Origin of the sequence: Microbacterium sp. NPDC087589 (assembly GCF_044743635.1) — a bacterium.
Lineage (GTDB): Bacteria > Actinomycetota > Actinomycetes > Actinomycetales > Microbacteriaceae > Microbacterium.
The window spans coordinates 1-56,222 of sequence record NZ_JBIUWV010000005.1 but is presented as its reverse complement, the minus strand read 5'-3'; the positions used below and the strand labels follow the sequence as shown (position 1 = coordinate 56,222).

Annotated in this window: 53 protein-coding genes and 1 pseudogene (1 of these 54 running past the window's edge); 29 read left to right on the top strand and 25 right to left on the bottom strand. The window is 67.5% G+C overall.

What is annotated here, in order from left to right; genetic code table 11:
* The 3 genes in view from ACIOU8_RS11935 to ACIOU8_RS11925 are tightly spaced (each overlapping or abutting the next) and all read left to right on the top strand, a layout consistent with a single transcriptional unit that may run on beyond the window.
* A protein-coding gene (locus ACIOU8_RS11935; protein ID WP_400789599.1) for a VWA domain-containing protein crosses the window boundary here: on the top strand, positions 1–564 show its 3' portion. The gene continues 462 nt to the left of window position 1, outside the view; 564 of the gene's 1,026 nt are visible here — the last part of the coding sequence; its start codon lies beyond the left edge, outside the window; it ends in the stop codon at positions 562–564.
* Positions 561–1,349: a tetratricopeptide repeat protein gene (locus ACIOU8_RS11930; RefSeq protein ID WP_400789597.1), complete on the top strand. Its 789-nt coding sequence runs from the start codon at positions 561–563 to the stop codon at positions 1,347–1,349. The genes ACIOU8_RS11935 and ACIOU8_RS11930 overlap by 4 nt, the downstream gene beginning before the upstream one ends.
* Positions 1,349–2,464 (top strand): hypothetical protein, encoded by a 1,116-nt coding sequence (locus ACIOU8_RS11925; protein WP_400789595.1) that lies wholly within the window; start codon positions 1,349–1,351, stop codon positions 2,462–2,464. The genes ACIOU8_RS11930 and ACIOU8_RS11925 overlap by 1 nt, the downstream gene beginning before the upstream one ends.
* Before the next feature lie 56 nt (positions 2,465–2,520).
* On the opposite strand, the gene ACIOU8_RS11920 is transcribed toward ACIOU8_RS11925, so the two are convergent.
* Positions 2,521–3,228 (bottom strand): ZIP family metal transporter, encoded by a 708-nt coding sequence (locus ACIOU8_RS11920; protein ID WP_400789593.1) that lies wholly within the window; start codon positions 3,226–3,228, stop codon positions 2,521–2,523.
* 161 nt (positions 3,229–3,389) lie between these two features.
* On the opposite strand from ACIOU8_RS11920, the gene argG reads away from it, so the two are divergent.
* From argG to ACIOU8_RS11895, 5 genes are all read left to right on the top strand, one after another.
* Positions 3,390–4,823, top strand: coding sequence for an argininosuccinate synthase (gene argG / locus ACIOU8_RS11915; protein ID WP_400789590.1), 1,434 nt, complete (start codon positions 3,390–3,392; stop codon positions 4,821–4,823).
* 232 nt (positions 4,824–5,055) lie between these two features.
* Positions 5,056–5,679 (top strand): TetR/AcrR family transcriptional regulator, encoded by a 624-nt coding sequence (locus tag ACIOU8_RS11910; protein ID WP_400789587.1) that lies wholly within the window; start codon positions 5,056–5,058, stop codon positions 5,677–5,679.
* Positions 5,676–6,437, top strand: coding sequence for a hypothetical protein (locus ACIOU8_RS11905; RefSeq protein ID WP_400789585.1), 762 nt, complete (start codon positions 5,676–5,678; stop codon positions 6,435–6,437). Before ACIOU8_RS11910 ends, ACIOU8_RS11905 begins: the two co-directional genes overlap by 4 nt.
* Complete coding sequence (locus ACIOU8_RS11900) at positions 6,434–8,353, top strand: YhgE/Pip family protein (protein WP_400789582.1); 1,920 nt, start codon at positions 6,434–6,436, stop codon at positions 8,351–8,353. Before ACIOU8_RS11905 ends, ACIOU8_RS11900 begins: the two co-directional genes overlap by 4 nt.
* A gap of 131 nt (positions 8,354–8,484) precedes the next feature.
* Positions 8,485–11,130 carry a penicillin acylase family protein gene (locus ACIOU8_RS11895; RefSeq protein WP_400789580.1) on the top strand — a complete coding sequence of 882 codons (2,646 nt, stop codon included), beginning with the start codon at positions 8,485–8,487 and terminating at the stop codon, positions 11,128–11,130.
* 20 nt (positions 11,131–11,150) lie between these two features.
* On the opposite strand, the gene ACIOU8_RS11890 is transcribed toward ACIOU8_RS11895, so the two are convergent.
* The gene (locus ACIOU8_RS11890) at positions 11,151–12,518 is read right to left on the bottom strand and encodes an MFS transporter (RefSeq protein WP_400789578.1); all 1,368 of its coding nucleotides are present in this window, start codon (positions 12,516–12,518) and stop codon (positions 11,151–11,153) included.
* A 104-nt stretch (positions 12,519–12,622) separates the two neighbouring features.
* On the opposite strand from ACIOU8_RS11890, the gene ACIOU8_RS11885 reads away from it, so the two are divergent.
* Positions 12,623–13,384, top strand: coding sequence for an alpha/beta fold hydrolase (locus ACIOU8_RS11885; protein ID WP_400789576.1), 762 nt, complete (start codon positions 12,623–12,625; stop codon positions 13,382–13,384).
* Positions 13,385–13,453: 69 nt separating this feature from the next.
* Here ACIOU8_RS11885 and ACIOU8_RS11880 read toward each other — a convergent pair whose 3' ends face one another.
* The 7 genes from ACIOU8_RS11880 to ACIOU8_RS11850 form a co-directional block, all read right to left on the bottom strand.
* Positions 13,454–14,341, bottom strand: coding sequence for a hypothetical protein (locus tag ACIOU8_RS11880; protein ID WP_400789574.1), 888 nt, complete (start codon positions 14,339–14,341; stop codon positions 13,454–13,456).
* Positions 14,342–14,616: 275 nt separating this feature from the next.
* The gene (gene mnhG / locus ACIOU8_RS11875) at positions 14,617–15,006 is read right to left on the bottom strand and encodes a monovalent cation/H(+) antiporter subunit G (protein ID WP_400789572.1); all 390 of its coding nucleotides are present in this window, start codon (positions 15,004–15,006) and stop codon (positions 14,617–14,619) included.
* Complete coding sequence (locus ACIOU8_RS11870; RefSeq protein ID WP_400789570.1) at positions 15,003–15,272, bottom strand: monovalent cation/H+ antiporter complex subunit F; 270 nt, start codon at positions 15,270–15,272, stop codon at positions 15,003–15,005. Before ACIOU8_RS11870 ends, mnhG begins: the two co-directional genes overlap by 4 nt.
* Entirely contained in the window at positions 15,269–15,868 is a 600-nt protein-coding gene (locus tag ACIOU8_RS11865) for a Na+/H+ antiporter subunit E (protein ID WP_400789568.1), read from the bottom strand. Before ACIOU8_RS11865 ends, ACIOU8_RS11870 begins: the two co-directional genes overlap by 4 nt.
* Positions 15,865–17,418, bottom strand: a complete 1,554-nt coding sequence (locus tag ACIOU8_RS11860; protein ID WP_400789566.1) for a Na+/H+ antiporter subunit D — start codon at positions 17,416–17,418, stop codon at positions 15,865–15,867. The genes ACIOU8_RS11865 and ACIOU8_RS11860 overlap by 4 nt, the downstream gene beginning before the upstream one ends.
* Positions 17,415–18,032, bottom strand: a complete 618-nt coding sequence (locus ACIOU8_RS11855; protein ID WP_400789563.1) for a Na(+)/H(+) antiporter subunit C — start codon at positions 18,030–18,032, stop codon at positions 17,415–17,417. Before ACIOU8_RS11855 ends, ACIOU8_RS11860 begins: the two co-directional genes overlap by 4 nt.
* Positions 18,032–20,974: a Na+/H+ antiporter subunit A gene (locus ACIOU8_RS11850; protein WP_400789561.1), complete on the bottom strand. Its 2,943-nt coding sequence runs from the start codon at positions 20,972–20,974 to the stop codon at positions 18,032–18,034. Before ACIOU8_RS11850 ends, ACIOU8_RS11855 begins: the two co-directional genes overlap by 1 nt.
* A gap of 295 nt (positions 20,975–21,269) precedes the next feature.
* On the opposite strand from ACIOU8_RS11850, the gene ACIOU8_RS11845 reads away from it, so the two are divergent.
* The gene (locus tag ACIOU8_RS11845; protein ID WP_400789559.1) at positions 21,270–21,596 is read left to right on the top strand and encodes an L-rhamnose mutarotase; all 327 of its coding nucleotides are present in this window, start codon (positions 21,270–21,272) and stop codon (positions 21,594–21,596) included.
* A gap of 48 nt (positions 21,597–21,644) precedes the next feature.
* Entirely contained in the window at positions 21,645–23,144 is a 1,500-nt protein-coding gene (locus ACIOU8_RS11840; RefSeq protein WP_400789556.1) for a hypothetical protein, read from the top strand.
* A 13-nt stretch (positions 23,145–23,157) separates the two neighbouring features.
* Here the strand turns inward: ACIOU8_RS11840 and ACIOU8_RS11835 are convergent, their stop codons facing one another.
* On the bottom strand, positions 23,158–24,219 hold the full coding sequence (locus tag ACIOU8_RS11835) for a LacI family DNA-binding transcriptional regulator (protein ID WP_400789553.1): 1,062 nt from the start codon (positions 24,217–24,219) through the stop codon (positions 23,158–23,160).
* Positions 24,220–24,278: 59 nt separating this feature from the next.
* Here ACIOU8_RS11835 and ACIOU8_RS11830 point away from each other — a divergent pair, with 59 nt between their 5' ends.
* The 3 genes from ACIOU8_RS11830 to ACIOU8_RS11820 all read left to right on the top strand — a co-directional run bounded on the left by ACIOU8_RS11830 (position 24,279) and on the right by ACIOU8_RS11820 (position 26,972).
* Positions 24,279–25,538 (top strand): MFS transporter, encoded by a 1,260-nt coding sequence (locus ACIOU8_RS11830; protein WP_400789551.1) that lies wholly within the window; start codon positions 24,279–24,281, stop codon positions 25,536–25,538.
* Positions 25,539–25,547: 9 nt separating this feature from the next.
* Positions 25,548–26,243, top strand: a complete 696-nt coding sequence (nucS, locus tag ACIOU8_RS11825; RefSeq protein WP_290162616.1) for an endonuclease NucS — start codon at positions 25,548–25,550, stop codon at positions 26,241–26,243.
* Positions 26,244–26,306: 63 nt separating this feature from the next.
* A complete protein-coding gene (locus ACIOU8_RS11820; RefSeq protein ID WP_400789548.1) occupies positions 26,307–26,972 on the top strand; it encodes an HAD hydrolase-like protein in 666 nt (221 codons plus the stop codon).
* Positions 26,973–27,202: 230 nt separating this feature from the next.
* Here ACIOU8_RS11820 and ACIOU8_RS11815 read toward each other — a convergent pair whose 3' ends face one another.
* Positions 27,203–27,409, bottom strand: coding sequence for a cold-shock protein (locus tag ACIOU8_RS11815; RefSeq protein WP_042540947.1), 207 nt, complete (start codon positions 27,407–27,409; stop codon positions 27,203–27,205).
* 543 nt (positions 27,410–27,952) lie between these two features.
* Here ACIOU8_RS11815 and ACIOU8_RS11810 point away from each other — a divergent pair.
* The gene (locus tag ACIOU8_RS11810) at positions 27,953–28,771 is read left to right on the top strand and encodes a shikimate 5-dehydrogenase (RefSeq protein WP_400789545.1); all 819 of its coding nucleotides are present in this window, start codon (positions 27,953–27,955) and stop codon (positions 28,769–28,771) included.
* A 56-nt stretch (positions 28,772–28,827) separates the two neighbouring features.
* On the opposite strand, the gene ACIOU8_RS11805 is transcribed toward ACIOU8_RS11810, so the two are convergent.
* The 4 genes from ACIOU8_RS11805 to ACIOU8_RS11790 all read right to left on the bottom strand — a co-directional run bounded on the left by ACIOU8_RS11805 (position 28,828) and on the right by ACIOU8_RS11790 (position 33,913).
* Positions 28,828–31,191 carry an FdhF/YdeP family oxidoreductase gene (locus ACIOU8_RS11805; protein ID WP_400789542.1) on the bottom strand — a complete coding sequence of 788 codons (2,364 nt, stop codon included), beginning with the start codon at positions 31,189–31,191 and terminating at the stop codon, positions 28,828–28,830.
* A complete protein-coding gene (gene fdhD / locus ACIOU8_RS11800) occupies positions 31,181–32,071 on the bottom strand; it encodes a formate dehydrogenase accessory sulfurtransferase FdhD (protein WP_400789539.1) in 891 nt (296 codons plus the stop codon). The genes ACIOU8_RS11805 and fdhD overlap by 11 nt, the downstream gene beginning before the upstream one ends.
* Before the next feature lie 79 nt (positions 32,072–32,150).
* On the bottom strand, positions 32,151–32,846 hold the full coding sequence (locus ACIOU8_RS11795) for an ABC transporter ATP-binding protein (protein WP_400789537.1): 696 nt from the start codon (positions 32,844–32,846) through the stop codon (positions 32,151–32,153).
* Positions 32,843–33,913, bottom strand: coding sequence for an FtsX-like permease family protein (locus ACIOU8_RS11790; RefSeq protein WP_400789535.1), 1,071 nt, complete (start codon positions 33,911–33,913; stop codon positions 32,843–32,845). The genes ACIOU8_RS11795 and ACIOU8_RS11790 overlap by 4 nt, the downstream gene beginning before the upstream one ends.
* A gap of 164 nt (positions 33,914–34,077) precedes the next feature.
* Here ACIOU8_RS11790 and ACIOU8_RS11785 point away from each other — a divergent pair, with 164 nt between their 5' ends.
* A complete protein-coding gene (locus ACIOU8_RS11785; protein WP_400789533.1) occupies positions 34,078–35,262 on the top strand; it encodes a sensor histidine kinase in 1,185 nt (394 codons plus the stop codon).
* Positions 35,259–35,885, top strand: a complete 627-nt coding sequence (locus tag ACIOU8_RS11780) for a response regulator (RefSeq protein WP_400789531.1) — start codon at positions 35,259–35,261, stop codon at positions 35,883–35,885. The genes ACIOU8_RS11785 and ACIOU8_RS11780 overlap by 4 nt, the downstream gene beginning before the upstream one ends.
* 12 nt (positions 35,886–35,897) lie before the next feature.
* Here ACIOU8_RS11780 and ACIOU8_RS11775 read toward each other — a convergent pair whose 3' ends face one another.
* Entirely contained in the window at positions 35,898–36,863 is a 966-nt protein-coding gene (locus ACIOU8_RS11775; RefSeq protein ID WP_400789529.1) for a LacI family DNA-binding transcriptional regulator, read from the bottom strand.
* 152 nt (positions 36,864–37,015) lie between these two features.
* Between ACIOU8_RS11775 and ACIOU8_RS11770 the strand changes: the two genes are divergently transcribed.
* The 7 genes from ACIOU8_RS11770 to ACIOU8_RS11740 all read left to right on the top strand — a co-directional run bounded on the left by ACIOU8_RS11770 (position 37,016) and on the right by ACIOU8_RS11740 (position 44,722).
* Positions 37,016–38,566 (top strand): mannitol dehydrogenase family protein, encoded by a 1,551-nt coding sequence (locus ACIOU8_RS11770; protein ID WP_400789526.1) that lies wholly within the window; start codon positions 37,016–37,018, stop codon positions 38,564–38,566.
* Entirely contained in the window at positions 38,563–39,567 is a 1,005-nt protein-coding gene (locus tag ACIOU8_RS11765; RefSeq protein WP_400789524.1) for an L-idonate 5-dehydrogenase, read from the top strand. The genes ACIOU8_RS11770 and ACIOU8_RS11765 overlap by 4 nt, the downstream gene beginning before the upstream one ends.
* Before the next feature lie 57 nt (positions 39,568–39,624).
* Positions 39,625–41,016, top strand: a complete 1,392-nt coding sequence (locus ACIOU8_RS11760) for an MFS transporter (RefSeq protein ID WP_400789521.1) — start codon at positions 39,625–39,627, stop codon at positions 41,014–41,016.
* A 78-nt stretch (positions 41,017–41,094) separates the two neighbouring features.
* Positions 41,095–42,321 (top strand): D-mannonate dehydratase ManD, encoded by a 1,227-nt coding sequence (gene manD, locus ACIOU8_RS11755; RefSeq protein ID WP_400789519.1) that lies wholly within the window; start codon positions 41,095–41,097, stop codon positions 42,319–42,321.
* A complete protein-coding gene (locus tag ACIOU8_RS11750) occupies positions 42,311–42,964 on the top strand; it encodes a bifunctional 4-hydroxy-2-oxoglutarate aldolase/2-dehydro-3-deoxy-phosphogluconate aldolase (RefSeq protein WP_400789516.1) in 654 nt (217 codons plus the stop codon). Before manD ends, ACIOU8_RS11750 begins: the two co-directional genes overlap by 11 nt.
* Positions 42,961–43,920 carry a sugar kinase gene (locus ACIOU8_RS11745; protein WP_400789513.1) on the top strand — a complete coding sequence of 320 codons (960 nt, stop codon included), beginning with the start codon at positions 42,961–42,963 and terminating at the stop codon, positions 43,918–43,920. Before ACIOU8_RS11750 ends, ACIOU8_RS11745 begins: the two co-directional genes overlap by 4 nt.
* A 40-nt stretch (positions 43,921–43,960) precedes the next feature.
* Positions 43,961–44,722 (top strand): Pr6Pr family membrane protein, encoded by a 762-nt coding sequence (locus tag ACIOU8_RS11740; RefSeq protein ID WP_400789511.1) that lies wholly within the window; start codon positions 43,961–43,963, stop codon positions 44,720–44,722.
* A gap of 193 nt (positions 44,723–44,915) precedes the next feature.
* Here the strand turns inward: ACIOU8_RS11740 and ACIOU8_RS11735 are convergent, their stop codons facing one another.
* Together ACIOU8_RS11735 and ACIOU8_RS11730 are read right to left on the bottom strand one after the other, a co-directional pair.
* Positions 44,916–45,137 carry a hypothetical protein gene (locus tag ACIOU8_RS11735; protein ID WP_400789509.1) on the bottom strand — a complete coding sequence of 74 codons (222 nt, stop codon included), beginning with the start codon at positions 45,135–45,137 and terminating at the stop codon, positions 44,916–44,918.
* A gap of 29 nt (positions 45,138–45,166) precedes the next feature.
* Positions 45,167–45,403, bottom strand: a complete 237-nt coding sequence (locus ACIOU8_RS11730; RefSeq protein ID WP_400789506.1) for a hypothetical protein — start codon at positions 45,401–45,403, stop codon at positions 45,167–45,169.
* 201 nt (positions 45,404–45,604) lie between these two features.
* Between ACIOU8_RS11730 and ACIOU8_RS11725 the strand changes: the two genes are divergently transcribed.
* Positions 45,605–45,931, top strand: coding sequence for a hypothetical protein (locus tag ACIOU8_RS11725; protein ID WP_400789504.1), 327 nt, complete (start codon positions 45,605–45,607; stop codon positions 45,929–45,931).
* Between the two features lie 67 nt (positions 45,932–45,998).
* Entirely contained in the window at positions 45,999–46,988 is a 990-nt protein-coding gene (locus ACIOU8_RS11720) for an aldo/keto reductase (protein ID WP_400789501.1), read from the top strand.
* A gap of 13 nt (positions 46,989–47,001) precedes the next feature.
* Here the strand turns inward: ACIOU8_RS11720 and ACIOU8_RS11715 are convergent, their stop codons facing one another.
* The 4 genes from ACIOU8_RS11715 to ACIOU8_RS11700 form a co-directional block, all read right to left on the bottom strand.
* Positions 47,002–47,799: a siderophore-interacting protein gene (locus ACIOU8_RS11715; protein WP_400789499.1), complete on the bottom strand. Its 798-nt coding sequence runs from the start codon at positions 47,797–47,799 to the stop codon at positions 47,002–47,004.
* 68 nt (positions 47,800–47,867) lie between these two features.
* Entirely contained in the window at positions 47,868–49,304 is a 1,437-nt protein-coding gene (locus ACIOU8_RS11710; protein ID WP_400789497.1) for an LCP family protein, read from the bottom strand.
* 81 nt (positions 49,305–49,385) lie between these two features.
* Complete coding sequence (locus ACIOU8_RS11705; RefSeq protein ID WP_400789495.1) at positions 49,386–49,742, bottom strand: hypothetical protein; 357 nt, start codon at positions 49,740–49,742, stop codon at positions 49,386–49,388.
* Positions 49,743–50,744: 1,002 nt separating this feature from the next.
* Complete coding sequence (locus tag ACIOU8_RS11700; protein WP_400789492.1) at positions 50,745–50,951, bottom strand: hypothetical protein; 207 nt, start codon at positions 50,949–50,951, stop codon at positions 50,745–50,747.
* Between the two features lie 66 nt (positions 50,952–51,017).
* On the opposite strand from ACIOU8_RS11700, the gene ACIOU8_RS11695 reads away from it, so the two are divergent.
* Positions 51,018–51,407, top strand: a complete 390-nt coding sequence (locus tag ACIOU8_RS11695; RefSeq protein WP_400789490.1) for a hypothetical protein — start codon at positions 51,018–51,020, stop codon at positions 51,405–51,407.
* Positions 51,408–51,679: 272 nt separating this feature from the next.
* On the opposite strand, the gene ACIOU8_RS11690 is transcribed toward ACIOU8_RS11695, so the two are convergent.
* Positions 51,680–52,120: a hypothetical protein gene (locus ACIOU8_RS11690; protein WP_400789488.1), complete on the bottom strand. Its 441-nt coding sequence runs from the start codon at positions 52,118–52,120 to the stop codon at positions 51,680–51,682.
* A 36-nt stretch (positions 52,121–52,156) separates the two neighbouring features.
* Positions 52,157–52,633: a hypothetical protein gene (locus tag ACIOU8_RS11685; protein WP_400789486.1), complete on the bottom strand. Its 477-nt coding sequence runs from the start codon at positions 52,631–52,633 to the stop codon at positions 52,157–52,159.
* Between the two features lie 653 nt (positions 52,634–53,286).
* Here ACIOU8_RS11685 and ACIOU8_RS11680 point away from each other — a divergent pair.
* A complete protein-coding gene (locus tag ACIOU8_RS11680; protein ID WP_400789484.1) occupies positions 53,287–53,910 on the top strand; it encodes a hypothetical protein in 624 nt (207 codons plus the stop codon).
* Between the two features lie 842 nt (positions 53,911–54,752).
* Here the strand turns inward: ACIOU8_RS11680 and ACIOU8_RS11675 are convergent.
* Positions 54,753–55,331 carry a hypothetical protein gene (locus ACIOU8_RS11675; RefSeq protein WP_400789482.1) on the bottom strand — a complete coding sequence of 193 codons (579 nt, stop codon included), beginning with the start codon at positions 55,329–55,331 and terminating at the stop codon, positions 54,753–54,755.
* Between the two features lie 109 nt (positions 55,332–55,440).
* Here ACIOU8_RS11675 and ACIOU8_RS11670 point away from each other — a divergent pair.
* Positions 55,441–56,222 (top strand): annotated as a pseudogene (locus tag ACIOU8_RS11670) (IS3 family transposase); the annotation flags it as partial.

Genomic DNA, 56,222 nt, shown 5'->3' with positions numbered 1-56,222 from the left:
GGCATCGCCAACCAGCTGCTCACCGACACACTGGCGAACGCGGCTGAGGCCTCGCCCGACCGCTCGCGCATGGTGTTCTACTTCGGCGACGGCGAGCAGACGGTGACGTCGCCACCCGAGCCGTTCGACGGCAGCGAGAGGCTCACTGATGCCGGCGCGGTGCTCGGCTACGGCACGGCCGAAGGCGGGCCGATGAGGCTCACCACCGGCAGCGTCGAGGGCTCGTCGAGCGAGTACATCGAGTATCAGGGGGCGAACGCCCTGTCGGTGATCGACGAGGCGAACCTCGAGGCGATCGCCGCGGATCTCGGCGTCGACTACCAGCACCGCACCGCGGATGCCGAGCTGACCCTGCCCGAGGCTCCATCGACCACCACCAGCTACGCCGAGTCGGGTTCGGTCGGCAACGTGACCGAGCTGTACTGGATCGCCGCCCTCGTCGTCATGGCGCTGCTCGGTGTGGAGCTCACGAGGGCGAGCATGCTGGTCGCCCGTCTGCGTCTGCTCCGAGCGCCGTCGGCGTCCCCCCGCCGGAAGAGGCCGACCTCCGGAGGTGCCGAATGACCGCTCCGTCGACGCGCGAGGGCGCGACGCCGCCCGGCAGCCCCGAAGACCTGAGGGCGTCAGCCGCCGCCGCGCTGCTCGCCTCGAATCGTCGCCGTCGCAGCATCCGTCGGTGGATCGCGATCGGCACGCTGCCCCTCGCGCTGGCCGCCCTGCTGTTCGTCGGCAAGATCCTCAGCATGTACGCGTTCGCGCACCAGTCGATCACCGCCTACGTCGCCGACGACTACTCGGGTTCTGAGGCATCGGCCCGTGGCCAGGAGTTCCTCAACTGGTTCGAGCCCTACAAGGCGCCGTTCAACGTGGGCACCGCACTGGCCGGGGCCGAGAAGCTGCCGGAGGCGCGGGCGAAGCTCGAGGAGTCGCTCGACCTCGCGACCGGCCTCGAGGTGTGCACTGTGCGCATCAACCTGGCGCTCGTCCTCGAGCGCATGGGCGACGCCGCCCGCTCCGAGGGTGACGGCGCCGCAGCCGCCGAGTTCTATGGCGAGGCGCTCACCGTCACGACCGAGACGCCGGAGGAATGCAGCAGCGACGAGGCGCAGGAGCAGTCGTCCGACCCTGACCGCGACATGCAGCAGAGCCAGGAAGACCTCGAAGACCGTCTCAAGCAGAAGCAGCAGAACGAGCAGGAGCCGCCCCCGGAGGAGGAGCAGGAGCAGGAGCAGCAGCCCTCGGACGAGAAGCTCGAAGAGCTCGAGGAGAGACTCGAGCAGGGCACGCAGGAGCGCGATCAGCAGCAGGGCGACGACGGCGGCGGCTCAGGGACGGACAAGCCATGGTGATGGATCACGAGAAGCAGCGGGCCCGCTACGTCGCCGGCACCGAGGGTGCACCGCCCGTGCCGCCACCGGGCGGCTACCGCAACGCACGCCGTCAGTCCGGACCTGTCGTGCAGCACCCGGGCTCCCCGGCCATGTCGGGCACGGCGACCGCGGCCGAAGCCTCGGCGGAGGAGAAGAAACCGGCGAACGCACTCGGCTGGGTCGCCCTGGTCGTCGGCATCCTGTTCGCTCTGATCCTCCTCATCACCCTGGCGATCGGAGCGACCGACGCGCTCTACGGCGTGACGATGCTGGCCCTGCAGCTCGTGGTCGTGGCAGTCATCATCGGCGCGATGTTCACCGCCCGTGGACGCACCCTGGCGGCGGTCGCCCTGGCGATCACCCTGATCTTCAACGTCGCCACGGTGGGCGGCATCGGCGCGCTGCAGACCTCGGCCTCGGGCAGCTATGACGGCATGAAGACCGAGGAGCAGAAGCACGAAGAGGCCTACCCGGGCATCAAGGGCACGGATCCTCAGGATGCGCTGCGGCAGCAGTCGCTGGAAGACGTGCAGGCCGAGGCCGACAGCCTGTTCGCCGACATCCGCGAGCGCGTCACCGCCGAATACGGGTACGAGTGGGTGCAGGTCGGCGACGAGGACCTGCGACCAGAGCGCAACGGCTACGGCGGAGAGTCGATGCTCATCGAGTACACGTCCGTCGGCTGGGCGACCACCGAGCCGATCCAGGATTACAGTCTGAAGCTCGAGGTCATGGCCACGATCGATGACGTCGTCGCCGAACACGGCCTGCCGTCGCTGTACTCGTTCAACGGCGAGTACTCGGGCATCGACCCGTCGATGATCGCGAAGCTCTACGGCAGCGAGGACCCCCGCGAGCAGCACACGTGGGAGTACTACACCGAGAACTACCCCGACCCGATGCGGTTCTACACGAACATCTTCGACCTCTCGAACGACCCGTCCGGCGACTTCCTGAAGACCCGGGAGGCGCAGAGTGCCCGCACCGGAGAGCCGCTCGAGGGGCTGCAGATGGTCGTCATCGCGAGCGCGGTGCTCAGCGACGCCGACCGCGCCGAGTTCGAGCAGAAGCTGCAGGAGTACCCCGGGTTCTGAGTCCTGGCGGGCGTGCCACCCTGGGGGCGCACTCGTCTGATCTCGCGACGCCCGCCTCAACTCGCGAGCGACAACCCCGCGGCGAGCGCGAATCCCAGCACCGTCGCGAGCCCCGTCACCTGCTTGGCCTTCTCCTGCGCATCCGGGACCATCGAGTCGACGAGCATGACGAGCAGAGCACCGGCCGCGAAGCCACTCGCGCCTGCGCGGAACTCATCGCCGGTCGCACTCGCCAGGCCGAAGCCCGCGACGGTCGCGAGGGCGCAGATCACCGAGATGCCGGCCCAGAGCAGCAGCACGCGCGACTTGGCCATGCCGCCCTTCAGCAGGTCGGCCGCCGATCCGATCGACTCGGGCAGGTTCGAGACCACGATCGCCACGACGAGGGCGATGCTCACCGGCTCACCGGATGCGAGACCGATGCCCAGCACCAGCTGCTCGGGGATGCCGTCGAGCAGCGCGCCGAGCGCGAGCGGCGCCCCGGCGCCATGATCCTTCGACTTCGCGGCCCGCGCATCGAGGAGCCGGTCGGCGAGGAAGTACGCCAGAGCTCCCGCCGCGACGCCGATGACGAGCGGGATGGGGCCGGCGAGATCCAGCCCCTCCTCCCACAGCTCGAACGCGATGGATGCCATGAGAGCGCCGGCGCCGAAGCCGAGCACGATGCCGAGCCAGCGCGGCGGCCAGGTGCGCAGCAGGGCGAGCGCGGCACCGATGATCAGGGGCGACGCCGCGACGACGCCCCACAGGATCGCTCCCCCCATGCCGACCTCCTTCAGGGCAACTCTGCCACCGTCCCGACCGGATGTGCAGAGGCCGCGCGCAGCCGTCTCCTGCGTTCAGCCGTCGCGCGATGACTCCGGGCCCCGCCGCTCGCGCCCTTCCCGTCCGAAACAGCCGACACGCCGCCGATAGACTGGGAAGCATGTCCAAGGTCCTCCAGTCACTTCCCGTCGGCGAGCGCGTCGGCATCGCCTTCTCCGGAGGACTCGACACCTCCGTCGCCGTCGCGTGGATGCGCGACAAGGGCGCCGTCCCCTACACGTACACCGGCGATCTCGGGCAGTACGACGAAGACGACATCGAGTCGATCCCCGGCCGCGCGCTCGAGTACGGCGCCGAGGCCTCGCGTCTGGTCGACTGCAAGACCGCCCTGGTCGAGGAGGGTCTCGTCGCGCTGTCGTGCGGCGCCTTCCACATCCGTTCGGGCGGACGCACATACTTCAACACCACGCCCCTCGGCCGCGCCGTCACGGGCACGCTGCTCGTGCGCGCCATGAAGGAGGACGGCGTCGACATCTGGGGCGACGGTTCGACCTACAAGGGCAACGACATCGAGCGGTTCTACCGCTACGGCCTGCTGGCCAACCCGCGTCTGCGCGTGTACAAGCCGTGGCTCGACGCCGACTTCGTCACCGAGCTCGGCGGCCGCAAGGAGATGAGCGAATGGCTCGTCTCCCACGACTTCCCCTATCGCGACTCGGTCGAGAAGGCGTATTCGACCGACGCCAACATCTGGGGCGCCACGCACGAGGCGAAGACCCTCGAGCACCTGAACGTCTCGCTCGAGACGGTCGACCCGATCATGGGCGTCAAGTTCTGGGACCCGTCGGTCGCTATCGAGACCGAAGACGTCTCGGTCACGTTCGAGGCCGGACGCCCGGTCGCCATCAACGGCGTCGAGTACACCGACCCGGTGGCCCTCGTCATGGAGGCCAACACGATCGGCGGACGCCACGGCCTCGGCATGAGCGACCAGATCGAGAACCGCATCATCGAGGCGAAGTCGCGCGGCATCTACGAGGCCCCGGCCATGGCGCTGCTCTTCATCGCCTACGAGCGCCTCGTCAACGGCATCCTGAACGAAGACACCCTCGCGACGTATCACGAGCAGGGTCGTCGCCTGGGTCGCCTCATGTACGAGGGTCGCTGGCTCGAGCCGCAGTCGCTGATGCTGCGCGAGTCGATCCAGCGCTGGGTCGGCCTCACGATCTCGGGCACCGTCACGGTCCGTCTGCGCCGGGGCGATGACTGGACGATCCTCGACACCACGTCGCCGAACCTGTCGTACGGCCCCGAGAAGCTGTCGATGGAGCGCGTCGGCGACGCCGCCTTCGGCCCGGTCGACCGCATCGGACAGCTCACCATGCGCAACCTCGACATCGCGGACTCGCGCTCGCGTCTCGAGCAGTACGCGGGTCTCGGCCTCATCGGCGGCGCCACCGGCGAACTCGTCGGACGCGTCACCGCCGGCGAGTCGGGCGAGATCACGGGCTCCGTCGAGGAGTTCGATGAGAACCTCGCCGACGCCGTGGACACCGCATCCGAGGGTGCCGCCTTCGACTCCGGACTCGACTGACTCTCAGTTCTTCAGAAGGGGGGCGGGTGCTGCGGCATCCGCCCCCTCTTCTGTCTGTGCCCGTCGCTCCGCGTTCACAACTCAGGACGATCGTAGGGTTTTCGCGTGCGAACACCCCCGTCCGACCGGATCGGGATCGATAGTCCTGAGTTATGGACGAGCCGCCCTCCGGACGCTGTGAGTCCTCCGAGTTATCTTGCACACAGCTGTGCATAATACGTAGAATGGGAGCATGACCACCCGTGCTCCCCGCCGCGACTCCGTCGAGAACCGCGCCGGAATCCTCGACGCGGCCCGTGCGACCCTCGCAACCGACCCTCGCGCCTCGATCGACGTCATCGCCCGCAGCGCCGGCCTGTCGCGCCGCACCCTCTACGGCCACTTCGACGACCGCGAAGCTCTGATCCGCGAGCTGATCTCGGTCGGAGCGCAGCGCTTCAACGCGATCGCCGAGTCCGTCGCCGACACCGACTCGCGCATCGCACTGGCCCGCCTCGCCGCACGACTCTGGCAGGAGGCCGCGCACGTGCAGGTCGCCGCCGCGCTCGCCCTCGACGAAGCCCACGTGCAGCACACCGCAGACGCCCTGGCCCCGCTGCGCCGCACCGTCGCCGCCCTCGCGCGGCGCGGACAGGAAGACGGCAGCTTCCGCACCGACCTCTCGGCCCCGACGCTCGCCCGTCTGATCGAAGAGGTCGCACGCACGGTCGTCTCGCGCACGGATGCCCACAGCACCGGCGCGGCCGGCCTCGCCGTGCGCACGTTGCTCAGCATCGCCGGACTCTCGTGGCGCGAGGCCGATGAGCTGCTGAGCGCGCACCCCGACATCGCCGAATCGCAGGAGGTCAGCGCATGAGAGTCACTCTGCACGAGGTGAGCAAGGGGCGCGGCGGTCAGTCGTTGCCCACGACGAGCCTCGAGTTCCACAGCGGTGCGGTGCGCTTCGCCCTCGCCGAGACCGAGCAGCGGCCGACCGTGCTCGGCCTGATCGCCAGCGGGCGGATGCGACCGGACACCGGACGTGTGACGATCGACGGAGACTCGAACAACAAGGCGCTGCGTCGCACGATCGCACTGGTCGATGCCCCCGACGTCAGCGACCCGCACGCCGACATCACCCTCGCGGGCGTGGTGGGCGAAGAGCTCATGTTCGCCGGTCTCGGCGCGACGCCGCTGCACGCACGCCGCTGGCTGAATCAGCTCGGCTTCGGCGACCTCGCCGGTGTGCCGATCGGCAACGTCGACCCGGCCGCACGCGTGCGCATCCTGTGCGAGCTCGCGATCCTCCGCGAGGGCACCGAGGGCATCGTGCTCGTCGCGCCCGATCGTCACGGCGGCAGCCCCGACGGCTGGTGGCGCATCGCCTCGGAGTTCGCAGACCGCGGCTACGCCATGCTCGTCGTCATCGGCGGATCCGCTGCGGTGGCCCTCGAACGCATGCATGAGCTCGAGGCGATCAACGCCTCCGGTCCGATCCCGCCCCTCGTGCTCGACCGCACCCCCTGGTCGTCGAGCGAAGACAGCGAAGACGGCGAAGACGGCGAAGCCGACCGAGACGAAACGCCCGACCTCGACACCCCGACCGACACGACAGAGAACGGAGGCGGGCGATGAAGGTTCCCGCCATGATCGCCGCCGAGCTGCGGCGCCTCACCGCGAGCAAGATGGGCGTCATCGCCTTGATCGCACTCGTGTGCGTGCCGATCCTCTATGGCGGACTGTATCTCTGGGCCAACCAGGACCCGTATGCGAAGTTCCCCGACGTGCCGGTGGCACTGGTCGTCGATGACGCCGGGGCCCCTGCCCCCACCACGGGAACGGAGGCCGAGACAGGCGAGACCGTCAACTACGGCGAGGACGTCGCCGAGAACCTCATCGACGGCAACGCCTTCGACTGGCAGCGCATGTCGGCCGACGAGGCCGCAGACGCGTTGCGCGAGGGAACGGTCGACTTCACCGTCACGATCCCTGACGATTTCTCTGCGGCCCTGACCTCGGCGGCGGGCGACGACCCCCACCAGGCGCGCATCGAACTCGAGACCAACGACGCGAACAACTACCTCGCGTCGTCGATGGGCACTCAGGCGGTAGAGAAGATCCGCAGCTCGGTGGCCGAGATGGTCGGCAGCGAAGCTGCGGAGCGCCTGCTCACCGGACTCAGCGAGGTGCGGGACAACCTCGTCACCGCGGCCGACGGCGCGAGCCAGCTCACCGATGGCGCCAACACGGCTGCGACCGGCAGCGCCACCCTCGCCGACGGCACGTCTCAACTCGCCGACGGCACGTCTCAACTCGCGGGTGGCGCGTCTGAGCTCGCCGGCGGTGCGTCTCAGCTCGCCGGCGGAGCGGCGACTCTCGCCTCTGGTGCTCAGCAGGTCAGCGACGGCAACCGGCAACTGGCCGACGTCGCCGACCGCGCCGGGTCTGCTGTGCAGCAGGCGACGGATGCCCTGCCCCAGGCACGCCAGGACATCGCGACGGTCCTCACGGATCAGGGCCTGACGCAGGAGGAGGTCGATCGGGTGCTCGCGACCCTCGATCCGCTGGGCACCCGCCTCGAAGAGGGCAATGCCACCGTGCAGAACGCGGTCGACAAGGTCGACCAGCTCGCCGCCGGAGCCGAGTCGGTGGCATCCGGTGCCTCGCAGCTCGCCAGCGGCACGCAGACGCTCGCCGGCGGCGCGCAGACCCTCGCCACCGGCGCGCAGACCGTGGCCACGGGCGCAGCGTCGGCGAACGACGGCGCGGCTCAGCTGCGCGACGGGCTCAGCACCCTCGCGTCGGGCACGGCCGAGCTGCGCGACGGGCTCTCCGACGGGGTCGAGCAGATCCCCGTGTCGACCCCCGAACTGCGCACGCTGCAGGCCGACACAATCGCAGACCCCGTCAAGGTGTCGAGCGACAAGGTCGCGTCCGCCGAGGACTACGGCGCGGGCCTCGCACCGTTCTTCGCCGCGCTGTCGGCCTGGATCGGCATCTACGCGCTGTTCCTCATCGTCAAGCCGATCTCTCGCCGCGCCGTGACCGCGCTGCACTCCCCGATCCGAGTGACTCTGGCCGGCTGGCTGACTCCGGCGATGCTGGGAGCGGTGCAGATGGTCGGACTGATGGGCATCCTCGCGATCACCCTGGGCTTCACGTTCAACAACCCCATCGGCACACTGGGCGTGATGATCTTCGCATCGGCGACGTTCGCGGCGATCATCCTCACGCTGAACGTCTGGCTCGGCTCGGTCGGGCAGTTCCTGGGCCTGGTGCTCATGGTGCTGCAGCTCGTCACTGCCGGCGGCACCTTCCCCTGGCAGACACTGCCCGCTCCGCTGGCCGCGCTGCATCACGTGCTGCCACTCGGCTACGTGGTCGACGCCATGCGGCAGCTCATGTACGGCGGCGATCTCGGCAGGGCGGGATGGGATCTGGTGGTGCTCGGGATCTGGTTGGTCGGCGCTCTGCTGCTCGCCGCCATCGGGGTGACGCGTATGACGCACCGGCGTACGCTGCGCGATCTGCAGCCGAGTCTGATCGGTTGACACTGCGGGCGGGGCGAGAACCCCCGCCCGCAGCGCCGTTGTGGGTAGTATTCCCAGAGTGCGTCGGTGAGACGCACTCTGGGACTCTCTGGGACTGAGTTCCGCCATGCCACCCGAAAGAGTTCTCGAAGATGACAACCCATTCGACCGAGATCGCCGACCCGTCGCGCCCCTCCCTGGGTGCCCGCATCGGGCGCATCGTCTTCCTCGTCGTCGCCGCGATCATCGTGGTCGCCGTCGCCGCCGCCTTCTTCGTGACCTGGACCATCCAGCGGTCCTTCCCTCAGACCGACGGCACCGTCCCGCTCGACGGCCTGCAGGCCCAGGTCACGGTGCAGCGCGACGACCGCGGCATCCCGACCATCACCGCCGACTCGAGCCACGATCTCTTCTACGCGGAGGGATTCGTGCACGCGCAGGATCGCTTCTTCGAGATGGACTTCCGACGACACGTGACGGCCGGGCGCGTGGCGGAGATGTTCGGCGAATCGCAGGCCGCAACGGATGCATTCCTGCGCACCCTCGGGTGGCGCAAGGTCGCCGAGGCCGAGGTCGAGGCCATGGACGACGTGACCCGCGGCTACTACGAGGCCTACGCCGACGGCGTCAACGCCTATCTCTCCTCACGCTCCGGTGCCGAGCTGTCGCTCGAATATGCCGTTCTCGGAATACAGAATCCCGAATACGAGCCCGAGCCCTGGGAACCCGCCGATTCGGTCGCCTGGCTGAAGGCCATGGCCTGGGATCTCCGCGGCAACATCGAGAACGAGGCCGAGCGTGCGCTGCTGACCGCTCAGCTCTCCGAGACCTCGGACGCTACCGCGATCACCGCGACACTCGACGAGCTCTACCCCGCGTATCCGTTCGACGAGCACCCGGTGATCGTGCCGGGCCTGACGACCGCCTCGACTCTCGAGAGCGGGGCCGAGCCTGCCGCGTTCACGACCGATGCGAACGACGACGAGATGCAGCAGGCCGCGACGACGATCGAGTGGCAGGAGGCCTCCGACGTGATCGAGGCCGCGAGCCTGCTCGTCGGCGACGTCGGTGAGGGAATCGGGTCGAACTCGTGGGTCGTGTCGGGAGACCTCACCGAGACCGGCATGCCGCTGCTCGCCAACGACCCGCACCTGGGCGCATCGCTGCCGTCGGTCTGGTATCAGGTGCAGTTGCGATGCAGCGAGGTCACCGACGAGTGCCCGTTCGACATGGCCGGCTTCTCGTTCTCCGGGCTTCCCGGCATCGTGATCGGCCACAACCAGCAGATCGCCTGGGGCTTCACCAACCTGACGACCGACGTGACCGATCTCTACATCGAGCGCATCGAGGGCGACCAGTATTGGCGCGACGGAACGCTGGTGCCGATCGAGGAGACCACCGAGACGATCACGGTCGCCGGCGGTGACGACATCGACCTCACCATCCGGTCGACCGTGCACGGACCCATCATCTCGGGGCTCACCGACGACTTCACAGCGATCGCCGACGACCCGGTGCCCGGCCTCGCCGCCGGAGGCGCGACCGGTGAAGCGCCCACGGGTGAGGCCTCCGAATACGCGGTCAGCCTGCGCTGGACAGCGCTCGACCCCGGTACCGCCGCGACCGCGATCTTCGCGCTGTCGACCGCTCAGGACTTCGACGAGTTCCGCTCGGCGGCCGCCCTCTTCGACGTGCCGGCGCAGAACCTCGTCTACGCAGACGTCGAGGGCAACATCGGCTACCAGACGCCCGGACGCCTGCCCGTACGAGGAGCCGGCGACGGATGGATGCCGCAGCCCGGGTGGGACAGCAGCTACGACTGGACCGGGTTCATACCCTTCGGCGAGCTGCCGGTGTCGTACAACCCGGCATCCGGCTACATCGTGACCGCGAACAACGCGATCGTCTCCGACGACTACCCGTACTTCCTCTCGCGGGACTGGGACTACGGCTACCGCGCGGATCGCATCGCCCACCTGATCGAACGACGCGTGGCAGCCGCTCCGCTCACCGCGCAGGACATGCGCGAGATCCAGATGGACAGCGAGATGTGGATCGGCAAGCGTCTGGCATCCGCGATGGACGATGTCGAGGTGAAGGGCGCAGGCGTCGAGGATGCCGTGGCTCTGCTGCGCTCGTGGGATGCACAGAACGACGCGGGGTCGGCAGCAGCCGCCTACGCGAACGTGCTCTGGTCGAACCTCGTGCAGAACCTGTTCGCGGAACGCGACCAGCCGCTGCCGATCGACGGTCAGGGCCGCCTCTTCACCGTCGTCGCAGACCTGCTCGACGACCCCTCCGACCCGCTCTGGGCGAACCCGGCCATCGACGTCGCAAGCATGGACGAGATGCTGGCGCGGTCGGCCGAAGACGCGTACGACGAGCTCTCCTCCCTGCAGGGCGAGGCCGTCACCGGGTGGCGGTGGGGCGACCTGCACGCGATCACCCTCACGAGCGACACTCTCGGCTCGTCGGGCATCGCCCCGATCGAGATGCTCTTCAACCGCGGCCCGTATGCGGTCGGCGGCGGCGCATCGGTGGTCAACGCGACCGGGTGGGAACTCGGGGCTTCGTACGCCACGACCACCGTGCCGTCGATGCGCATGGTGATCGACCTGGCAGACTTCGACGCGTCGACCTGGATCCACCTCACCGGTGCATCAGGCCATGCGTTCAACGAGCACTACGTCGATCAAACGGCCGACTGGGCGGCAGGCGTGCAGAGGCCGTGGGTGTTCTCCGAGAAGGCGGTCGATGCGACGACGCGAAGCACGCTGGTGCTGACGCCGGGCGGGTAGCTCTTCGGCGGACCCGCTCGTCAGGCGTCGGCGGATGCGAGCGCGGCGGATGCCGCGGCACGGCGCGCGATCACCCAGATGCCGACCGCGGCGGCGAGGAAGATCGCCGCCAGCATCGCCCATCCTGCCAAGCCGAAGGTGATCGCCGTGGCGTTCACGACGATCGGCGACGCCAGGGCTCCGAGCGAGAAGCCCATGCCGAACACGCCCTGATAGGCGCCGGCCCGCACCGGATCGGCGAGCTCGAAGCTGAGCCCCCAGGCTCCGGCCTGCGACAGGATCTCGGCGAACGTGTGCGTGATCATGCCCGCGATGAGGATGAGGATCGCGGCCCACGTCGGAAGACCTGCGGCGAGCGCGTAGATCAGGCAGGCGCCGACCATGAGCCATCCCGCGATCATCGTCACCCTTCCGGCGACCCGCACGTCGTGCGTGCCGCGCGAGGCGCGCACCTGGAACAGCACGACCAGCGCCGTGTTGACGATCAGGAGCACCGCGAACGTGGCATCCGGCGCATTCGTGTACTCGCTGATCCACAGCGGCACTCCGAGTTCTGCCACCCCGAACTGCATGCCGAAGATCGCCGAGAGCACGCTCAGCAGCAGGTACCGGGGGTCGCGCCAGGGAGAACGCCTGTTCCAGTCCTTGCGTTCGGCGGATGCCGCGGCGGTCGCCTGCGTGTCGATGGATCCCGTCTCGGTGAGCTGAGCCGTGACGCGAGCGCGCGCGGGCGCGTCGACAGCCGCGGTCAGACGGAGGAGCGAGAGAGAGCCGAGTGCGCAGACGGCACCCGCACCGGCGATGACGAGCCGGTAGGCCTCGGGCGTGCCGAGAGCCAGGGCAATCGCGCCGAAGCCGGAGCCCGCGGCGATCGCGAGGTTCGTGACCGTGCGCAGCACCGCACGGGCGTGCACCCGCTTGTCGGGCGCGAAGCCTCGCGCGATGATCGCGGACCTGGCCGAGTATCCGAGCGAGTCGAAGAAGCCCGAGAGGCTGGCGAGCAGAAGCGCCGACACGAAGTCTCCGACGAACGCATAGGCGGCGAGCAGCACACCGCCGGTCATCTCGAAGCCGAATGCGAGGCGTCGTGCGCTCCACCGATCCGCGAGCCAGCCGCCGAGGAGCGACCCCACGACACCGCATCCGCTCGACACCGCGAGCACCACGGCGGCCTGCGCGGGCGAGAGACCGATGATCTGCGTGAAGAACAACACCGTGACCGCGAGGAAGACACCGCGGCCGATGCGCGACACGGCGGTCGCGGCGACGAGCGCCCGCAGCACCGGATCGCTCAACCCGTCTGCGACGCGGGCGATGAAGCCCTTCGGCGGGCTGGGCGTCTCGCCGCCTGTCTCGATCTGATCGGGATCGGAGCTGGGCGAAGACACCCTTCATCCTCGCATGACGCACGCCCTCCTCTCAGCGCACACCGGCATACGACGCCCACCGGTTCGGGTTAGCCGCCGCGCCCGCACTCGGTTAGCGTGGGTGCGTGGTCTCCAGCTATCTCGCCCCGAAGGGCACCCCCGTCACCCTGCTCGAGTTCGAGCATGCAGGGGCGACGCTCATCGCAGAGACCTTCGGCGAAGGACCCCGCACCTTTCTGCTGCTGCACGGCATCGGCATGGGTCGCAGCGTCTACCTCGATGTCGTGCAGCGCCTGAAGGGCCGGGTCATCGCCCTCGATCTGCCTGGCTTCGGCGAAGCCCCCGAGCCCGCGCGCACCTTCACCATGGAGCGCCACGCCGACCTCGTCGCCGCCTACCTGCGGCACACCGACGAGGGCCCTGTCGTCGTGATCGGCCATTCGATGGGCAGCCAGATCGCGGCGGAACTCGCCGCCCGGCATCCCTCGCTCGTCGAAGGTGTTGTGCTCGCCGGCCCCACCGTCGACAAGGCCGCGCGCAATGTCGCGGCACAGGCCAGCTATCTCCTCACCGACCTGATCGGCGAGCGGCCGCTGGTGATCTGGCGCGGCGCCCGGGAGTACCTCCGCGGCGGCCCGCATCTCATTCGCAAGATCCGCGCGACCATCGTGCACCAGCCGGAGAAGGCGTTCGCGCGCATCGATCAGCCGGTGCTGGTGCTGCGCGGCGAAGACGACCCGCTCGCGCCGATGAGCTGGTGCCAGGAGATCCTCGACGCGATCCCCGGCGCCGATCTGCGGGTCATCCCCGACCACGGTCATGGCACGCTGATCAGCGACTCCGCGCCGGCGGCGCGCCTGATTCAGGGCTTCGCCGACGACCTCTGACCCCCACTCTCGTCGCCGTTCCGTTCACAACTCAGGACCCGAGTGCGTGTCGGCCTGATCTGCACCCCTTCATGCTCCTCGTCGCCCGGTCTTCCTGAGTTGCGAACGGAGTCCATTGGGCCTCAACGTCTCCATGACGTCCTTGAGCGCAGCCTGCACCTCATGCGGGCGGTAGAGCAGGTCACTCGCCAGCGGTCGGACTGTCACGTAGCCGATCCGGGCCGCTGCGATGTCGCGGTTTCGGTCCTCGACCTGTTTGTCCCATCCCTCGTGAAACGCCTTGCTGTCGCATTCGATGATCAGCCACCCCTCGACGACGAAGTCGACCCGGCCGACGCCGTCGACGTCGACCTGGGTTTCGAACTTCAGACCCAGCGTGCGAAGAATTAACCGCATGAAGGTCTCCGGCCCTGAGCCTGCCGCCGGATCGACGAGCGTCAGAAGCACGCGGTACCGCGGTGCGAGGCTGCGAAAGATCACCTCGAGTTCTCCGAGCGTGAGGAGACCGTGCTGCAGGACGCTGTCGAGCGTCGCCAGCGATGCGCGCGGGTCTTGGTATTTCACCGAGTGACAGATCGCCTCCGACAACAGAGTGACGTGAGACAGCCGCGACGCGGAGGGCAGGCTCCAGTGGATCCTCGCGCCTGTCTCCCGGCCCCTGAACCTTGATCGATTGCGCTCCAGGTGCACGTGCACGGCCTCCACCTTCAACACGAAGACACCGAGTAGCTGCAGGAGCGACAGGCAGCTCAGACGCCCGCCGATCCGGGCGGCGTGCGCGACCGCGCTGTCCAGACCAGGCTGCGCATAGCGGTCTCGGCGAAGCCTGAGCATGCGGCCGTCACGAACCGCATCGGTGATCTGCCGACTCGAGTAGCCCGCGGCGCGAAGCTCGTCGCGTGTGAAGACCGTGGGAACGAAGAGCTGTCGCGCAAGCTCGAACGGCGTCTGAGTCATGCGCGCAATGGTGGCTCTTCGGACACGTCGACCGGGCCCGACGGAGCTCGTGTGGACGAACCCCGTCGGTGGCCTGCTTTGTGCAGAAGGAGTCGCGCCCCTCACGCGCAGCGCTCAGCTGTTTCCATCTCAGGAAGACGCTGTCGAAGTCGAGCTCGGCGCCTGCCTGACCCACTCGAATGGGCGAGCTTCCTGAGTTGTGACCAAAGCAGACAGGAGCGGAGCCCGGACGGGAGCGGAGCCCAGCCGGGAGCGGCGCAGAGGCGGGGGTGTGCTCAGCCGGCGGCGGGCGGGGTCTGCTTCGACTCGGCGAGCTCGTCAACGACCAGGCTGCGCTGGTCGGTCGTGCCGTTGCGATAGGCCTGCCGACCGACGATGTGGGCCGACAGCGGGGCCGTGGCGAACTGCATCAGGACGATCGGGGCGACGAGTGCGAGCCCGATCAGGATTCCGCCGACCGTTCGCTGCGACAGGGCGATCGCGAGGCAGATGAGGATGAGGCCGAGCACCTGGGGCTTCGTCGCGGCGTGCAATCGCGACGGTACGTCGCGAAAGCGCAGCAGTCCGACGGCGGCCGACAGGCAGAGTATCGCGCCGGCCAGGATCAGCACGAGGATGGCGACGTCGATGATGGCGTCGGGAATGGCGAGACCGAACACGTTCATGGGGTCGTGTTGTCCCTTCTGGCCACGAAACGGGCGACTGAGATCGAGCCGAAGACGCCCACGGCGGCGATGATCAGCAGCACCGGGATGTTGCGGGTGTGGCCGTTGATCGCCATCTCGGCGCCGAGCACGCACATGACCTCGGTGAGCAGCACGTCGGAGGCGACGGCTCGGTCGAGGATCGAGGGTCCGCGCACGATGCGGATGATCGTCAGGATGCCCGCCACTCCGAAGACGACCATGATCGCCAGCATCAGCACGTTCATCGGGCACCTCCCCCGGTCAGCCGGCCGGCGCGCGCCGCCCGCGCATCGGTCTTGAGGGCACGGTACTGCTCCGGGGCACCGAGCGCACGCACGACCCGTCGCTCCCACCGCAGCACGCTCTCGCGTTGCCTCTCGACGTCGGCCATGCTGCGCACCCCGATCACATGCAGATACAGCACCTGGCGGTCGCGGTCGGCTTCGACCACGAGCGACCCGGGAACCAGTGAGGAGATGACCGCCACGTGCGTCATCATCAGATCGTCGGCGTAGCGCAGCGGAACCGCGATGATCGCGGCGCCTGGCTGATGCCGGAAGTCGAAGACCTGCACGGTCACGGCGACCGCGCCTCGGAGCACCGCGAACAGGAACTGCACGACCAGGAGTGCGGCGTACCAGACGTTGAGGCGGCCGGAGAGCTCGACCGTCGGCAGTCGGAAGACGCGCGTGACGAACACCGCGACGACGAGACCCGAGAGGAAGGCCAGCACCGTGAACTGGCTCCACAGCAGCATCCAGAGCACGACGAGCCACGCCAGGAACGGCAGCTGCACCCGGATGTCCCGCCAGAAGTGGCGGCCGGTCTCGGTGGGGCTCATCCCTCCACCTCGTCTTCCAGCTGGATCAGCTTCACGGGATCGAGCAGCGCTCCGCCAATGCGGTCGCACAGGGCGTAGAGCGGACCGGCGAACACGGTGAGCGCAAGGGTGACCCCCACCATGCCTGCGGTGGCGACCGTCATGATGCGAGGGATGCGGCGACGCTCCTGCTGCTCGTCGGCGGCTGGGGCGTTGCCGAGATACGAGATGCGCCCCTCGGTCTCGGTCGAGTCGTCCTCCTCGCGCCAGAACGCAAGGTTCCACGCGCGCATCAGGGCGTAGAGAGTGAGCAGCGAGGTGACGATGCCGCCGAAGATCAGCACGATCATCAGAGGGGTTCCGACGGATGCCGCAGCTTCGAACAGCGCGAACTTGCCGATGAATCCGGAGAACGGCGGGAGCCCGCCCAGGTTGATCGCAGGGATGAAGTAGAGCACGGCGATCACCGGCGCGACCTTGAGCAAGCCCTTCACCCGGAGGATCGAGGTGCTTCCCGCCCGGCGCTCGATGAGACCGACGGCGAGGAACAGGGTCGTCTGCACGACGATGTGGTGGACGATGTAATACACCGTCGCCCCGATCGCCGCCGGGGTCGCTATCGCGAGGCCGAAGATCATGTAGCCGACGTGGCTCACGAGCGTGAACGACAGGATTCGTTTGAGCTCGGCCTGCGCCACCGCACCGAGCACGCCGACGATCATGGTCGCGAGAGCGATGATCAGCAGCACGGTGTCGATGCTGTTGTCGGCGAAGAGCTGCGTCTCGGTGCGGATCAGCGCGTAGACGCCGACCTTCGTCAGCAGGCCTGCGAACACGGCGGTGACGGGCGCGGGAGCTGTCGGGTACGAGTCGGGCAACCAGAACGACACAGGGAAGATCGCGGCCTTGATGCCGAACGCGATCACGAGCATGAGGTGCAGCACGAGCTGCGTCTCCTGCGGGAGCTCGGTCATGCGCTCGGCGATCTGCGCCATGTTCACGGTACCGAGCGCGCCGTAGATCATCGCGATCGAGGCGAGGAACAGAATCGACGACACCAGGGAGACGACGATGTAGACGGCACCGGTGCGGATGCGCGACTCGGTGCTGCCCAGGGTTATCAGCACGTACGACGCCACGAGCAGGATCTCGAATCCGACGTACAGATTGAACAGGTCGCCCGCGATGAAGGCGTTGAAGATTCCCGCGGCGAGGATCAGGTACGACGGGTTGAAGATCGAGATCGGCGTCTCATCGGTGCCGTCGGCCGCACCCTGGCCGATCGAGAAGAGCAGAACCGCGAGCAGCACGATGCTCGAGATGAGCACGAGGAGAGCTGCGAGCCTGTCGACGTAGAGCACGATGCCGAACGGCACGGGCCATCCGCCGACCGAGACCGCCAGCGGCTCGCCGGCGTCGACGACGACCAGCAGCACGGCGGCGATCACCGATACGGTCGCGAGCGTCACGACCGTGACGAAGGCCTGCAGGCGCGGGTTGCGACCGAAGATCAGCGTCACCGCTGCACCGAGCAGCGGAAGGGCGACGAGCAGGGGGACGAGGGCGCTCATCGGCGGTCCTCCTCTGCGTCGTCGTCTTCGGACGGGGCCGATTCAGCGGTGAGGAGGGATGCCGCAGCATCCGCGTCGTCCTCGTCATCCGCGCGGGCGGGAGCACGCGCAGCCGTGGGCCTGTCGGTCGGGGCGTCATCGTGGATGGAGGGGTGATCGCGCATGTGCAGCACCGTGATCGGCGACGTCTCGATGCCGACGAAGTCGGTGGTCGCCTCGTCGTCGGCGGCGTCGGCCTCGTCGTCCATGAGGTCCTCGTCGGCGTCGGTGCGCTCGCGCAGAGCGATGTCGGCTTCGTCGTCCTCGACGGTGTCGGCCTGGCCCAGCTGCCACGAGCGGTAGATGAGCGCGAGGAGGAAGGCGGAGACGGCGAAGGTGATGACGATGGCGGTCAGGGTGAGCGCCTGCGGCAGCGGATCGCTGACCTCTCCCTCGACGCCGTAGAAGGGTGCGCTCCCCGGCACGCCCATCACGATGAGGAGCAGCAGGTTCGTGGCGTTGCCGAGCAGCAGGAAGCCGATCAGCACGCGGGTGAGACTGCGCTCGAGCATCGCATAGACGCCGCACGCGAAAAGCACGGCCATGATCACGATCAGGGTCAACGAGACATCCATCAGGCACTCACCGCCCGCTCGCGGAACTCCTGCGCCTGCCGGTCGACCTCGGCACCGAGGCTGCGCAGCACGTCGAGCACGAGACCGATCACGACGAGGTACACGCCGATGTCGAAGATGGTCGAGGTGACGAACTCCATGTGGCCGATGCCGGGGATCTCCCACTCCCAGAACGTGCTGGTGAGCGGTGCCATGCCGAAGAACAGCGGCACGACCGCGGTGCCGACCGCGAGGATCAGACCGGTGCCCAGCAGTCGGCCGGCGTCCGTGGGCGCTGCCGCGCCGAGCTCCCAGCGTCCGCCGGCGACGTAGCGCATGACGAGCGCCATACCGGCGACGAGTCCGCCCGCGAAGCCGCCGCCCGGAAGGTTGTGGCCGGAGAAGAGCAGGAAGATCGACACGACGATGATCGTGTGGAAGAGGATGCGGACGATCACTTCGAGCAGGATCGACCGGTTCTCCGGGTTCATCCTCGGACCGCCGACGAGCCAGGCGCGGGGGCTGCTCTCGTTCTCGTCGGTCTGGAAGCGCACCCCCTCGGTGGTCTCGACCAGGGGGCGGCTGAGAGTCCGGCGGCGGCGGGCCTTGGGAAGCGTCTTGGTCGCCGACAGCATGTCGGCTCGGTGCGTGACGAAGACGAGCGATGCGACTCCGGTGGCTGCCAGCACGAGCACCGAGAGCTCGCCCATCGTGTCCCAGCCGCGCAGGTCCACCAGCGCGACATTCACGACGTTCTTCCCGTGGCCGATCTCGTACGCGAGTTCGGGGAACACCGCGGAGATCGGATCCGCGACCCGCGACTGGGTGGCGACGATCGCGATGAGGGCCATGGTCAGCCCCACACCGACGCCGAGCAGTGCTCGTGGAATGCGACCGACGGATGCGTTGTGCTCACCCATGCGAGCCGGAAGACGTCGAAGCACCAGTGCGAACGTCACCATCGTCACGGTCTCGATGAGGATCTGCGTGAGTGCGAGGTCGGGCGCTCCGCTGGTCGCGAAGAGCGCCACCATGCCGAGGCCCGTGATGGAGACGAGCACCACGCCGGTGTACCTCTTCTGCGCCCGCACGGCCATGACGCCGGCGGCGGCCATCATGGGTGCGACCACGAGCTGTGTGGGAGTGTGCCAGGCCGAGAGCTGGAAGCGGTCGATGTCGCTGGCGACGAGAGCCGTGATCTCGGCGGCGACGAAGACCACGAAGATCGTGCCGACATAGACCGGGAGAGAACCACGCTGGGTGAGTGTCGTGCTGAGCACCGAGAGCCGGTCGACCCCGCGCATGATCAGGTAGTAGACGTCTGCCGCGGTGAAGCGGATCAACCGCGCCTTGCGGTCCCACCCCGTGCGCAGCGTGAGAAGGAAGACCGCGGCACCGAGCAGGATCGACAGGATCGAGATGCCGAGGGCCGGCTCGAGACCATGCCACAGGGCGAGGTGCCCTGGCCCCTCCGCGGGGATCCCCTCTGCGTCGAGACCTGGCGTGGCGGTGAGTGCGTATCCCTGCAGGGCGACGTCGAGAGCCGGGGCTCCGATACCGGCCGCGAGGGTGAGGCCGGCGAGGATGATCGGAGCCGAGAGGAATCCGACCGGCGGGTCGGGCCACGCGGTGTCGGGCAGGCGATCTCCGGCCGCGTCGCGCTTGGTCCAGAAGGCGCCCCAGAGGAAGCGGATGCCATATGCCGCCGTGAGAATGGATCCGAGGCTGACACCGATGATGGCGACGAGTCCCCACGGTGATCCGTGCAGCGCGTCATCGAGGAGGGCCGTGAGAGTGGACTCCTTCGCGACGAATCCGAGGGTCGGCGCGATGCCCGCCATCGATGCGATGGAGATGAATGCCGCAGTCGCCATGACCGGCGCCTGCCGCCCCACACCGCTCAGCTCGTCGATGTCTCGGGTCGACAGCTGTCTGTCGATCACGCCGACGATGAGGAAGAGCGCCGATTTGAACAGCGCGTGCGCGATGACGAGTGCGAGACCGGCCAGAGCGCTCGCCTGCGTGCCGTAGCCGATCACTATCGAGAAGAACCCGAGTTGGCTGACAGTGCCGAAGGCGAGGATGCGCTTGAGGTCGGTCTCTCGCAGCGCCTGGATGCCGCCGAGCAGCATCGTCACGATTCCCAGCGAGATGATGATCGGCCGCCACGGTCCGGTGAACGCGAAGATCGGAGCGAAACGCGCGATCAGGTAGATGCCCGCCTTCACCATCGCCGCGGCGTGCAGGTAGGCGCTCACGGGAGTGGGCGCCGCCATCGCACCGGGGAGCCAGAAGTGGAACGGGAAGATCGCGGACTTGCTGATGGCGCCGACGAGCAGCATCACCACGGCGGCATCGACGATCGCCCCTGTGGGCGCGATCTCGAGGATCTCGCGAATGCTCGACGTGCCGGCATCGACGACCAGCAGCACGACTCCGACGAACATCACGAGTCCGCCGAGCGTGGTGACCAGGAGCGCCTGGAGGGCAGCTCGTCGGCTGGCCGCTCGGCGTCGGTAGTGACCGATCAGGAGGTACGAGAGGATGCTCGTCACCTCCCAGAACATGACGAGCATGACCAGGTCGTCGGTCAGGACGAGACCGTACATCGCACCTGCGAAGCCGAGCAGGACTCCGGCGAACTGGCCGATGCCTGCGGAGTCGTCGTGGAAGTACCAGCGGCAGTACAGCAGCACGAGCGCGCCGACACCGGTGACGATCAGCGTGAGAACCCAGCCGAGAACGTCCATGTTCATGGACAGGTTCAGTCCGAGCTGTGGAATCCACGGGACCGAGACGAAGGGCGTCGGTCCGTCGAGCACCTGGGGGGTGAGCACGAGGGCGTGGACGAATGCCGCGGCGGGAATGAGAGCCGCGATGGCGAATGCCTGAGACCCCAGCCAGCGGACCAGGACGGGCATCAGGATCGACCCGAGGAGGAACACGGCGAGGAGCGTCAGCATATACGCGGCTCCTCAAAGCTCGTCGGCCGGGTGCGGCGCAGGCGGGCGGGCGGGTGTCGATTTCGAGTTTACCTTGATATTTCGCTCTTCAGGGTCGATCATGTCGGCGCTGAATCGACCGAATGGCCGGTTTTTCCCGAGATTCCGGGCACTTTGCACGATGGGGATCGGAGAATCAGATCATTCGGATGCGTCGATCGTGGCATCGCTCGTGGTGCATCCTGGTCCACAGGGGCCGAAGCCGCGACGACCGTCGCGATGGCGATCCGCCCCGTCGGACGGAAGGAAGCCACCCATGCGCATCGCCCTGCATTCCGAGATCCGCGACGGCGCGATCGAGGACTACCGCACGAACCACGCCCGCATCCCCGATGCTCTCGCCGCGACCTTCTCGCGCATCGGCATCCATGACTGGACGATCTGGCGATCCGGTCATCGTCTCTTCCACCTGGTCGAGTGCGACGACTGGGATGCCGCTGTCGCCGCCCTCCAGGACGACCCGGCCGATCACGCGTGGCAGGCCGACATCGGCCGCTTCGTCGAGCTCTTCCGCGATGCCGAGGGCTACGAGGCGACCGCTCCTCTCGAACAGGTCTGGGATCTCCGGTCGCAGACCGCGTGATCGACGTGAAGTCGAGGGCCCTCTCGGGGGTCGTGACAGAGTAGCCCCGTGACGCGGTCGTGGGTGCGGGAGCTGGCTGGCTGGCTGAGCGCTGCCGCTGTGGCGCTCGTCGCCGGGGGCGCGGTGGCGTCGTCAGCCCGAGCAGATCTGCTCTTCCGCGACGGCGACTCGATGGTCGTCGCGATGCTCGCCCGCTCGCTGCTCGCTGGAGAGCCGCTCGACTGGGCGATGTCGAGCGTGCTGTTCCTGCCCGAGTCCGCAGCCTTCACCGCCCTCGACGCAGCCTTGCCCGTCGATGCGAACGGCCTCTTCGCGATCAGCGCGGTGGTCAATCTGCTCGCCCTCTACGGCGCGATCCGGCTGGCTGCCGGCCGCGCCCGCGCGGGTGCGGCCCCTGTAGCCTGGTCCGTGCTCGCACTCTCGGTGTTCGGCGTGCTCGCCATGACCGACGTCTCCGCGTCGCGAGAGGCACTCGATCTCGCGTCGCTGCAGCTGACGACCACGTACTACTCCGCCACCGTCGTCGGCACGGTCTTCACCATCGGCATCGTGCGGCGCATGGTCGACAGCCACGAGCTCAGAGCGTGGCCCGCGATCGCCCTCGGAGTCGTCGCGCTCGTGTCCACCCTCTCGAACCCCCTCTACGCGGCGTGGGCGACGGTGCCGCTCGTGATCGTCCTGGCTGTCGCCGCGACGTCCTCGGAGCTGCGCTCCCGGACGTCGGTCATCATCGTCGTGCTGCTCGCCGGCACCGCACTCGGACTCCTGTCGCGTATTCCGCTCGCGGCATGGATCACGAAGACCGGTGTCGACTACGTGCAGCCCGGGCAGTGGCACGAGTCGATCGACTACTACGCGCGGCTCGTCGGCGAACGCATGCAGAGCCCTTTCTGGGTCATCGGGCTGCTGATCACTGCCGCGCTCCTCGTCGTCGCCGTCGTGCGAACCGTGCGGCCGCGCCGGCCCGGCTCACGACTGGTCGCCGCATCGGCCTGGGTCGCACCGGTCGTGGTCGTGATCGGGGCCATCGCACTGGGAACCCACGCGGCACGGTATCTGCAGCCGGTCGCCTTCGCTCCTGTGCTCGCGCTCGTCGCCGCTCCGCACGTCCCGCGGGTCAACCACAATGCGCGGAGGGCCGTGGCGGCGGTGGCCGGGGTCGTGCTGCTCATCATCGGTGGCCTCAGCATCCCTCGACTCACGGATGCCGCCGCCCGGCCCGACACCGATCTGGCCTGCGTCACCGCCTGGGTCGACGCTTCCGGCCGCACCGGTGCCGGCCAGTTCTGGACCGTGCGCCTTCCCAAGCTGCATCTGGCCGAATCCTCACGACTCGTGCAGGTCGATCATCGGCTCAACGCGTACGCCTGGCTGGTGAATCGCGCGGACTTCGCGGTCGGCGAGGTGTCGTTCCTCGTCGAGGATTCGCAGACGGTGCCGTGGGACCTGCCGGAGGCGGCTCTCCCCGAGACGATCATCGACTGCGGTCGGTACTCGATCCTGGACTTCGGCGCGGAGACACTGCCGTTGGGCCCGCAGCGCTCCTGATGCCCCGGTCCGCTCAGCGGGCGGGCGGCGCGGTGGTCGTGCCCTCACGGAATCGGCAGGTGAGGTGCAGGGTGAGGCCCGGCTCCCCCTGCAGCATGCGTGCGACCTGCTCTCCTGCAGCGCGCCCCTTCTCGACCGCCGGCTGCACACTGGTCGTGAGCACGAGGTCGCCGAGCCCATCGGCGGCGATGCCGTCGAATCCGGCGACGGACAGGTCCTCGGGCACGCGCAGCCCGAGCTCCTCCGCCGCACGGATGACGCCCACCGCGATCAGGTCGCTCTGGGCGAGGATCGCCGTCGGCCTCGTCGCGGCATCCGCCAGCAGCCGTCGCCCCGCGAAGAGGCCCTCATCGATGAAGCTGCCTCCCGCCGAGATCGCCGGAGCATCGGGGAAGATCTCGCGCATGCCGGCGAGGCGATCGATCGTCACATCCACCGTCGCCGCGTCGATGCGCTCCTGGGTGACCGGGCCCAGCTCGCGCCTTGTGTCGAGCGGCAGGGTGACCAGCGCCACATCGCGGTGTCCGAGATCGCGCAGGTGACGAGCGACGTCTGCGGCAGCGGCTGCGTTGTCGAGCATGATCTTCGGGATGCCCTCTCCGGCGTCGCCCTCGATCACGACGACCGGCAGTCCCCGACTGCGGACGATGTCGAGAGATGCCTTGGCACGCCCCGAGCATCCGATCAGCACGACCGCGTCGACAGGAGCGTTCGACAGTGACGATCCGTCATCGCCCGGCTCGTCGCGCATCAGCAGGATCCCCGCGCTCAGGTCGGCCATCCCGTCGGTGAGGCCGTCCATCATGGCGGTGGTCACCGGGTCGAGGAAGGCCGCGCGCAGATGCCCCTCGAGCACCACGGCGACGATGCCGCTGCGACCGCGGCGCAGGGAGGCCGCGCGGGGGTCGGGTCCGGCGTAGCCGAGTTCGGCTGCGGCCGCGAGCACGCGCTCGCGCGTGGCGGGGGCGACATTGGCCTTGCCGCTGAAGACGACGGATGCGGTCGAGGTCGCCACTCCCGCCTCGCGGGCGACATCGGCGATCGTCGCTCGGCGCGGGGTGTCGTGGCTCGTCATACTCCGAGGATAGCTCCCCGGGTTCTCGATCATCGAATCGATTCGATATGCTGTGCGACATGGACACGGCTCTCTCCCGATCGCAGTATGTGCGCTGGCGCACCGCGATCTTCGCGATCTTCCTCGCCAGCGGTCTGTCGATCGCGACCTGGGCGTCGCGTGTCCCCGACATCAAGCTCGCGCTCGAAGTCGACAAGGCGCAGGTCGGCATGCTGCTGCTCGGTGCGGGAATCGCCTCGATCATCGGAATCTCGACCAGCCCGGCGATCATGGCACGCACCGGCGCACGCCTCGGCATGATGGTGTCGATCTTCACCTTCGCCTCCGGCGTCGCCCTGATCGGTATCGGCGCCAACGTACTGGGTTCGTACTCGATCGTGCTGATCGGTCTCGTGCTGTTCGGCCTCGGCAACGGCTGCGTCGACGTCATGATGAACGTCGAGGCCACCGCGATCGAGCAGCACTCCGGCAAGACGATCCTTCCCCTCTTCCACGCCTTCTTCAGTTTCGGCACCGTGATCGGCGCCGGCCTCGGCGCCCTGGCCGCCCAGCTGCAGATCAATGTCTTCGCGCACACACTCGTCGTCGCGGTGCTGATCGCCTCGATCGGCGTCGTGAGCATCGCGAGTGTCCCCCGTCGTGCCGAAGCGCTCGATCCGGCGACCGACGACGGCGAGAAGGTGCACTGGCGCGAACGGATGCATGTCGCGATGTCCGCCTGGCGCGAACCCCGCACCTACGCGATCGGCGTCGTGATGCTCGGCATGTCGTTCGCAGAGGGCGGCGCCAACGACTGGCTGGCCCTCGGCGTCGCTGAGGACCACGGCGGCGGAACCGCGCTCGGTGCGGCCGCCCTCGCCACGTTCTCGGTCGCGATGACCGTCGTCCGCATCTTCGGCGGACCACTCGTCGACCGCTTCGGACGCGTGGCGGTGCTCCGCATCCTCGCCGTGGCCGCAGCCTCCGGCATCCTGCTCTTCATCCTCGCGCCCAGCCTCCCGCTGGTGTTCGTGGGTGCGGCGCTGTGGGGCGTCGGCGCATCGCTCGGCTTCCCGCTCGGAATGTCGGCCGCGGCCGACGACCCCGCCAAGGCGGCTGCGCGCGTGAGCGCCGCGGCGACGATCGGCTACATCTCGTTCCTCGGCGGCCCGCCCGTGCTCGGCTTCATCAGCGAGCACATCGGCCTGCTGAACACGCTCTACATCCTGGTCGTCCTGGTCGTGCTGTCCGGCCTGTTCTCGGGTGCCGCCCGGCCGTTGCGCAAGGACGAGATGTCCGACGCACCCGTCACCGCAGAAGGAGTGCGCCCGACGAAGTAGGCTCGACGGGTGCGTCTCGTCATCGCCCGCTGCTCCGTGGATTACACGGGCCGGCTCAATGCTCACCTCCCGCTTGCCACGCGTCTGCTCGTGCACAAGGGAGACGGGAGTCTGCTCGTGCACTCCGACGGCGGCAGCTACAAGCCGCTGAACTGGATGAGCCCGCCCTGCTCCCTCGCCTCCGAGGAGCCGGGTGAAGAGGAGTCGATCGCCGGCGTCACCGAGGTCTGGCGCGTCACGCACAAGAAGACCGGTGACGCGCTGCGCGTGCAGATCTACGAGATCCTGCACGACACCAATCACGACTTGGGCGTCGACCCCGGTCTGCAGAAGGACGGCGTAGAAGCCGACCTGCAGCGTCTGCTCGCCGAGCAGGTCGAGCGCATCTCGGACGGCGCGACCCTGGTGCGCCGCGAGTACCCGACGGCCATCGGGCCCGTCGATCTCCTCGTGCGGGATGCCGACGGCGCGGCCATCGCGGTCGAGATCAAGCGTCGCGGCGACATCGACGGGGTCGAGCAGCTCACCCGCTACCTCGAGCTGCTGGGCCGCGATCCGCACCTCGCCCCCGTGCAGGGCGTCTTCGCCGCCCAGGAGATCAAGCCGCAGGCGCGTGTGCTGGCCGAAGACCGCGGCATCCGCTGCCTCGTGCTCGACTACGACGACATGAAGGGCATCGAGTCCGGCATCCCCCGCCTCTTCTGAGGTGAGCTGCACAGATGTTCACCGCGGTCGGTCGACTCGTGCACTGCCCATAGGCTGGAAGGTATGGCTTCTTCTCCCTACTCGTGCGTGCTCTGGGACGTCGACGGCACCCTCGCCGACGCGTCGGTCGGCATCCTTCGCCGCCTGAACGTCGCCCTCACGCACTTCGGTCATCCCGCTCCGACGCGCGAGCAACTGGTGCACTGGATCGGGCCGCCGATGTTCGAGTCCTTCCAGGCGCAGGCGGGGATGACTCCCGAGCAGTCCGCCGACGCCGTGGCGTTCTACCGCACGCTCGGCAAGGCCGACGGATACACGACCGACGTCAGGACCTACCCGGGCGTCCCCGAGATCATCCGCGACCTGCACGCCGCCGGCATCCCGCAGGCGACCGCGAGCTCGAAGCCCGAGATCCAGGTCGATGCGATCATCGACTTCTTCGAACTCCGCCCGTACTTCCTCACGACCGTCGGCGCGACGCCTGACGAATCGACCCTCGCGTCGAAGACCGACATCGTGGCCGAGGCGCTGCGCCGTCTGGCCGACCGCGGCGCTGACGTCTCACGCCCCGTGCTCATCGGCGACCGACACCACGATGTCGAGGGCGGCAACGCGAACGGCGTCCCCGTGGTCTTCGTCGAGTGGGGCTTCAGCGACTCGCACGAAGGTGACGAGGCGGCGTTCCGCGCAGCATCCGCCGACGAGCTGCGCGCGCTTCTGCTGAACTGACCTTCGGGCCGGCCGCCGACCCGCCGCCTCGGGGAGGAGAACTCTCCTTGGGGAGGAGCCTCGGCGCGCAGTTCTCCTCCCGAGGCGCAGTTCTCCTCCCGAGGGGCAGACCGGGCCCGCCGCCGCAGGCGGAACAACCGTCGAAATCAGCCCGCAACGCACAGAACTCCCTGCCGGAAGGTCGCAACGGGTTGCGGCCCCCGGTCAGGGAGTTCTATGGACGTCCGCTCTCAGAGCGGACGGATGTTCTCAGCCTGCAGGCCCTTGGGGCCCTGCGCCACGTCGAACTCGACTCGCTGATTCTCTTCAAGAGAGCGGTAGCCGGATGACTCGATGGCGGAGTAGTGCGCGAAAACGTCAGCGCCGCCGTCGTCGGGGGAGATGAAGCCGAAGCCCTTCTCCGAGTTGAACCACTTAACCGTGCCCTGGGTGCTCATGTACTGCCTGTTCTGCTGGAAAGAAGCCGACGCAGGATGCCCCGACGTGCTCCACGCTAGTGGAGCACGCGCTGAGCGGAAGTCTCGGGGTCAGCCCGTAACCCAAATGTTGCACGAGCGGTCACATGACGGGCGCGGATGAACGCAATCGACGTGCCCAGAAAATGGTGTGGCCCTCACCGCGGGGGGAGCGATGAGGGCCGAAGACGACCGGAGGGTGCGTCAGATTCCAGCCTAACCCCTCCGAAGGGCTTTTGTCCCCCATTTGGGGGACAAAACGAAAACTTGTCAGAAGGAGACAAACGATAGCGGCCCTCTCGAGCAATCCGTTGGGGACAGAACTACTCGAGAGGGCCCAATCGCATGCACGAATCGCCTTTGCCTCTGGGGAAGGCAGTCCGTCTCTGGGGAAGACGAAGACGATCAATCCCCTGTGCATGCACTTTCACACTAGGGGAGGCTGCAGGATCCCGCTACGGGGGTTGACGCCGTGCGACGTCGACGGAGACCGACGCCGCACCGCCTCGCGAGTAGCCTGGTGCGGTGACCATGCTGAACAAGGACATGACCCTGTGCATCTCGCTGTCTGCACGCCCGAGCAACAACGGCACACGATTCCACAACTTCCTCTACGAGGAGCTGGGTCTCAACTGGATCTACAAGGCGTTCGCTCCGACCGACCTCGGCCAGGCGATCGCCGGCGTGCGAGGCCTCGGCATCCGCGGCTGCGCGATCTCGATGCCCTTCAAGGAGGACGTCATCGCGCTCGTCGACCGCATGGACCCCTCAGCGACAGCCATCGACTCGGTGAACACGATCGTGAACGACGACGGGGTGCTCACGGCCTACAACACCGACTACAGCGCGATCGCCCAGCTGATCGAGCGCAACGCCCTCGACCCCGAGGCGTCCGTGCTGCTGCGCGGCTCGGGAGGGATGGCCAAGGCCACGGCCGCCGCCTTCCGTGACGCCGGTTTCTCGCGGGTCACGATCGCGGCGCGCAACGAAGAGCGCGGTCGAGGGCTGGCCGATCTCTACGGCTTCACCTGGACGGCGGATGCGGATGCCGTGACGGCCGACATCATCGTGAACATCACGCCGATCGGCATGGCGAATGGGGCGGACGAGCATGCACTGTCGTTCACTGAGGAGCAGATCGCGGCGGCATCCGTCGTGTTCGACGTCGTCGCCCTGCCTGCCGAGACGCCGCTGATCGCAGCGGGGCGCGCAGTCAACAAGACGGTCATCACCGGTGCGGAGGTCGCGACCCTGCAGGCGCTCGAGCAGTTCGTGCTCTACACCGGAATCCGCCCGACCCCCCGCCAGGTAGCGGCGGCCGAGGAGTTCATGCGGGCGCAGTGACCACCCCGCCCGTATGACACGGTGGAGGCGGTCACGCAGCCAGAGCGCGGGCCCGCTCACTCCCCCGTGCGCGAGACCGTCACCTGGATGCTCTTCATGAGCGGCTGGTCGCTCTGCGCGCTGAAGTCCTTGCGCCCGATCAGCACGTTCATCTCAGGCATGTAGCCGGCGGCGCTGCCACGAGGCAGGTCATAGGGCACGGCGCGGAATGCCCTCAGCATCCGCGTCGATCCGTCTTTCGAGGTCGACACGATGTCGACGAGGTCACCCTCGACGAGACCTCGGTCGCGCATGTCGTCCTCGTGCAGGAACACGAGCTCGCGCAGGTTCTTCACGCCGCGATAGCGGTCGTTGTTCGAGTAGATCGTCGTGTTCCACTGGTCGTGCGAGCGCATGGTCTGCAGCACCAAGGTGTCGCCGGACTCGGGGATGACGTTCGGCAGCGGCGCGTGCGAGAACTCGGCACGCCCTGACGGGGTCTCGAACACGCGATCCCTGGCCGGCTGGGGGATGCGGAAGCCGTGCCTGTCGCGGATCAGGTCGTTGAACCCCTCGAACCCTGGAAGCACCTTCGCCATCACCTCGCGGATGTTGTCGTAGTCGCCGACGTACCAGTCCCAGGGCGTGGCCGTGTGGGGCAGCGTCGCCTTCGCGATCCCGGCGATGATCGCCGGCTCCGACCGCAGGTACGCGGATGCCGGTTGCTTGCGCCCCATCGAGAGGTGCACCATGCTCATCGCGTCTTCGACCGTGATGCCCTGTGGGCCCTGAGCCTGCTGGTCGCGTTCGGTGCGGCCGAGGCAGGGCAGGATCAGCGCCTTCGCGCCGTGCACGAGGTGACTGCGGTTGAGCTTGGTGCTCACCTGCACCGTCAGGCGGCACTTCTCGAGCCCCTGCGCCGTGAACGGGGTGTCGGGAGCCGCGAGCACGAAGTTGCCGCCCATGCCGACGAACACCTTCACGCGGCCGTCATGCATGGCCTCGATCGTGCGCACGGTGTCGAGTCCAGGATGCCGTGGAGGGTCGATGCGGCATGCGGCGGCGAGACGGTCGAGCCAGGCGTCGGTGGGATGATGGTCGATTCCGCAGGTGCGGTTGCCCTGCACGTTGCTGTGCCCGCGGATGGGTGAGGGACCTGCGCCCGTGCGCCCGATGTTGCCTCTGAGCAGCAGCACGTTGACGATCTCGCGCACGGTGTCCACGCCGTGCTCGTGCTGGCTCACGCCGAGGCACCAGCTGATGATCGTGCGCTCGGCCGCCAGGTACACGGCAGCGGCCGAGCGGATCTGCGCCTCTGTCAGCCCCGACTGCGTGACCAGGTCGGCCCAGGTGGTGGCCTCGACGAGCGCTCGGTACTCCTCTACCCCGCTCGTCAGAGCGCCGAGGAACCCGGAATCGAGAACGGAGGGGTCATCGCCAGCAGCCTCGAAGACGACCTTCGACATGCCTCTGATCAGAGCCAGGTCACCGCCTGGGCGCACCTGCAGATTCATGGTGCTCGTGCCCGTGGCCGTGAAGCGCGCCATGTCGACGAAGTCGTGCGGCACGATCGTTCGGGTGGCACCGGCTTCGACGAGCGGGTTGACGTGCACGACCTGGGCACCGCGCTTCACGGCATCCGACAGCGCCGTGAGCATGCGAGGAGCGTTGGACGCCGCGTTCACGCCCAGCACGAAGAGTGCGTCGCAGTCGTCCCAGTCGTGCAGGTCGACCGTGCCCTTGCCTGTGGCGATCGAGGCTTTGAGGGCGCGGCCAGACGCCTCATGACACATGTTCGAGCAGTCGGGCAGGTTGTTGGTGCCGTACTCGCGCACCATCAGCTGGTAGAGGAAGGTCGCCTCATTGCTCAGCCGACCCGACGTGTAGAACGATGCCTCGTCGGGGCTGTCGAGCGCCTGAAGCTCGTCGCCGACCAGCGCGAACGCGTCGTCCCACGTGATCGGCACGTAGTGGTCGGTGTCCGCGTCGTAGACCATCGGCTCGGTCAGGCGCCCCTGATCCTCGAGGTCGAAGTCGGGCCAGGTCGCGAGCTCGGTGACCGTGTGCTCCGCGAAGAAGCGCCGGTCGACCCGCTTGCGCGTCATCTCCCAGGTGACGTGCTTGATGCCGTTCTCACAGATGTCGAGCTTGAGGTTGCCGAGGTCGTCGGGCCACGCGCACCCGGGGCAGTCGTAACCCGAGACGGGATGGTTCATCTGCAGCATCGAGAGCGGACCGGCGATCGGTACGCGCTGCTCCACCACCACCCGCCCCACTGACAGCGCCGCACCCCACCCAGCCGCGGGGTGACCGTAGGGCTTGCGCGACCACGGCCGATCGGTGCGAGGGCCGTAACCACCCTGGCGCGGCTCGACCGGCATCAGCCCGAAGGCGGTTCCGGCCGTTCCGGCGGCCCCTGCGGTTCCCTGGCTATCGAGCATGGTGTGCCCCTTCTTCAGACTGCGCAGACGACCCGAGCGACTCGGCTCCGATGCGCACCCGATGCGCGTGCGTGTAGATGTTCATCGACCGCCCGCGAACGAATCCGACGAGCGTCACCCCCGACTCCTCGGCGAGGTCCGCCGCGAGAGAAGAGGGCGCCGAGACGGCGCTGAGCAGAGGGATGCCGGCCATCGCGGCCTTCTGCACCAGCTCGAAGCTGGCTCGACCAGAGACCTGCAGGATCTGCCGGTGCAGGGGCATCCGGTCGTTCAGCAGCGCCCAGCCCACCACCTTGTCGACGGCGTTGTGCCGCCCGACGTCTTCGCGCAGCACGAGCAGGTCTCCGGTATCGGCATCGAAGAGAGCAGCCGCGTGCAAGCCGCCCGTCTTGTCGAACGCCGCCTGTTCTGCGCGCAGACGATCGGGGAAGGCGGCGATCTGCTCGGCATCCACCTGGACGTCGTCGTCGGAGAGCGGATGCCGCGACACCGTGCGCACCGCGTCGATGCTGGCCTTGCCGCAGACGCCGCACGAACTGGTCGTGTAGAAGCGCCGGGCAGCATCGGGGTCGGGAAGTGCGACGCCGTGGGCGAGGCTGATGTCGAGCACGTTGTAGGTGTTCTCCTGGCCGCCCGTTCCCGGCCCACCGCAGTGGATCGCCGAGTGGAATTCGGCCGCCTCGGCGATGATCCCCTCGGACACGAGGAACCCTGCGGCCAGCTCGACGTCGTGGCCCGGCGTGCGCATCGTCACAGCGAGCGGCGAGCCCGCGACGCGTATCTCCAGCGGCTCCTCGACGGCGAGCGTGTCGGCGCGACGGCTCGCACCCTCGCCGAGGGTGAGCTTCAGAATCGGTCTCCGCGTCGTGATCCGCCCCACACCAGCGAGCGTACTCCGCGGTTTCGATCGGATCAGCCGTGATCAGGCAGAGAGAGCTCCGGCAAGCAGCCAGAGCCGCTCAACGCCGAGCAACGGCGGCGTCCACCACTCGACCGTCTACGAGATGCAGCACCCCGTGCATGCGCGGGAGGTGCACGAGGTCATGCGTGACGAGCAGCGTCGAGGTGTTCAATTCGTCGGTGAGCCGCAGGATGAGGTCGATGATCGCAGCCCCGCGTTCCTGATCGAGCGCGCTGGTGGGCTCGTCGACCAGAAGCACGCTCGGATCGTTCATCAGGGCTCGAGCGATGTTGACTCGCTGACGCTGTCCGCCGGAGAGCTGGTGCGGCCTCTTGTGACCGTGCTCCGCGAGGCCGACTGCCGAGAGCAGCTCATCCGCACGGGCTGCCGCCTTGGCACGATGGCGTCGGCTGTGCGGGGCACCGAGCTCGTTCATGACGCTCAGCTGCTCACGGGCAGTCAAGGACGGGATGAGGTTGGGCTGCTGGAAGACGATCCCGATCCGGTCCCGCCGCAGACGCGTCGCTTCGGCCGGGCTTAGTGCCGTGACGTCGCTCCCGTCGATGAGGATCGCACCGGAGTCCGGCCGCAGCAGGGTGCCGGCGACGGCGAGCAGGCTCGACTTGCCGGAGCCGCTGGGGCCCGTGATGCCGGTGACGGTTCCCGGGTGCGCGGTGAGGGACACGCCATCCACGGCGGTCACGCGGGAGTCGCCGTCGGGGAAGGTCAGAGTGATGTCGTGCAGGCGGATCATCGGTTGCTCCCGAGTGCGGTGAGGGGGTCGGCGGAGGTGACGGATCGCAGGGCGAAGGCGGCGCCCGCGAGGCCGAGGGCGATCATGATGCCTCCAGGAAGGATCGTCGTGACAGGGCTCAGCAGGAACGGAAGGGCGGTGCCGGCGAGCAGGCCGAGCACGGTGACCAGCCCCAGCCCTGTGCCGATGCCCACCAGCAGGACGATCAGCGCCTGACCCAAGGCATCGCGGATCAGGGATCGCGTGCTCGCGCCGAGCGCCTTGAGGACGGCGACATCACCCTTGCGCTGCATGGTCCACACAGTGAAGAAGGCCCCGATGACGAGTCCCGAGATGCCGAACAGCATGGCCACCATGAGCAGGAGCGATCCGATCTCGGAGCGGAAGGCGCTCAGCGCCGTCAGCGATCCGAGGGTCGTCTCCGAGATCGTGTCGTTCGCGGCATCCGCGGCATCCCAGTCAGGGGCGCCCGTGACCGCGAGGACCGTGGCGTAGGCATCGGGGTTTCCCGTGGATGCCGAGTACGCCTGCCAGTCGTGCAGGGTCATCTGCACGACCGGCGTGTGGCTGTACCAGGCATCTCCCTCGACGGTCTCGACGCCGTAGGAGACGCCGGCGATCTCGATCTGGTCTCCGACCTTCACGCCGAGCTCATCCGCAGCGGGCACCGATAGACGCAGCTGCCCATCCCCGGAGGGGGCGTCGTCGTCGAAGCCGGGCTCGACACCGAACACCGCGATCGCGACACGGGTGTCGTCGGTCTCGGCGCGGGTCTGGCTGATGCCCAGGGGGCGCGCGTCGGTCACGTCGGCCGTCGCCGCCCACTCCATCGCCTGCTTCTCGGTGATCGCGGAGTCCGCGAAGCTGGCCGCCCCGTCTTCACCAGACGGGGAGGAGAACACGATGCGGTCTGCGGGAAGTGCGAGCACTCCCGAGACGTTCTGGATGGCGAGGCCCCCCGTCAACCCGCTGAGGAACCCCACGAGAAGGGTGATGAGAGCGACGACGGAGCCGATGAGGACGAAGCGTCCCTGGGCGAAGCGAAGATCGCGTAGCGCGACGAACATGACGGTTGCCTTTCCTGTCTCCGATGCGGCGACCATTCCACTCTCGCCGTCGGCGTCGTCAAGGTCATCGGCCGCTCGGAGAGCATTCCCCGCCCAGGATGAGTACTCCTCGATCGTCCTTTCGGACGATGCCTGGCTCGGAGCGGCGGCGTAGAGTTCGATCCATGGCGCATACCGCTCTGACCCCGGTGTTCGTGGGTCTGCGGACGGGTCTTCACGTTCTCTTCTTCGCCCTGACGGGGGTCGTCATCGCCCGCGCCGCGCTCGACCCGTCGGAGTCGAGCGTCTCCGCCATCGTGCTGGCGCTAGTCGTCGGCGCGACGTATGCAGCGGGTGTGCTGCTCGCTCGTCTCTCGCACCGACGACGGGTGATGTCGCTGATCTGGCTGGCCCTGCTCTCAGCGGAGTGGCTGGGTCTGCTCGGGGTCAGCGCCGATGCCGCCTACCTCGTCTTCCCGCTGTTCTTCCTGTTCCTCCACCTTCTCGGGCGCTGGGCGGGATCCGCCGCGATACTCGTGTCGACGATCGTCGCGGTCTGCGCGCTCGGCATCCACGGCGGGTGGAGCGTCGGCGGGGTCGTCGGACCGTTCGTCGGCGCCGCCGTCGCACTCCTGATCGGCCTCGGCTACCAGGCCCTCGCGAGAGAGGCCGAGCAACGCGAAGCGCTGGTCGGTGAGCTGCTCGCGACCCGTGGTCAGCTGGCCGCGCAGGAGCACGAATCGGGTGTTCTCGCGGAGCGCGCTCGCCTTGCCCGCGAGATCCACGACACGCTCGCGCAGGGGCTCTCCAGCATCCAGATGCTGCTGCATGCCGCAGAGCGCGCCGATGCCGATCGCCCCGGAATCGAGCACATCCGACTCGCGCGAGAGACAGCTGCCGCGAACCTCGTCGAGGCGCGGCGGTTCATCCGGGAGCTCACCCCACCCCAGCTCGACGATCAGACGCTCGGCGGGGCGCTGCGGCGGCTGGCCCGCACGCAGTGGGCGACCCAGGGACTCGACGTGCAGGTGCGGGTGTCCGACACGATCGTCCTGCCCATGCACCTGCAGACAGCGCTGCTGCGCATCACACAGGGCGCCATTGCCAACGTCCTCCAGCACGCTCACGCGAAGACCGCAACGGTCACCATCAGCGTCGAGAACGACCACCTGCGCTTCACCGTCGAGGACGACGGAACCGGATTCGAGGCGGAGATTCCTGCATCGGGGACCGCCGAGAGGTCGGATTCCTTCGGTCTGCGCGCCACCGCCGAGCGGGTGCAGCAGCTGGGCGGGCGGCTCGAGATCGATGCGGCACCCGGACAGGGAACAACGCTCACCGTCGATCTCCCGCTGACGGAGTTCGCATGATCCGCCTCGTGATCGCCGACGATCACCCCATCGTCCGCGCCGGTCTCACTGCCCTGTTCAGCCTCGAACCGGATCTGGAGGTGGTCGCCGAAGCAGCCACACCCGAAGAGGCCGTCGCCTGCGCCGAGCGCGAGAATCCCGACGTGGTGCTGATGGATCTGCAGTTCGGTTCCCACTCCCAGAACACGGGCGTGGATGCGACTCGCCGTATCCGGGCGCTCGAGGCACCGCCCTATGTGCTCGTGCTCACCAACTACGACACGGATGCCGACATCCTCGGCGCCGTCGAGGCCGGCGCGAGCGGCTACCTGCTGAAGGACGCCCCGCCGCATGAGCTGACCGCCGCCGTGCGCGCGGCAGCCGCGGGAGAGAGCGCGCTCGCACCCGTGATCGCCTCCCGTCTGCTGGATCGCATGCGCGCGCCGCGCGTCAGCCTCAGCAGTCGCGAGATCGAGGTCCTCGAGCTCGTCGCCGCGGGGCGATCGAACAGCGAGGTGGCAGACGAGCTCTTCGTCAGCGAGACGACCGTGAAGTCGCATCTCGCGCACATCTTCTCGAAGCTCGACGTCAGTTCACGCACCGCCGCGGTCTCGGCGGCACGTCGGAAAGGGATTCTGCGCTGAGACGGATGAGTCTCAGACGGCAGGCGGCGCCGCGGTCGACGCGCGCACGATCAGCTGCGACCCGAGAGTCACGACCTCATCGATGGCTGTGCCGTTCATCGCCTGGAGCAGCAGATCCACGGCGAGCGCACCGCTGCGTTCGATCGGCATCCGCACCGTCGTGAGCGCGGGCGTGACCGCACCGGCCAAGTCGATGTCGTCGATGCCGACGATGCTGATGTCTGCGGGGCAGCGCTTGCCGAGCTCGAGCAGTCCGGCCTCGAGCCCGAGGGCGACGAGGTCGTTGTAGGCGATGACTGCCGTGGCGCCGCTTGCCGCGGCCGGAGCGGCGGCGGCGCGGCCGCCCTGGATGGAAGCGGCATGGTGGCTGAGTCCGGTGAGGCGGATGCCGTGGCGCTCGCACGCACGGGCCACGGTGTCGGCGCGACGCACGTCGGCCCATGACCCACGCGGACCCGCGGCGTACGCGATGTGCGTGTGCCCGAGCGCCGCGAGGTGCTCGATCGCCTGCGCGGGCCCGTGCTCGGTGTCCATCAGCACGCAGGGCGCGCCGTCGATCTGACGGTTGACCACGACATAGGGGGTGTCGCCGACCAGTTCGAGCACGTCGGCGTCGGGCAGACGCGGGCTGCACAGCAGCATCCCGTCGAGCTTGCGGGCCTGCTCGATCTGCTCGCGCTCTCGGCGCAGGTCTTCATCGGCGTCGAAGAGCACGATGCGATGGCGTCCGTGCCACGCCTGCCCCTGGATCGCCTTGAGCAGCGTCGCGTAGACAGGGTTCGAGACGTCGGGCACGACGACACCGAACGTGCGGGTCGCGGTGGCGGACTGCGAGGTGGCGTAGCCGAGTTCGCCCGCAGCTTCGAGCACGCGGCCGAGCGTGGTGGGCGCGAGACGATCCGGCTCTCCGAACGCTCGTGAGGCGGTCGCGATCGACACTCCTGCGCGCCGTGCCACGTCTGTCAGCGTCGCTGCCATCTCGACCTCCCACCCCTCGCAGTAATCCTACGATCCTCCACCTCGATGTAAAACAGGTTGACAAGTTTGTACAAACACTGCACACTTATTTGCATGACGATCAACGCCGATCACCCTCAGCGGTGCGCGGCCCCGAGCGAAGGAGCCACCGCGTGAGCACCCCAGCACCGGCCCTGCGCCGCACGACCGCTGCGACAGCCACCCCCCTGGTCGCCCCCACCGAGGCCGGCATCCTGCACCTCGGAATCGGCAGCTTCCACCGCGCGCACCAGGCCGTGTACACCGCGGCCGCCCTCCAGTCCTCCGGCGGCGACTGGGGCATCGTCGGCGTCGCATCCCGTTCGCGGTCCATCGTCGACGCGATGCACGCGCAGGACATGCTCTACTCGGTCGCGACCATCTCGCCCGGCAGCACGTCACTCACGATCCCCGGCGTGCACACCGACGCATTCGTCGGCGCCGAGCAGCCCGAACGCGTCATCGCGCAGATTGCCGACCCCGGCATCCGTATCGTGACCCTCACCGTCACCGAGAACGGCTACAGCTACTCCCCCGCCACCCAGCGCCTCGACCTCGATGACGACACGGTGCGCGCCGACCTGCGCGGCGGAGCCGCCCGCTCGACGATCGGCCAGCTCGCCCGCGGTCTGCAGGCCCGCGCTGCTGCCGGTGGCGCTCCGATCTCGATCCTCAGCTGCGACAACCTGTCGGCCAACGGCAAGCACACCGAGAAGCTGGTGCGCGAGTTCCTGCACGAGCTGCCCGGCTCCGAGGGAGTCGACGCGCTCGCCTTCCTCGACAGATCCGTGTCGTTCCCGTCGAGCATGGTCGACCGCATCGTGCCGTCGACCACCGCCGAGCTGCGCACCCGTGTCAGCAGCCTGCTCGGTGCGCGCGATGGCATCCCCGTGCCCGCCGAGCCGTTCACGATGTGGGCCATCGAAGACCGCTTCGCCGGCGGCCGCCCCGCGTGGGAGGCCGGTGGCGCCGTCTTCACCGACGAGGTCGCACGCTACGAGCAGATGAAGGTGCGGCTGCTCAACGGCACGCACTCGCTCATCGCCTACCTCGGGGCACTCAGCGGAGTCGGCACGATCCCCGAGGCGATCGGACTCGACCGCATCGAGCGTGCCGCTCGTGCCGTGCTGCGCGACGAGTACGAGCCCTCGATCGAGGTGCCGTCCGGCATCGACATCCGCGCCTACGAGACCGAGCTGTTCGAGCGCTGGGCCAACAGCGCGCTCGGCCACCGCACCAGCCAGGTCGGCACCGACGGCTCGGTCAAGCTGCGTCAGCGCATCCCCGAGCCGGCCCTGCTCGCCCTCGGGAACGGCGAGATGCCGCATCTGATCGCGCTGACGGTCGCCGGATACCTGTCGTGCATCGCACCGCTGCCCGGATTCGACCCCGGCCTGCACGCCGCCGCAATGACCGACGGCGCCCGCGAGCGCCTCGCCGGATACTCGGCCAGGGCCCGCAACGGTCACGAGCTCGCGCAGCGCGTGATCAGCGAGCTGCACCTGTTCGGTGATGGACTCGGATCTCAGGATGCGTTCATCGCCCGAGTCGGCGAACTGATCGACACCATCCAGCGACGCGGCGTCGATGCCGCGATAGCGGATGCCGTCTCGGCATCCCAGACCCCCACGTCATCACTCACCAGCACTTCATCACTCACCGGCACAGAGGAGATGCAGCCATGAAGGCTCTCGCCATCCACGGCAAAGAAGACATCCGCTGGGAGGACCGCGAGGTTCCGAACCCGGGCGACGGCGAGGTGCGCCTCCGCGTGAACTACGTCGGCATCTGCGGATCCGACCTGCACTACTACTTCCACGGCGCCAACGGCGAGTACACGATCCAGGAGCCGCTGACCCCCGGTCATGAGCTCTCGGGTGTCGTCGACCTCGACCCCTCGGGTCGCCTCGCCCCCGGAACCCCCGTCACGGTGCACCCCGCGCGCTACGGCCCGGAGGTGCCCGGTCTCGAGGACCGCCCGCACCTGCGCCCCGGCGGCGACTACTTCGGCAGCGCCGCGGCGAACCCGCACCGCCAGGGCGGAGCATCCGAGATGCTGATCGTTGAAGAGCAGATGATCCGCGTCCTCCCGACCTCTCTTCCGCTCGAGCGCGCAGCGCTGGCCGAGCCCCTCGCCGTCGCGATCCACGCCGTGAACCTCGCCGGCGACATCGCCGGCAAGCGGGCGCTCGTGATCGGAGCCGGCCCGATCGGCCTCCTCGTCGTGGCTGCTGCGGTCAAGGCCGGAGTATCCGTCGTCGGCGCCAGCGACGTGCGCGAAGAGCCCCTCGACCGGGCCAAGTCCCTCGGCGCGACCGAGGTCTCTCTCGTCGGCCGCGACTCGATCGAGAACGAGTCGTACGACGTCGTGTTCGAGTGCTCCGGTGTCGGAGTCGCGCTCTCGTCTGCAGTCCGCGCCGCTCGCCGCGCCGGCTCGATCGTGCAGGTCGGCATGCTCCCCAACGCCGACATCGGCGTGAACCTCGCCCCGATGCTCGCGAAGGAGCTCACGATCCGCGGCGCCTTCCGCTTCTCCACCGAGATCGACGACGCGGTCGCCCTGCTGACCGAGTCCGACGCCCTCGACTCCGTCATCTCTCACGTCCTCCCGGCATCCGACGCCGTCCAGGCCTTCGAGCTCGCTCGCGACTCGTCGGCCTCGGCGAAGGTCCTGCTCTCCCTCTAGTCGCCCCTCCGCGCCCCCGCGCACCTCACCTGTTCCTGGTCCGAAGGAGTACCTCCCATGTCAGAACCGCAGACGACGGCCACGGCCGCCGACCCCGCAGCGAAGAGATCCGTCCGTGATCTCGTTCGTGCCGCCATCTCCGGGTGGCTCGGCACGGCGCTGGAGTTCATGGACTACCAGCTCTACTCGCTGGCAGCCGCACTCGTCTTCGCCGACCTGTTCTTCTCCTCCGAGAACCCGGCAGTCGCCGTGGTCGCCGCGATGGCCACCTATGGCGTCGGCTACGTCGCCCGCCCGGTCGGTGCGTTCTTCTTCGCTCGCCTGGGTGACAGGACCGGCCGCACGAAGGTGCTGTTCTACACGATCCTCCTGATGGGACTCGCGACCACCCTCATCGGCTTCCTGCCGACGTACAACCAGGTGGGCGTCCTCGCGCCGATCCTCCTCGTGCTGCTGCGCATCGCGCAGGGCTTCGGCGCGGGAGCCGAGATCTCGGGCGCCGGCGTCATGCTCGCCGAGTACGCACCGGCCAAGCGCCGTGGCATCATCGCCTCCCTCGTCGCGCTCGGTACGAACTGCGGCACGCTGCTCGCCTCCGGCATCTGGGCGATCCTGCTCGTCGCCTACAGCGAGCAGGAGGTCATCGACTGGGCATGGCGCATCCCGTTCATCGGCAGCGCGATCATCATGCTCTTCGCGATCTGGGTGCGCTTCAACCTTAAGGAGACCCCGGTCTTCGAGGAGCGCGACGACGTCGTCGACGGCAAGGCCCTCTCCCGTGAGGAGACGATCCAGCTCGCCACCGAGACCAACGACATCCGCACGCTCGAGGCGATGCAGCGCAAGCCCTGGAAGGCGTTCTCGATCGCACTGCTGCTGCGCTTCGGGCAGGCCGGCAACTCGGGCATGATCCAGACCTACCTCATCAGCTACATCACCGTCGTGCTGCTGCTCGACCGCGCGATCGGCGTCAACGCCGTGATCGTCTCGTCGCTCGTGGCCTTCATCACGGTGCCGCTGTCTGGCTGGCTCGGCGACCGCTTCGGCCGCAAGCGCATGTACATGGTGTGGTCGGTCGTGGCGCTCATCATCATCGTCCCGACGATGCTCATGATCAGCAGCGGCGTCACGGTTCAGGTCTTCATCGGCTACGTCGTGCTGCACAACCTCGCGGTGATGAGCTTCGCATCGCTCGAGAACCTCACGCTGCCCGAGCTCTTCGGCTCGCGCAACCGCTACACGTTCACGGCCATGGCCCGCGAGATCGCCGCCATCATCGCGACCGGCGCCGGCCCCGTCATCGCCGCCGCGTGGGTCTCGGCCGTCACCGGCTCGTTCATCCCGATCATCATCATGCTCTTCATCTTCACCCTGAGCGCCCTCATCGCCTCGATCTGGATGCCGGAGGTCGCCGGCCGCGACCTGACGGACCCGCGCGACGCGATCTGACCGAACCGACACCCACTCGGGGTGCGGCCGACCCGAACGGCCGCACCCCGCCCCACCCACTTCTGAGGAACCTCTGCCATGACCATCGAGATCGTCGACGTCAACATCACCAGCCCCGGACGCAACTTCGTCACGCTCAAGATCACGACCTCCGACGGGATCGTCGGCCTGGGCGACGCCACGCTCAACGGACGCGAGCTCGCGGTCGCCTCGTACCTCTCCGACCACGTCGCCTCGATGCTCATCGGCCGCGATGAAGACCGCATCGAAGACACCTGGCAGTACCTCTACCGCGGCCCATACTGGCGTCGCGGCCCCGTCACCATGGCAGCGATCGCCGCGGTCGACATGGCTCTGTGGGACATCAAGGCCAAGAAGGCCGGGATGCCGCTTTACCAGCTGCTCGGCGGCGCCAGCCGCGAGGGTGTCCGCGTCTACGCCCACGCCTCGGGCACCGACTACGCGGCACTGAAGAACGCGATCACCGGCTACGAAGAGCTCGGCTACACCGCCGTGCGCGTGCAGACCGGTGTGCCCGGCCTCGGCCAGATCTACGGCGTCTCGTCGACCGGGCCCGGCGTGCGCTACGACTACGAACCGGCCAAGCGCTCGGGAGATCGCCCGAGCGAGGAGACGTGGGACACCCGCAACTACCTCCACCACATGCCAGGGATCTTCTCGCAGATCCGTGAGGACTTCGGCACCGACCTGCGCATCCTGCACGACGGACACCACCGGATGTCGCCGATCGAGGCCGCGCGCTTCGCGAAGGACATCGAGCCCTACGACCTGTTCTGGCTCGAGGACTGCACCCCGGGCGAAGACCAGACCGCGCTGCGCCTCGTGCGCCAGCACTCGACGACGCCACTCGCGATCGGAGAGGTCTTCAACTCGGTCTTCGACTACCAGACCCTCATCACCGAGCGTCTGATCGACTACGTGCGCTCGGCCGTCACCCACACCGGCGGCATCACGGCCATGAAGAAGCTGCTCGACTTCGCCGCGATCTACGGCATCAAGTCCGGCATCCACGGCCCCACCGACATCTCGCCGGTCGGCATGGCGGCGGCTCTGCACCTCGACCTCGCGATCCACAACTTCGGCATCCAGGAGTACATGCCGCACAACGAGCAGACGCTCGAGGTGTTCCAGACCTCCTTCACGTTCGATCGGGGCTTCCTGCACCCCGGCGACAAGCCCGGACTCGGTGTCGACCTCGATGAGGATGCCGCAGCCGGCCACGAGTACACCAAGGCCTACCTGCCGGTGAACCGCCTGCTCGACGGGACCGTTCATGACTGGTGAGGTTCGCCGGGTCGCCCTGCCGCAGCGCACTGTCGACTCGCGCCTGATCGTCGTCGCCCGTGCGAAGCGGGCCGAGGACTACGACGCCGTGCTCGACGTGCTCGTCGACGCCGGCATCCGCAGTGTCGAGCTGACGCTGACCACGCCCGGCACGTTCGAGCACTTCCCCCAGCTGCTCGCACGGTTCGGCGACGCGATCGACCTCGGAATCGGCACTGTCACGAACACCGACGACCTGGCGCGGGCCATCGAGGTGGGCGCCGCGTACATCGTCACCCCGATCACCTCGACCGACTTCGTCACCCAGGCGACGGATGCCGGTGTGCCGATCGTTCCGGGTGGACTCACGCCGACCGAGCTGTTCGCCTCGTGGTCTGCGGGCGCGTCGGCGGTCAAGGTGTTCCCCGCCGGTCAGGTCGGACCCTCGTACCTCAAAGACCTGCGCGGGCCCTTCCCCGACCTCGTCGCTGTGCCCTCCGGCGGCGTCGACCTCACGGGAGCCGAGGCCTGGTTGCGCGCCGGGGCCGTCGCGGTGAGCGTAGGCGGTCCACTGCTGGGCGACGCCTTCAGCGGTGGCGATCTCGCCGCGCTGCGCGAGCGAGCGGCCGCATTCGTCGAGGTCTGCGCGCGGGACTCCGAGTGACCGCTCCGTCGCGGTCCGTCGTCACGCTCGGCGAGACCATGGCGCTCGTCCGCACGACCGAGATCGGCTCGCTGCGGCACGCGAATGCTCTGGCGTTCGGCATCGGCGGCGCCGAGAGCAACGTCGCGATCGGGCTCGCCCGGCTCGGCATCCCGACGTCCTGGCTCGGACGCGTGGGTGACGACTCCCTCGGCGAGCGCGTCACGCGGGAGATCCGTGGTGACGGCGTCGACGTGCGAGCGATCGTCGACCCGGATGCCGCGACCGGTCTGATGGTGAAGGAGCGCCCCTCTGCGGCATCCACCGCCGTGCACTATTACCGCGCAGGGTCGGCCGGCTCCAGGCTGCGGCCCGAAGACCTGCCGGACGGATGGGTCGAGGACGCGTCGCTGCTGCACATCACGGGCATCACTCCCCTGCTGTCCGACACGGCCGAGGCCGCCGTGCATGCCGCGGTCGACCGGGCGCGGGCGGCCGGCACCATGGTGAGCTTCGACATCAACTACCGCTCAGCGCTCGCCTCACCGGGGGTCGCGGGCCCGGTGCTGCGCGATCTCGCCGAGCGTGCCGATGTCGTCTTCGGCGGCGCCGAGGAGTTCGCCATCCTGTATCCGGGTATGTCAGTTGCGGATGCCGCTGCACGACTGCAGGATGCCGGGTGTGCCACGACCGTGCTGAAGCAAGGACCCGACGGCGCCTCGGTCTTCACGGTTGATTCTGTGATCGGCGCGCCAGGGTTCACGATCGACCCGGTCGACACCGTGGGGGCGGGTGACGCCTTCGTCGCCGGCTATCTCAGCGCCCTGCTCGACGGACAGGATGCCGACACCGTACTGCGGCGAGCGAACGCCTGCGGCGCGATGGCCTGCCTGGTTCCCGGGGACTGGGAGGCCGCTCCGACCCTGCGCGACCTCGAGCGTTTCCTCGACGGCGATTCCGACCCGGTGCGGCGCTGAATCGGCGTCGGCGCCGCCCGAGAACGCGTAGCCTCGAAGGATGTCAAAAGCCGTCGTCTCTCCGTCCACGGCTTCCGGCCCACCCGATTCAGAACCCGCGCGCAGATCACTGTTCTCGCACGCTGCGGTGAACTCCCGCCCGGTCGCTCTCGTCTATCGACTCATGACGCTGGCGGTCATCCTCACCGGGGTCATCCGGCACGCCGACCTCCTGACCGGCGAGCCATCGTGGACGACCGTGCTGTTTTACACGATGGTCAGCAATCTGCTCTGCCTCGCCTGGGTGCTGGTCCTCATCGTCCGCACCGTCCGCGACCTCCGTCAGAGCGGTTCATTCGGCACCTCGACGCCGAGCGCCCGGGGCAGCGGAGCGGTGCTGTTCGCGATCACCGTCACCATGCTGATCTATCTGATCGTGCTCGTGCCCACGAGGTTCGCCGACGGCGACGCCGATATCTTCTCACTCACCGACAACCTGATCCACATCATCACGCCTGTGCTGGTGATCGTCGACTGGCTGGTCTTCGTGCCGAAGGGGTCGTTCCGGTGGATCGATCCATTGCTGTGGACTCTCATCCCCTATGCGTACCTGACGTGGGCATTCGCCTACGGGGCGGTCGGCGGGGAGTTCACACCCGGCCACACGTATCCGTACCCCTTCATGGATGTCGACGCGCTCGGACTCGGTGGCGTCGCCCAGTGGATCATCGCCCTGACGATCGCCCTCGTCGCCGTCGGCTTCGTGTTCGTCATCATCGACCGTGTGCTCGGCTCACTCGCGCGGCGGCTCGCGCGGCACTGATTCGGCCACTCCTGGGCGGCCCTGGGTCCCTTGCAGGAGTCCCCGGTCCGTCTGCAGGACCACGGCACGGATGCAGGACCGAAATCGAGTTCCTGCCCTGCATCCGTGCTTCGGTCCTGCAGATGAGCGAGGCCGGCGAGTCAGTTCTCCTCCCGGCGGCGCAGCCACCTCAGTCGCCGACGGCGCGTCCACCTCAGTCGCGCGAGCGACGCGTGCCCACACCCGGCTCGTCGTTGTGGACGGACTCGTCCTGCACGGATGACTCCGACGACGGATCGACCCGCACCGGAGCCGACCCACCGGAGTCCGCGCCGGCATTGCCCGCGGGAATCTCTCCGACCTGGTCAGGGTCGTCGGCGTCCCGATCCTCGATGAGCGCCGCAATCCCGTCGTCGGAGGGTTCTGCGCCGCTCACACTCCGGCCGGGCTCCTGGCCGTCACCGGTCACTCCGTGCCGTCCCGCAGATCCGAGGGGGCGTCGCCGCTGTGCGACAGGCCTTCGTCCTCGGGGGCGAGATCGCCCTGTCCGTCCTCGCCGAGCTCAGCCTCGAGCGGTTCGTCGCCCTGGGTCTCAGGCTGCGAGGTATCGGTGGGGTACGTTTCGTCGACGAAGTGGTCTACCGGGGGAACCCCCGGCATGTTCGGCGGGAAGCCGTTGGCGAATGCGTCGATGTTCGACATGATGCCCTCCTCTGTGTCGTCCGAGTCCTCATGATCCACCCGATTCGGCGCGAGCGCAGGGCGGTTGACAGCTGAGCCGTGGAAGGGGGAGGATTCCACGCTGCGCGATAGGGGTTCTGATCGGTGTCAGCCGGATGGGCCGGAGGCGCGCAGCACGATGCCGAGCGAGTGCTCTCAGCATCCGTCTCTAGGCTCGCGACCGTGGACACTGAGATGACGGTCACTGAGCGCCGACACAAGCGCATCGAGATCACTGCAGAGGTCATCATCCTGGTGATCGGGCTGACTGCCGCAGCCACCGCCCTCTCGACTCTGTTTCCGGGGATGCTGGAGAGGATCCAGCGGCTCCCCCTCGAAGTTCCGGGCATGGCATCAGTTCTGCTGGCCGTCGCCATGAGTCTGGCGACGTTCGTCAGGCGAGGCGATCTGGTCAAGGGCGGGTTCGCGGTGCTCCTCGTGCTCTGGGTGCCGTTCCTCGGGCAGGCGATCTGGTTCGCGTTCGTGCTCCTGCTGTTCAGATTCACCTGACCGACGCGCCTGACTGCTCCGCACCGTGAGAGCATCGGTCGCAGACACGACACGAGGGAGTATTCGGATGCTCGACACAGAGAACAGCGTGAGGCTCGGTCACTCAGGACTGCGGATCTCGAGGGTCGTGCTCGGATGCATGAGCTTCGGCGCCCCGGATCGCGGCGCGCACGGGTGGTCGCTGGACGAAGAGGCCAGCCGTCCGCTTATCAGGCAAGCGCTCGAAGCCGGGATCACGACCTTCGACACCGCTGACGTCTACTCCGACGGCACGAGCGAGGAGTTCGTCGGTCGAGCGCTGGCCGACTTCGCCAGCCGCGATGAGGTCGTGATCGCGACCAAGGTGCACGGGCGCATGGGCCCGGGTGCGAACCAGGCCGGGCTCAGTCGCGCACACATCCTGTCGGGCGTCGACGCGAGCCTGAGGCGCCTCGGCACCGACCACGTCGACCTCTACCAGATCCACCGATGGGATCCGCAGACGCCGATCGAGGAGACGATGCAGGCGCTGCACGATGTCGTCCGCTCCGGCAAGTCGCGATATATCGGTGCGTCGTCGATGTGGACGTGGCAGTTCGCGAAGGCTCAGCACGTCGCTACGCAGAACGGGTGGACGCCGTTCGTGTCGATGCAGGACCAATACAACCTGCTGCAGCGCGAAGAGGAGCGCGAGATGCACCCGTTCTGCCTCGACTCGGGAGTCGGGGTGCTGCCCTGGTCGCCGCTCGCGCGCGGCAGGCTCACGCGCGACTGGGACGAGAAAACCGCACGCACCGCGACGGATGCCTTCGGCGCGACGCTGTATCGCCGCGAGGAGGAGTCGAACCGCTCCATCGTCGAGGCGGTCGCTCGCGTCGCCGAGGGTCGAGGAGTCTCCCGCGCACAGATCGCCCTCGCGTGGGTCGCTCAGCAATCAGCGGTCACGGCGCCGATCGTCGGCGCCACCAAGGCAGGTCATATCGAGGATGCCGTCGCCGCCATCAGTATCCGGCTCGAACCCGCCGAGCTCGAAGCACTCGCCAACGCGTATACGCCTCGAGAGCCAGAGGGTTTCTGACAGCGGCCCAGCGCTACTCGATCTGACCGATGGGCTCGCGCTTCTCGGCCTGGAACTGGTCCTCGGCACGTCCGCGTGCCCAATAGGCCGAGATCGACAGCGACTCTCTCGGCACCTCGCGTTGCTTCAGCAGGGCCCGTACGGCCTTGATGGTTCCTCGCTCTCCGTGCGCGAAGACTCCGGGGTGACCCGCGCCCCAGGGCAGCTCGGCGAGAACGGCCAGCAGTTCGTCATCCGTGTCGGTCCATCGAACCGTCACGCCGGCCGGCAGCTCGGGCAGGAGGCGGTCGGCGGGGTCGGGGACCGTGAGGATGACGTGCCCGACGGCATCCGGGTCCATGGCCTCGACGGCCGACGAGATCGCGGGGAGGGCGGTGTGGTCGCCGATGAGCAGATGCCACGGCGTTCCCGGTGCTGGCAGGTACCCGCCGCCGGCGCCGCTGACGACGAGGGTGTCGCCGATCTGCGCGGACCGAGCCCACGGACCCGCTACGCCCTCGTCGCCATGCACGACGAAGTCGATCACGAGGCGCTGCTGCTCGGCATCCGATGAACGCACCGTGTAGGTGCGCCGGGCGGGCAGCTTCTCGGGGCTCTCCTCGCGCAGCTGCGCGAGATCGTACGGAGGAGTGAGACCGTGACGCGGGTCGGCGAACAGGATCTTCACGTACTTGTCGACGAAGACGTTGTCGGTGAACGCCTCGTACCCGTCGCCTCCGGCCGTGATGCGCACGAGGTCGGGACTGACCTGCTCGACCTGCTGCACGCTGAGCACGGCCTGGCTGGGGGTTCGACGAGGCTGGTCCGGCATGGCGTCTCCTGACGGTGGGGAACGAAGTCCCCTCCAGTCTGCCTTCCGCAGCCAGGAGCGAGGGCCGCTCAGCCGGCGCAGAGGTCTGTGTCGGCGCTGCGGTTCACGGCGTCGACGGGCCGCGGTGGCACCGGGGTCGCGTTGGGCTGCGAGATGAGCGCTTCGTAGTCAGCTCCAAGAAGCAGCTGCACCCCGTCGACGTCTCCGACCTGAACGGTCACCGCGACGCCGAGTTCGGCGGCCAGCGCCTGAGCCGTCTGCTGGGCGTCGGGGGTGTCGGCAGCCGTGATGGTCGTCAGTTCGACCGGGTCGGCATTGGCTATTCCGGAGACGGTGTATCCGTAGCCGGCCGCATCCTCCGAGACACGGGATGCCAGGCCGCTGACACCCGCGCCGTTGAGGATCTGCACGGGTGCCGTGCGCACGGTGGGCGCGGGCTGCACCTCGTCGGTGGTCAGCACGATCGGCACGTCGTCGATCAGCGCACGGAAGATGACGTCGGCATCCGCCGTGGGCACGACGCGGTTGGGATCCTCAGGAGCCTCGGTCGTCGGCATCGTGAGGAACGTGACGCTGCTCAGCGGAACGTTCGCGACCCGCGCGGCGAGGCCCGCCAGGTCGGTCAGCGCGCCGAGCCCCGGGTCGACGGTCATCGACGAGGTGACGGCGTCGAGAAAGGCGTAGAGACGGTCGGGGCGAACCAACACGTCGGACTTCGTCGCCTTCTGTACGATCGCCGAGAGCACCATCTGCTGATGCCCGAGGCGAGCGATGTCGCTCTCTTCGGCGAGCGCGTGCCGGGTGCGGGCGAGGGCAAGCGCCTGGTCGCCGTTGATCGATTGAGCGCCGGCCGGCAGATCGAGCCTCGCGTGGCCGTCCTGCAGGGGTTCGGGCAGGCACACGTCGATGCCGCCCATCGCGTCGACCATGCCGATGAATCCCTCGAAGTCCATCTGCACGAAGTGATCGATCGTCAGGCCTGTGAGCTGCTCGACCGCGGCGACCGAGCACGCCGGTCCGTACTGCAGCGCCGAGTTCAGCATCCCCCAGCCGCCGCCATACGAGCCGCGCCCGTTGTCGTCGCACGCGGGCAGGTCTCCGAGGGTGTCGCGCGGAAGCTGCACGGCATCGATACGGGTGTTGTCGTTCGAGATGTGCGCGACGACCATCGCGTCGCTGCGCTCACTGCCGTCGTCTTCACCGAAGCCCTCGGATTCGAGCGCCCTCGAGTCGGATCCGAGCAGCAGGATGTTGAGATCCCCCGGCGCGAGTTCGGGTTCGGTCTCCCCGTTGTCAGAGCGGATCGGTGCGGTGGTGACGTTTCCCTGCAGCTGCGCGTACGCGATCGCGCCGACGGCGACCAGCGCCACGACGACGGCGGCGCTGATCCAGCCGATGACGCGACCACGTCGCCGGCGCGGTCGGGTCACGGGTCCGGACTCGGGCGACGCATCGTTCGGGGCGTCGCTCTGGTCGTCGTTGCGGGAGGATGCTGGCGGTCTCACCTGTTCACACCATCACGACTCGGCCTCCACCGCCGACACGTGGAGGCGGCGAGTCCTGCGAGGGTGCTGTGAGCTCGGGGCTCAGGCCGTGACGTAGCCGCGCGAGGAATCGTCGTGGACGAGGCGGTAGTCCGGACTCGCTCCGCGGTGGTCGGCCAGGCTCCACACCCGTGCCGAGCTGGGCTCGTCTGCCGACGAAGGGCCGTATTCGAGGACGAGTGCGTTCGGCATCCGTCCGTCGCGGTATTCGCCGACGAAGTAGCGCGGGCTCCCGAGACCACCCGAGTCCAGCCGCCCGACGAAATGACCGGACTCGGTCACGCGAGGCGGAGTGGCGAGCAGGTCGGCGGTGGTGATGCGCTGCACGGCCTCATGCTGTGCAAAAGGCAGCAGCGGGGCGGGCAGAGATCTGTACTCTGGGGCGTGTTCGTGACTCATGCGAGCCTCCTCAGTCAGGGATGGTGGTGTCTCACGGACAGTGGTGCCGGGGCTGCAACCCCGGCACCACATCGTCTCTCCACCGTACCTTATTTTGAGTCATTCAAAATAAACGACCGACTCAGCCCCCGAGTTGCGGATGCTGTGGCCGCGACCGCATGGGAGAGCGGCCCCGTCGAAGAGTGGGAGCTGACCCCGGCATCCGACCACGACTGGGTGCGCTTCGAGGCGGCACGCAGGTCGATCCGCGGCTGACACAATCCCGACACATGCGAAAGGCCCGGCTTCCTCGTGAGGAACCGGGCCTTTTCACATCTACTTCTCGCTGTGGCTGTATCCGTTTATCCGCGGATCCCTTGAGACTCAAGGGATCCCGCGTGTCCATTTTTCGAACGATTCCACTCTAAGCATCCGAAAGTTCCACGGGTTCCGACTTTCTCCAGGTCAAACAGCGTTTCCGAGTGCAACACTGAGAACTCTAATAGGCACGGGTTCGGAGGCGGAGCGCCATCCTCGACGGGCCGGCACCCGCCGCCTCGAAAGTAACGTGGTCGGATCGGCTATTGCATCGGACGACCAACCGGCCACGAGGCTCGGCCGCGGCCCCCTGTCGTCGAGCGAACTCCCGAGCACTTGCCTGCGGTGGCGTTGAACGCCTCGACCCTGAACCCTCGTCGCGTCGCCTTGGCCAGCCCGTAGAACTGCACGCCAGTACGATCCACACATGTACTCCTTTCGCGTGCCCACGACCCTCGGAGGCGCCCGACCTGACACCGACAACGACACACTGATGCTCGTCGAGTCAGCTGAGGAGCATCTCTGGATCCAAGCGTCCGGCCCTCTCAAGAACGCGACGCGAGCTACGTTTCGAGGCTCTGGCTACGCCACGGACGCTGCCGCAGAAGCGCGAGGCAAGGCGTTGTGCTCCACCCTCCACCTCGCCGCACTGCGCGCGGGCCTGTCCGTCGACTTGATGGAGCGACAATCCTTCACCGCTTTGAGTTAGCACGCGTTGGCCGCCGTGAACGACAGCGTTCCCCAAACGTTCGCGTCATCAATGAGCGCGCCGGCGGTCGAGTCCACCTGTCTGAAGAAGAACTCTTCGACTTCACAATGAGCGCCGAAGGCCGCGTGCTCAGCCCGCCGACGAACATCACGGACTGCTTCGCTAATGCCCTTCGTGAGGTCGTTCCGACGAATCGTGCTCATCTGGCATTCGACCTGTTCAATCAGGCCAGCCGTGCACAGGGAGCAGATTCGCTACTGCTCACACTGGTGTCAGCCATCGAAACGCTGGTGACCACCGCCAAGGTCTCTGCCAGCGAGCAAGAGCTCATCGCGCTCCTCGCTCAGCATGTGGAGAAGTCGGACGTCGTTCGAGATCCTGAGCGACGAGGAGCACTCGCGAACCGAGTGCGGGGACTCCAGAACGAGTCGATCCGAGCAGGCGCGATGCGGTTGGTCCGTCGGCTGGAACCACGCGAGTACGGAGGAATGAGGGCGACCAAGTTCTTCGACCGCGCATACGAGTTGCGGAGCGGGCTCTCACACGGCGATGCTCCATCGTGGCACGACGTCGGAAACGTGGTCAGCGAGCTCGGGCGATTCACCTCCGACCTCATCGACCTTGAGTTCACGTCGCCCACATCAGCGGATGGGACCTGAAACTTCGATCCCAAGCCAGCCCTGGAGTGCAGCTTTCAGCGGCAGGGCCGGGCTCATCGTGGGCGCCGAATGAACGAAGAGGCCGGTCAGACACTTCTCACCGCCCCCTTCGTTATGCGAGCTTCTCCGAGACCGACAGGGTAAACGCACCCGGTCGCGCGTGCTCGCGACCGAGGGCGCCGACACTGTGATCGCATCAAGCAGACCGACCGGAGGCTCCAACGACGGTGGGTAACGCCATTGTCGTTTCCGTTCGTTGTCGATCCCCCGAGTCAGGTTCCAACCGGAGCGAGCATCCAGCAGATGTAGTACGCCACCGCGGCGACAGTTCCCAGCAGGAGAACCGGCAACACGAAGTGCCAAACTCGCACCGGCAGGCGGAGCACGGCATCCAGGACAGCGCCTGCAAGCGCCCCGCCGGAGAGGGAGAACGCGAGCCCGCCGTAGATACCGGCGTAGTAGAGCGGGTGGCTCTCCCAGGGGACTTCTCCCGTCATGTACAGATACTCTCCGCCAACCGACGAAGCCAGCGTGGCCGAGATGCCGAAGCAGACCCAGGCCGCGATAGCGAACATCATAAAAACGACCAGGCCGACGACAATCAGGATCCGTCTCCCACTGCTGCGGCCGTTCGACACCCTCTCGGACTCCCGGGTCGTTTCCATCTGACTCACTTTCATATGGAGCTTTTCCCACCGACCCTTGTAGGCCATCCGCGAGCAGCCCGAGGACAATGTCCCTAGGGTCGGTCAGCGAAGGCCGATCCCTTTACCGCGTGACAGCAGGAGGACGGTTGCAGTCAGTCCGAGGCCGATGAAGAGCGTGATGTACTTTCGGTCCTTGTCGCCGATCTTGGCTTGGGCGGCGATGTGCTCCGTGTCTTTCGCGGCCACCCGAGCCTCGATGGTTCCGAGCAGATCGTAGATGCGGCTGACTTCCTCCGCACTGACGTTCGGGTCGCGCAACCGTGCGTACAGTTCATCGACGTTGTGATGCGTGAACTTGTAGTACTCACTAGCGAGATTCTCGATGGCTTCACGTTCAGCGTCACCTGTCGCGCGGATGGCGTCGACGCCGAGGCGAGCGACCTTCGCAAGTTGCGGGTGCAGTTCGAGAAGAGCCGCGAGGTCGTTCGTCTTGCCGAGCAGTCGCCGCGCTTCTTCCGGTGTGGGGTTGGCCCAGTCGTTGACTTCCGGTTCGCTCGACGACTCGTCTGATTCGGTCATGTGAGTGAGCCTCTCGTTCCGTGGGCATGAAGCACCAGTATGTCCGAACCGCGTGCGGTGAATCGCAGAGTTTGAGACAGGACGGGCAGGCACATGACGTCCGCCGACGAGGGTTCAGCGCTCCGCGTGAGCACGCTACTTGTAATCGAGTCCGTATCCGCGACGCACTGCGTCCGCGAATGGTGGATAGGTCGTCCAGTGATCTGGTGATTCTGCGGGCGGCGATGGAGGCAGGGCGGAGCGAGGCAGCGCTCACGCAGCGCAACGAAGTCAGTGGCCCTCACTTGACGTAATCTCCGGGCGGCGTCGAACGGTTCCAACATCGTCACCTTCTGGTGTGTTCCCTTCTCACGCGGGCACCACGACTCCAGCATTCAGGACAGATCGAGCATTCGGAGATCGGCTTTGCTCAGCAGTTCAGCCCGCCAGTTTCTTTCTTTGCCGTTGACGAGCTCACGTGAAATCCGTGGCCGTGTTTAGGCTGTTCAGCCGCAGTTTCGGGCGCAGAAAGGTGCACCCGATGTGGAGATGCGACCGGTCGGTGCACGCGCGTGAGCTCTCGGACAGAGCAGCACGCGGCGAGGTGGATCACCCGGGTCGGCGGACCAAATGGGGGACAGACGAGGGGCCCGATAGATGGAACGATGCCGAGCGTGAAGAATTCAGTTCGTACATCGTCAATTTCCGCTCTCCTCACCTCGCTTTCGGTCCTGATGGCGTTCGGTTCGGTGACCCCCGCAGCAGCAAGCGTCTCCGATGACCCAGCGGTGGAGGCCGCGATTCTCGAGGTTCGAGAGTCGCTTCCCGCCAGCGAGCTTCTGAAGTTCGATGCCCTCAGTGAGGCTGATCAGGATCTCTTCGTGGAGTCGATCACTGACCTCGATGCCTATGACTTCGTTGTCGTAGAAGATGAGGCGAGCGTGATGCCTGACTCACTGTCGGCTCGGGCGGCCACGAAGACTTACAGCAAGGTCTACACGGTGAATGCCGAGCTCTTCGGGATCACGACGGGGCAGTATCGGCAAGAGATTCGGTACAGTGTGAACGGATCCACTACCAAGGCTCCGCACTTCTGCAGCGGAACGTTTACGGGTTGGGCTGGCTTCTGGTCTATCTCCAACAGCAACTCGAGTTGGGTGAGTGGCAACAAGGCATACTGCAGCACGAACTACACACTTTCGGTCCTGTGGCAGGGGAATAGCGCTCAGATGAACAAGCAGATGCAGCAGACCGGAACAAGTGGAGGAAGCATCAGTGGCTATCTCAAGAACATCTAGCAACGAAGCAGCCAGCCGGTCGCGGCTGTCCCTGGCCCTCCCATATGTCGCTCTGCTCGCTGGAGTCGTCCTGGCGGTCGCTTCGAGCTGGGGGCTTATCGTTCTTGTCGCCAGCATCGTTTTTGCTCTGCTCTCTCTGCGGCGGCAGACGAAGGCGCGAACACTGCTGATTGTTCTCATCGTCCTGGCCTCCTTCGTGCTACTCGCAACCCTCGCTGTGTCTCTGACTCTGGCGGCAACGACCGGGTCAACATAGATCGATTCCTTGACCCGAGCATGGAAGGTGGGCGTGGGGAGCGGATCGGTGACAGCTGATTCGCTCCCCACGCCCCTTGTTCATTCCTTGTATGGCGCGGTTGAGAAGCGCTTGGTTAGGTTCGAGAAGGTCTATAAGCACGAAGCTTTGAACGACTTCGTCCACCACATCTGACCCGTGCCGGACCAAGTCATAGCTTGGTATCCAGGTCGAACGCCAGGGCGGCTCCAGCGATGCCAGTCGCCGGCGCTTATCTTGCAGCTGCCGCCCGGCTGCGACAACTCCTCACCAGGCCTGGCCGTCACGAAATACTGGCGTCGCTGGGGTCGGGCGTAGCTGACGCACCTCGGTTCTCCGGACGCCTCATCCGTCACCGCAACTCCGTCAATGTTGCGCCGCCCATGCAGGGAGGATCGGGAGAGGTATACGCGACCCTCCCTACAGCTGGTTCTACTGGATGGCGGCGAAGATCTCCTTCAATGACAAGGTGCACGGGAACTACTTCCCGAGGTGGGGCTCTACTTGCCCGCCCCGGCAGACGGCGCCCGCGAGATCCGCTCGGGCACGCTGTCAGACAGACGCTGATTCAGGATCGGAACGGAATGGTGCTGCGGGAGACGTCGACATCCGGGTAACCGTTGAGCTCGAGGAACTCCTTCGTCGCGTCGATGACCTCGTCTCCGAGCGGGGTAGGTCCGATCATCACGGAACGGATGGGCAACTTCCCTGCAGTGGTCAAGTACCTGTCGTTCGCATTGTTCTGGTTGTCTCCGTTTACGGCAGAGAGCTCGATGAATGGGGTGACGCCGAACCGGCCTTCGTAATGGTGCACGAACTTCCACCGTGGGTTCACCTCGAGGATCATTCGTGCTTCGCGCTCGTCTTTGAACGCGGGATGCTTCAGCTCGAGCATCTTGATGTCAGCGAGTTCGTGCCAGGAGAGGAACATGTCAGAGAGCGGGGTCTTCTTCTTGCCCGCCAATGTGGCGATCCTGTCGACGCGACCGTCGACTCCGGCTGTGTTGTAGCGAACTTTCCGCCACGAAACGACTTCGATGTGGACCTGGTCAGGGTCCATGATGATGCTGCCCTCTTCGTCGCGCTCGATCTCCCATCCGACTGGCGGGTTCGGGTGCTCCGTCGCTGGGGTCCGTTCGATGGGCAAGAGGTCGACGGTCGCGTCGAGTTCGATGGCGTATGAAACCTGGGACTGCTGACGATCTGGTTGACTCCAACGCTGTGAGGATTTCGGTTCTCACGGAAGGATGGTCAACGTGCCGAAAGCATTCCCCAAAGAGTTCCGGAACGACGTCATCGCGGTCGCGCGTCGGGGCGACGCCCCGATCAGCCGGATCGCGAAGGACTTCGGTGTCTCGGAGTCGTGTCTGCAACGGTGGCTCAAGATCGCGGACGTCGAAGACGGCATCAAGCCCGGCGTGACCGAGGCTGACGCGGCCGAACTGCGCGAAGCGCGCAAACGCATCCGGTTGCTCGAGCAGGAGAACGAGATCCTTCGCCGGGCGGCGGCATATCTGTCGCAGGCGTCACTCCCTAAATGATGTTCCCGCTGGTCCATGAGTTGGCCGCTGATCGTGTTCCGATCGCGGTGACCTGCCGGGTGCTGGGCTTTTCGAAGCAAGCGTTCTTCCGGTGGCGTGCGAACCCCGTCTCGCAACGCGACTGGGACAACGCTCACCTCACCAACGCCGCCGTCGACCTTCACCGCGACGACCCGGCGTTCGGGTATCGGTTCATCTCCGACGAGATCGAAGCCGAAGCCGGGCTGGCAGCATCCGAGCGGCGCGTATGGAGACTGTGCTCGGAACAGAAACTGTGGTCGGTGTTCTCGAAGAAGCGTGGCCTGAACCGAAAGGCTGGGCCTCCGGTGCATGACGATCTCGTGCTCCGCGACTTCACCGCGACAAGGCCGGACCAACTCTGGCTGACCGATATCACCGAGTATTGGACGGACGAGGGGAAGCTGTATCTTTGCGCGATCAAAGACGTGCACTCGAACCGGATCGTGGGCTACTCCCTCGACTCACGGATGACGGCC

Coding starts and splice junctions, on each gene's coding strand:
- ACIOU8_RS11880 (WP_400789574.1), bottom strand. CDS start 14,341: ATGACTCAGACGCCGTTCGAGCTTGCGCGACAGCTCTTCGTTCCCACG.
- manD (WP_400789519.1), top strand. CDS start 41,095: ATGACCATCGAGATCGTCGACGTCAACATCACCAGCCCCGGACGCAAC.
- ACIOU8_RS11790 (WP_400789535.1), bottom strand. CDS start 33,913: ATGTTCGTCGCGCTACGCGATCTTCGCTTCGCCCAGGGACGCTTCGTC.
- ACIOU8_RS11865 (WP_400789568.1), bottom strand. CDS start 15,868: ATGAGCCCCACCGAGACCGGCCGCCACTTCTGGCGGGACATCCGGGTG.
- ACIOU8_RS11925 (WP_400789595.1), top strand. CDS start 1,349: ATGGATCACGAGAAGCAGCGGGCCCGCTACGTCGCCGGCACCGAGGGT.
- ACIOU8_RS11690 (WP_400789488.1), bottom strand. CDS start 52,120: ATGGCCTACAAGGGTCGGTGGGAAAAGCTCCATATGAAAGTGAGTCAG.
- ACIOU8_RS11805 (WP_400789542.1), bottom strand. CDS start 31,191: ATGCTCGATAGCCAGGGAACCGCAGGGGCCGCCGGAACGGCCGGAACC.
- ACIOU8_RS11905 (WP_400789585.1), top strand. CDS start 5,676: ATGAGAGTCACTCTGCACGAGGTGAGCAAGGGGCGCGGCGGTCAGTCG.
- ACIOU8_RS11830 (WP_400789551.1), top strand. CDS start 24,279: ATGGACACGGCTCTCTCCCGATCGCAGTATGTGCGCTGGCGCACCGCG.
- ACIOU8_RS11870 (WP_400789570.1), bottom strand. CDS start 15,272: ATGAACGTGCTGATGCTGGCGATCATGGTCGTCTTCGGAGTGGCGGGC.
- ACIOU8_RS11780 (WP_400789531.1), top strand. CDS start 35,259: ATGATCCGCCTCGTGATCGCCGACGATCACCCCATCGTCCGCGCCGGT.
- ACIOU8_RS11845 (WP_400789559.1), top strand. CDS start 21,270: ATGCGCATCGCCCTGCATTCCGAGATCCGCGACGGCGCGATCGAGGAC.
- ACIOU8_RS11820 (WP_400789548.1), top strand. CDS start 26,307: ATGGCTTCTTCTCCCTACTCGTGCGTGCTCTGGGACGTCGACGGCACC.
- ACIOU8_RS11785 (WP_400789533.1), top strand. CDS start 34,078: ATGGCGCATACCGCTCTGACCCCGGTGTTCGTGGGTCTGCGGACGGGT.
- ACIOU8_RS11860 (WP_400789566.1), bottom strand. CDS start 17,418: ATGAGCGCCCTCGTCCCCCTGCTCGTCGCCCTTCCGCTGCTCGGTGCA.
- ACIOU8_RS11910 (WP_400789587.1), top strand. CDS start 5,056: ATGACCACCCGTGCTCCCCGCCGCGACTCCGTCGAGAACCGCGCCGGA.
- mnhG (WP_400789572.1), bottom strand. CDS start 15,006: ATGAACGTGTTCGGTCTCGCCATTCCCGACGCCATCATCGACGTCGCC.
- ACIOU8_RS11930 (WP_400789597.1), top strand. CDS start 561: ATGACCGCTCCGTCGACGCGCGAGGGCGCGACGCCGCCCGGCAGCCCC.
- ACIOU8_RS11685 (WP_400789486.1), bottom strand. CDS start 52,633: ATGACCGAATCAGACGAGTCGTCGAGCGAACCGGAAGTCAACGACTGG.
- ACIOU8_RS11900 (WP_400789582.1), top strand. CDS start 6,434: ATGAAGGTTCCCGCCATGATCGCCGCCGAGCTGCGGCGCCTCACCGCG.
- ACIOU8_RS11730 (WP_400789506.1), bottom strand. CDS start 45,403: ATGTCGAACATCGACGCATTCGCCAACGGCTTCCCGCCGAACATGCCG.
- ACIOU8_RS11855 (WP_400789563.1), bottom strand. CDS start 18,032: ATGGATGTCTCGTTGACCCTGATCGTGATCATGGCCGTGCTTTTCGCG.
- ACIOU8_RS11795 (WP_400789537.1), bottom strand. CDS start 32,846: ATGATCCGCCTGCACGACATCACTCTGACCTTCCCCGACGGCGACTCC.
- ACIOU8_RS11775 (WP_400789529.1), bottom strand. CDS start 36,863: ATGGCAGCGACGCTGACAGACGTGGCACGGCGCGCAGGAGTGTCGATC.
- ACIOU8_RS11815 (WP_042540947.1), bottom strand. CDS start 27,409: ATGAGCACCCAGGGCACGGTTAAGTGGTTCAACTCGGAGAAGGGCTTC.
- ACIOU8_RS11760 (WP_400789521.1), top strand. CDS start 39,625: ATGTCAGAACCGCAGACGACGGCCACGGCCGCCGACCCCGCAGCGAAG.
- ACIOU8_RS11750 (WP_400789516.1), top strand. CDS start 42,311: ATGACTGGTGAGGTTCGCCGGGTCGCCCTGCCGCAGCGCACTGTCGAC.
- ACIOU8_RS11700 (WP_400789492.1), bottom strand. CDS start 50,951: ATGAGCACGATTCGTCGGAACGACCTCACGAAGGGCATTAGCGAAGCA.
- ACIOU8_RS11895 (WP_400789580.1), top strand. CDS start 8,485: ATGACAACCCATTCGACCGAGATCGCCGACCCGTCGCGCCCCTCCCTG.
- ACIOU8_RS11720 (WP_400789501.1), top strand. CDS start 45,999: ATGCTCGACACAGAGAACAGCGTGAGGCTCGGTCACTCAGGACTGCGG.
- ACIOU8_RS11705 (WP_400789495.1), bottom strand. CDS start 49,742: ATGAGTCACGAACACGCCCCAGAGTACAGATCTCTGCCCGCCCCGCTG.
- ACIOU8_RS11740 (WP_400789511.1), top strand. CDS start 43,961: ATGTCAAAAGCCGTCGTCTCTCCGTCCACGGCTTCCGGCCCACCCGAT.
- ACIOU8_RS11765 (WP_400789524.1), top strand. CDS start 38,563: ATGAAGGCTCTCGCCATCCACGGCAAAGAAGACATCCGCTGGGAGGAC.
- ACIOU8_RS11835 (WP_400789553.1), bottom strand. CDS start 24,219: ATGACGAGCCACGACACCCCGCGCCGAGCGACGATCGCCGATGTCGCC.
- ACIOU8_RS11850 (WP_400789561.1), bottom strand. CDS start 20,974: ATGCTGACGCTCCTCGCCGTGTTCCTCCTCGGGTCGATCCTGATGCCC.
- ACIOU8_RS11715 (WP_400789499.1), bottom strand. CDS start 47,799: ATGCCGGACCAGCCTCGTCGAACCCCCAGCCAGGCCGTGCTCAGCGTG.
- ACIOU8_RS11920 (WP_400789593.1), bottom strand. CDS start 3,228: ATGGGGGGAGCGATCCTGTGGGGCGTCGTCGCGGCGTCGCCCCTGATC.
- argG (WP_400789590.1), top strand. CDS start 3,390: ATGTCCAAGGTCCTCCAGTCACTTCCCGTCGGCGAGCGCGTCGGCATC.